Source organism: Pontibacter russatus (assembly GCF_009931655.1).
In the GTDB taxonomy this organism is placed as follows: domain Bacteria; phylum Bacteroidota; class Bacteroidia; order Cytophagales; family Hymenobacteraceae; genus Pontibacter; species Pontibacter russatus.
Map to the genome: position 1 here is coordinate 806,823 of NZ_CP047984.1, position 57,671 is coordinate 864,493.

At 56.9% G+C, this 57,671-nt stretch carries 42 protein-coding genes (2 of these 42 cut by a window edge); 24 read left to right on the forward strand and 18 right to left on the reverse strand.

All coding sequences use genetic code 11. The annotated features are described in order from the left end of the window. The 5 genes from GSQ62_RS03325 to GSQ62_RS03345 form a co-directional block, all read left to right on the forward strand. Window positions 1-105, forward strand: partial view of a GbsR/MarR family transcriptional regulator gene (locus GSQ62_RS03325; protein WP_161888191.1) — the final stretch only. It extends 357 nt beyond the left edge of the window; 105 of the gene's 462 nt are visible here — the last part of the coding sequence; its start codon lies beyond the left edge, outside the window; the stop codon is at window positions 103-105. 83 nt (window positions 106-188) lie between these two features. Then, entirely contained in the window at window positions 189-1,544 is a 1,356-nt protein-coding gene (locus GSQ62_RS03330; RefSeq protein WP_237586947.1) for a TolC family protein, read from the forward strand. Between the two features lie 20 nt (window positions 1,545-1,564). Next, window positions 1,565-2,617: an efflux RND transporter periplasmic adaptor subunit gene (locus GSQ62_RS03335; RefSeq protein ID WP_161888192.1), complete on the forward strand. Its 1,053-nt coding sequence runs from the start codon at window positions 1,565-1,567 to the stop codon at window positions 2,615-2,617. A gap of 36 nt (window positions 2,618-2,653) precedes the next feature. Further along, window positions 2,654-5,827 (forward strand): efflux RND transporter permease subunit, encoded by a 3,174-nt coding sequence (locus GSQ62_RS03340; RefSeq protein ID WP_161888193.1) that lies wholly within the window; start codon window positions 2,654-2,656, stop codon window positions 5,825-5,827. A 150-nt stretch (window positions 5,828-5,977) separates the two neighbouring features. Further along, the gene (locus tag GSQ62_RS03345) at window positions 5,978-6,238 is read left to right on the forward strand and encodes an acyl carrier protein (RefSeq protein WP_161888194.1); all 261 of its coding nucleotides are present in this window, start codon (window positions 5,978-5,980) and stop codon (window positions 6,236-6,238) included. A gap of 116 nt (window positions 6,239-6,354) precedes the next feature. Here GSQ62_RS03345 and GSQ62_RS03350 read toward each other — a convergent pair whose 3' ends face one another. Continuing rightward, a complete protein-coding gene (locus GSQ62_RS03350) occupies window positions 6,355-7,098 on the reverse strand; it encodes a metallophosphoesterase family protein (RefSeq protein ID WP_161888195.1) in 744 nt (247 codons plus the stop codon). A gap of 3 nt (window positions 7,099-7,101) precedes the next feature. Next, on the reverse strand, window positions 7,102-7,857 hold the full coding sequence (locus GSQ62_RS03355) for a nucleotidyltransferase (protein ID WP_161888196.1): 756 nt from the start codon (window positions 7,855-7,857) through the stop codon (window positions 7,102-7,104). Between the two features lie 318 nt (window positions 7,858-8,175). On the opposite strand from GSQ62_RS03355, the gene GSQ62_RS03360 reads away from it, so the two are divergent. Beyond that, window positions 8,176-9,546 (forward strand): ammonium transporter, encoded by a 1,371-nt coding sequence (locus tag GSQ62_RS03360; protein ID WP_161888197.1) that lies wholly within the window; start codon window positions 8,176-8,178, stop codon window positions 9,544-9,546. 226 nt (window positions 9,547-9,772) lie between these two features. Here GSQ62_RS03360 and GSQ62_RS03365 read toward each other — a convergent pair whose 3' ends face one another. Next, window positions 9,773-10,351 (reverse strand): AraC family transcriptional regulator, encoded by a 579-nt coding sequence (locus GSQ62_RS03365; protein ID WP_161888198.1) that lies wholly within the window; start codon window positions 10,349-10,351, stop codon window positions 9,773-9,775. Window positions 10,352-10,632: 281 nt separating this feature from the next. Here GSQ62_RS03365 and GSQ62_RS03370 point away from each other — a divergent pair, with 281 nt between their 5' ends. Beyond that, window positions 10,633-11,034 (forward strand): hypothetical protein, encoded by a 402-nt coding sequence (locus GSQ62_RS03370; RefSeq protein ID WP_161888199.1) that lies wholly within the window; start codon window positions 10,633-10,635, stop codon window positions 11,032-11,034. A gap of 7 nt (window positions 11,035-11,041) precedes the next feature. On the opposite strand, the gene GSQ62_RS03375 is transcribed toward GSQ62_RS03370, so the two are convergent. The 4 genes from GSQ62_RS03375 to GSQ62_RS03390 form a co-directional block, all read right to left on the reverse strand. Next, window positions 11,042-11,911, reverse strand: a complete 870-nt coding sequence (locus GSQ62_RS03375; protein ID WP_161888200.1) for a pirin family protein — start codon at window positions 11,909-11,911, stop codon at window positions 11,042-11,044. Between the two features lie 430 nt (window positions 11,912-12,341). Then, the gene (locus GSQ62_RS03380) at window positions 12,342-13,004 is read right to left on the reverse strand and encodes a response regulator transcription factor (RefSeq protein WP_161888201.1); all 663 of its coding nucleotides are present in this window, start codon (window positions 13,002-13,004) and stop codon (window positions 12,342-12,344) included. A gap of 439 nt (window positions 13,005-13,443) precedes the next feature. Next, window positions 13,444-14,262: a hypothetical protein gene (locus GSQ62_RS20980; RefSeq protein ID WP_161888202.1), complete on the reverse strand. Its 819-nt coding sequence runs from the start codon at window positions 14,260-14,262 to the stop codon at window positions 13,444-13,446. A 135-nt stretch (window positions 14,263-14,397) separates the two neighbouring features. Continuing rightward, window positions 14,398-15,111 carry a hypothetical protein gene (locus GSQ62_RS03390; RefSeq protein WP_161888203.1) on the reverse strand — a complete coding sequence of 238 codons (714 nt, stop codon included), beginning with the start codon at window positions 15,109-15,111 and terminating at the stop codon, window positions 14,398-14,400. 125 nt (window positions 15,112-15,236) lie between these two features. On the opposite strand from GSQ62_RS03390, the gene GSQ62_RS03395 reads away from it, so the two are divergent. The 3 genes from GSQ62_RS03395 to GSQ62_RS03405 all read left to right on the forward strand — a co-directional run bounded on the left by GSQ62_RS03395 (window position 15,237) and on the right by GSQ62_RS03405 (window position 17,432). Beyond that, complete coding sequence (locus tag GSQ62_RS03395; RefSeq protein ID WP_161888204.1) at window positions 15,237-15,971, forward strand: DUF72 domain-containing protein; 735 nt, start codon at window positions 15,237-15,239, stop codon at window positions 15,969-15,971. Between the two features lie 127 nt (window positions 15,972-16,098). After that, a complete protein-coding gene (locus GSQ62_RS03400) occupies window positions 16,099-17,115 on the forward strand; it encodes an NAD(P)/FAD-dependent oxidoreductase (protein ID WP_161891301.1) in 1,017 nt (338 codons plus the stop codon). After that, window positions 17,112-17,432 (forward strand): 2Fe-2S iron-sulfur cluster-binding protein, encoded by a 321-nt coding sequence (locus GSQ62_RS03405; RefSeq protein WP_161888205.1) that lies wholly within the window; start codon window positions 17,112-17,114, stop codon window positions 17,430-17,432. The genes GSQ62_RS03400 and GSQ62_RS03405 overlap by 4 nt, the downstream gene beginning before the upstream one ends. Window positions 17,433-17,676: 244 nt before the next feature. On the opposite strand, the gene GSQ62_RS03410 is transcribed toward GSQ62_RS03405, so the two are convergent. Both GSQ62_RS03410 and GSQ62_RS03415 read right to left on the reverse strand, forming a co-directional pair. Beyond that, window positions 17,677-18,417, reverse strand: a complete 741-nt coding sequence (locus tag GSQ62_RS03410; protein WP_161888206.1) for a (Fe-S)-binding protein — start codon at window positions 18,415-18,417, stop codon at window positions 17,677-17,679. 2 nt (window positions 18,418-18,419) lie between these two features. Then, window positions 18,420-19,280 (reverse strand): hydroxymethylglutaryl-CoA lyase, encoded by an 861-nt coding sequence (locus GSQ62_RS03415; RefSeq protein ID WP_161888207.1) that lies wholly within the window; start codon window positions 19,278-19,280, stop codon window positions 18,420-18,422. Window positions 19,281-19,554: 274 nt separating this feature from the next. Here GSQ62_RS03415 and GSQ62_RS03420 point away from each other — a divergent pair, with 274 nt between their 5' ends. From GSQ62_RS03420 to xseB, 4 genes are all read left to right on the forward strand, one after another. Next, on the forward strand, window positions 19,555-20,982 hold the full coding sequence (locus tag GSQ62_RS03420) for an aldehyde dehydrogenase (RefSeq protein WP_161888208.1): 1,428 nt from the start codon (window positions 19,555-19,557) through the stop codon (window positions 20,980-20,982). A gap of 131 nt (window positions 20,983-21,113) precedes the next feature. After that, entirely contained in the window at window positions 21,114-21,509 is a 396-nt protein-coding gene (locus GSQ62_RS03425; protein ID WP_161888209.1) for a hypothetical protein, read from the forward strand. 459 nt (window positions 21,510-21,968) lie between these two features. Further along, window positions 21,969-23,528, forward strand: coding sequence for an exodeoxyribonuclease VII large subunit (gene xseA / locus GSQ62_RS03430; protein ID WP_161888210.1), 1,560 nt, complete (start codon window positions 21,969-21,971; stop codon window positions 23,526-23,528). After that, a complete protein-coding gene (gene xseB / locus GSQ62_RS03435; RefSeq protein ID WP_161888211.1) occupies window positions 23,518-23,796 on the forward strand; it encodes an exodeoxyribonuclease VII small subunit in 279 nt (92 codons plus the stop codon). Before xseA ends, xseB begins: the two co-directional genes overlap by 11 nt. A 209-nt stretch (window positions 23,797-24,005) precedes the next feature. On the opposite strand, the gene GSQ62_RS03440 is transcribed toward xseB, so the two are convergent. Further along, on the reverse strand, window positions 24,006-26,222 hold the full coding sequence (locus GSQ62_RS03440) for a bifunctional alpha,alpha-trehalose-phosphate synthase (UDP-forming)/trehalose-phosphatase (protein ID WP_161888212.1): 2,217 nt from the start codon (window positions 26,220-26,222) through the stop codon (window positions 24,006-24,008). A 371-nt stretch (window positions 26,223-26,593) separates the two neighbouring features. Between GSQ62_RS03440 and GSQ62_RS03445 the strand changes: the two genes are divergently transcribed. Beyond that, entirely contained in the window at window positions 26,594-27,193 is a 600-nt protein-coding gene (locus GSQ62_RS03445) for a DUF2179 domain-containing protein (RefSeq protein WP_161888213.1), read from the forward strand. A 297-nt stretch (window positions 27,194-27,490) separates the two neighbouring features. On the opposite strand, the gene glgB is transcribed toward GSQ62_RS03445, so the two are convergent. The 3 genes from glgB to GSQ62_RS03460 are packed head-to-tail and all read right to left on the reverse strand — an operon-like array spanning window position 27,491 to window position 35,331. Then, complete coding sequence (gene glgB / locus GSQ62_RS03450; protein WP_317164390.1) at window positions 27,491-29,941, reverse strand: 1,4-alpha-glucan branching protein GlgB; 2,451 nt, start codon at window positions 29,939-29,941, stop codon at window positions 27,491-27,493. Beyond that, window positions 29,934-33,263 (reverse strand): maltose alpha-D-glucosyltransferase, encoded by a 3,330-nt coding sequence (gene treS, locus GSQ62_RS03455; RefSeq protein WP_161888214.1) that lies wholly within the window; start codon window positions 33,261-33,263, stop codon window positions 29,934-29,936. Before treS ends, glgB begins: the two co-directional genes overlap by 8 nt. Window positions 33,264-33,291: 28 nt before the next feature. Next, complete coding sequence (locus tag GSQ62_RS03460; protein WP_161888215.1) at window positions 33,292-35,331, reverse strand: alpha-1,4-glucan--maltose-1-phosphate maltosyltransferase; 2,040 nt, start codon at window positions 35,329-35,331, stop codon at window positions 33,292-33,294. A 215-nt stretch (window positions 35,332-35,546) separates the two neighbouring features. On the opposite strand from GSQ62_RS03460, the gene treZ reads away from it, so the two are divergent. The 4 genes from treZ to malQ all read left to right on the forward strand — a co-directional run bounded on the left by treZ (window position 35,547) and on the right by malQ (window position 44,041). Continuing rightward, window positions 35,547-37,388, forward strand: coding sequence for a malto-oligosyltrehalose trehalohydrolase (gene treZ, locus GSQ62_RS03465; RefSeq protein ID WP_161888216.1), 1,842 nt, complete (start codon window positions 35,547-35,549; stop codon window positions 37,386-37,388). Between the two features lie 74 nt (window positions 37,389-37,462). Continuing rightward, complete coding sequence (locus GSQ62_RS03470; protein WP_237586950.1) at window positions 37,463-39,859, forward strand: DUF3536 domain-containing protein; 2,397 nt, start codon at window positions 37,463-37,465, stop codon at window positions 39,857-39,859. Then, on the forward strand, window positions 39,813-42,524 hold the full coding sequence (gene treY / locus GSQ62_RS03475) for a malto-oligosyltrehalose synthase (RefSeq protein ID WP_161888217.1): 2,712 nt from the start codon (window positions 39,813-39,815) through the stop codon (window positions 42,522-42,524). Before GSQ62_RS03470 ends, treY begins: the two co-directional genes overlap by 47 nt. After that, window positions 42,521-44,041, forward strand: coding sequence for a 4-alpha-glucanotransferase (malQ, locus tag GSQ62_RS03480; protein WP_161888218.1), 1,521 nt, complete (start codon window positions 42,521-42,523; stop codon window positions 44,039-44,041). The genes treY and malQ overlap by 4 nt, the downstream gene beginning before the upstream one ends. A gap of 500 nt (window positions 44,042-44,541) precedes the next feature. On the opposite strand, the gene GSQ62_RS03485 is transcribed toward malQ, so the two are convergent. After that, the gene (locus GSQ62_RS03485) at window positions 44,542-45,375 is read right to left on the reverse strand and encodes a murein L,D-transpeptidase catalytic domain family protein (protein WP_202621832.1); all 834 of its coding nucleotides are present in this window, start codon (window positions 45,373-45,375) and stop codon (window positions 44,542-44,544) included. 170 nt (window positions 45,376-45,545) lie between these two features. On the opposite strand from GSQ62_RS03485, the gene GSQ62_RS03490 reads away from it, so the two are divergent. Together GSQ62_RS03490 and GSQ62_RS03495 are read left to right on the forward strand one after the other, a co-directional pair. Continuing rightward, window positions 45,546-46,916: a peptidoglycan DD-metalloendopeptidase family protein gene (locus GSQ62_RS03490; protein ID WP_161888219.1), complete on the forward strand. Its 1,371-nt coding sequence runs from the start codon at window positions 45,546-45,548 to the stop codon at window positions 46,914-46,916. Between the two features lie 118 nt (window positions 46,917-47,034). Next, window positions 47,035-47,934, forward strand: a complete 900-nt coding sequence (locus GSQ62_RS03495; protein WP_161888220.1) for a Ppx/GppA phosphatase family protein — start codon at window positions 47,035-47,037, stop codon at window positions 47,932-47,934. Window positions 47,935-48,155: 221 nt separating this feature from the next. On the opposite strand, the gene ppk1 is transcribed toward GSQ62_RS03495, so the two are convergent. Further along, complete coding sequence (ppk1, locus tag GSQ62_RS03500; RefSeq protein WP_161888221.1) at window positions 48,156-50,258, reverse strand: polyphosphate kinase 1; 2,103 nt, start codon at window positions 50,256-50,258, stop codon at window positions 48,156-48,158. A gap of 299 nt (window positions 50,259-50,557) precedes the next feature. Here ppk1 and GSQ62_RS03505 point away from each other — a divergent pair, with 299 nt between their 5' ends. Beyond that, window positions 50,558-51,499 carry a DUF5996 family protein gene (locus GSQ62_RS03505; protein WP_161888222.1) on the forward strand — a complete coding sequence of 314 codons (942 nt, stop codon included), beginning with the start codon at window positions 50,558-50,560 and terminating at the stop codon, window positions 51,497-51,499. A gap of 225 nt (window positions 51,500-51,724) precedes the next feature. On the opposite strand, the gene GSQ62_RS03510 is transcribed toward GSQ62_RS03505, so the two are convergent. Then, a complete protein-coding gene (locus tag GSQ62_RS03510; RefSeq protein WP_161888223.1) occupies window positions 51,725-52,111 on the reverse strand; it encodes a hypothetical protein in 387 nt (128 codons plus the stop codon). A 446-nt stretch (window positions 52,112-52,557) separates the two neighbouring features. On the opposite strand from GSQ62_RS03510, the gene GSQ62_RS03515 reads away from it, so the two are divergent. Then, window positions 52,558-54,021 (forward strand): M14 family metallopeptidase, encoded by a 1,464-nt coding sequence (locus GSQ62_RS03515; RefSeq protein WP_237586952.1) that lies wholly within the window; start codon window positions 52,558-52,560, stop codon window positions 54,019-54,021. Window positions 54,022-54,147: 126 nt separating this feature from the next. Then, on the forward strand, window positions 54,148-55,380 hold the full coding sequence (locus tag GSQ62_RS03520) for a nucleoside recognition domain-containing protein (protein ID WP_161888225.1): 1,233 nt from the start codon (window positions 54,148-54,150) through the stop codon (window positions 55,378-55,380). A 126-nt stretch (window positions 55,381-55,506) separates the two neighbouring features. Here GSQ62_RS03520 and GSQ62_RS03525 read toward each other — a convergent pair whose 3' ends face one another. Further along, on the reverse strand, window positions 55,507-56,706 hold the full coding sequence (locus GSQ62_RS03525; protein ID WP_161888226.1) for a C40 family peptidase: 1,200 nt from the start codon (window positions 56,704-56,706) through the stop codon (window positions 55,507-55,509). Window positions 56,707-56,878: 172 nt separating this feature from the next. Continuing rightward, window positions 56,879-57,671, reverse strand: the 3' portion of a protein-coding gene (locus tag GSQ62_RS03530; protein ID WP_161888227.1) for a DUF819 family protein. It continues 467 nt past the right edge of the window; the window shows 793 of its 1,260 coding nt (coding positions 468-1,260); its start codon lies beyond the right edge, outside the window; its stop codon occupies window positions 56,879-56,881.

The following is a 57,671-nucleotide window of genomic DNA, read 5'->3' on the forward strand; positions in this document are numbered from 1 at the left end:
ACCCCGGAATACAACCAGAACATACTGGAGGTGGCTGATTTCCTCAAATACCTGCACGGTGAGCTGCCGAAGCTGTTGCAGCAGTGGGAAGAAAAGCGGAAGTAAATTTTTTTTACCCGCTTTTGTTCTCTTATTCCAGAACTAATTGAACTAAAAGAATTTAACAACATCCTATATATAAAACAACTGTGATCAAGAAAAAAATACTTGTCGGCCTGATGCTGCTGTTCCTGAGCCCTGCCTTTGCGCAGCAGGAGCAGCCCGCCGGACAGATAAAACAAATGACGCTGCAGGAAAGCATCCGGTACGCGCTGGACAACAACCAGGAGGTAAAGAAGGCCGCCTATGACGAGCAGATAGCAAAGGAGCAGATCAGGGAGACGAAGAGCGTTGGCCTGCCCCAGGTGAGCGCCAGCGGCGGACTCGATTACTTCCCGGCGCTGCCCACCCAGATTCTCCCCGGCGAGCTGGCTGGCCAGCCCGGGCAGGATATACCGGTGCAGTTCGGCAAAGACTATAACGCCAAAGCCAACCTGCAGGTGAACCAGCTGCTTTTTAACAAATCCTATTTCGTGGGTCTGGAGGCTGCCAAAACCGCCAAGGACCTGTACCGCCTCCGCTCGCAGATGGTGCAGGAAGACCTTATATATAACATCGGCACCTCCTACCTGATGGCGCTGCAGACAAAGGAGCAGTTCAACACCATCGACGCGAACCTGGAGCGCCTGACGCAGCTGGAGAAAATCATGCAGCTGCAGTACGAGAACGACCTGGTGAAGAAGGTGGATGTGAACCGCATCCGAGTGAGCCGCGTGAACCTCGATAACCAAAAGCAAAGCCTGAGCACGATGTTCGAGCAGCAGAAAAACATGCTGAAGTTCTTCATGGGCATGCCGCTGGAGCAGGATATCGACCTGCAGGACGCCACCATCTTGCTGGAGAAAGTGGACCCCGCTGCGCTGGACGTGAACGCCGCTGCCACCGGCAAAACGCAGTTCCAGTTGCTGAGCACGCAGAAGCGACTGACCAGCCTGCAGGAGAAAAACATCAAGTCAGGCTATTACCCCACCCTGTCGGCTTACGGCCAGTACGGCTACCAGACGCAGCGAAACGAGTTGTTCGACAGCAACATTCCGTGGTTTAAGAGCTCGGTGGTAGGCCTCCAGGTCAACATCCCGATTTTCGACGGCTTTAAGAAAGACGCGCAGGCCAAGCAGGCGCGGCTGGAGATGCTGAAGCTGGACGAAGACATGGAGCAGTTCACGACCAACACCGCCGTTACCCTGACCAACGCGGTGAGCCAGCTGCAGAACAGCCAGGACGCCATCGCGGCCCAGGAAGGGAATGTGGCGCTGGCCCAGGAGGTATATGACACCACCAACCAGCTCTACAAAGAGGGCCTCTCCCCGCTCACCGACCTGCTGGAGGCAGAGGTGCAGCTGCGGGAGGCGAAAACGAACCTGAACAACGAAGTGCTCAAATTTAAAATAGCCCAACTGAACTACCTGCAGGCGACAGGCGAACTACAATCTTTAACCAAATAACATCAGACCCTATATAACAAATGAAAAAGGTAATCTATATCGTAGCCGTGCTTGTCCTTTTAGCTGCTGTTGGCTTTAAGCTGATGGACAACAAAGAGCAGATGGCCGCCAACGCCGCCGTGGCAGAAATAAAAAGCGACGCCATTCCGGTGGGGATAACAGAAGTGAAGACCGCCCAACTGGACAAGTCCTTTACCGCACAGGGCAACTTCGCACCTGTCCAAAGCCTCACGCTCCTGTCTGAGACACAGGGACAGATACAGAAAGTGTACAAGCGCAAGGGCGACAAAGTGAAAGCCGGTGACCTGCTGCTGCAGGTGGAGAACAGTACCATGGCCGCTGACCTGGCCACGGCTCAGGTCAATGCCGAGAAAGCAAAGCGGGACCTGGAGCGTTTCGAGAACCTGGCTGCCGGCGATGCCATCACGCAGCGACAACTGGAAGACGCCCGCCTGGCCGTTAAGTCTACGCAGGGGCAACTGGTGGCGGCGCGCCAGCGCCTGAACAAAACCCGCATCACCGCCCCCATCAGCGGCGAAATCAACGAGATGTATGTAGAGGTCGGTTCCTACCTGAACTCCGGCACAAAGCTATATGACATCGTGAACGTGGACAAACTGAAGCTGGAAGTGAAGGTTTCGGAAAGCCAGGTGCTGTTGGTGGAGAAAGGCGCGAAGGTAAAAGTGAAAGCTGACGCGGGTGCCGGACAGGAATACGAGGGCACCGTGACGGCCATCGGGGCCCAGGCCGACCCCACCCTTAAGTTTGATGTGGAGATAGAAGTGAAAAACTCCGCAGACAACAACCTGAGAGCCGGTATGTACGGCACTGCCTCGTTTGAGGCCGCAGAGCAGCGCGACGCGCTTCTACTGCCGCGCGAGGCCATCGTGGGCAGCATCCAGAACCCAAGTGTGTACGTGGTGAAGGACGGCAAAGCCTATATCCAGAAAGTGAGCGTGGGCACCGTGACGCAGGACCAGGTGGAGATACTGGAAGGCGTGCAGCCGGGCGAGCAAGTAGTGCAGAGCGGCCAGATCAACCTGCGCGACGGAATAAAGGTGTCGGTGCTTTAAGAACAGAACAACTTCTTTAACAGAGAAAACCAGAAAATGAACATAACCAAATTATCCATACAGCGGTCGACCCTGGTGGTGGTGGTTTTCACCGTCCTCACGCTGCTCGGGGTTGTCAGCTACCAGTCGCTCAACTACGAGCTGCTGCCGAAATTCAACCCGCCGGTGCTAACGGTAAGCACTATATACCCCGGTGCTTCGCCGAATGAGGTGGAGAATTCCGTGACGAAGGAGATTGAAGATGCCCTCGCCTCGCTGGAGAACGTGAAAGAGATGAAGAGCACCTCCCTGGAGAGCTTTTCCATGATTGTCATCAACCTGAACCAGGGCACGGACGTGGACCTGAGCTTGCAGGAGGCGCAGCGCAAGATCAACACCATCCTGGCCAAACTGCCGGAAGACGCCGATGCGCCGACCCTGAACAAGTTTGACCTCGACGACCTGCCTATCATCAAGATGGGTGCCACGGCCAACATGCCGGCTACGGAGTTCTACGACCTGATCGAGAACAAGATCAAGCCGGAGCTTTCGCGCATACAGGGCATGGCGGCCATCAAGGTGCTGGGCGGACAGGAGCGTGAGATCAAAGTGAACATCGACGCCAACAAGCTGGAGGCCTACGACCTTTCCATCCTGCAGGTGCAGCAGAAGATCCGCAACTCCAACCTCGACTTCCCCACGGGCAGGATAAAACAGGAGAGCGGCCAGACGCAGATCCGACTGGCGGGCAAGTACGAGTCGCTGGACCAGCTGCGCAACCTGATCATCCGCGAGGACCAGAACGGCATGGTGCGCCTGTCTGACGTAGCCGAAGTGCAGGATACGCAGAAAGATGTTGAAGTGCTGAACCGCATCAACGGCAAAGCCTCGGTGGGAATCACCATCCAGAAGCAGTCTGACGCCAACGCCGTGGAGGTAAGCCGCCTGACTAAGGAAGCACTGGCTGAGCTGGAGAAAACCTACGCCGACGTAGGGCTTAACTTCAACATCGCCAATGACTCTTCTGACTTTACCCTGGAAGCTGCCGATTCAGTGATTCACGACCTGGTGATTGCCGTTATCCTGGTGGCCTTCGTGATGCTGCTGTTCCTGCACTCGCTGCGCAACGCCGTCATTGTGATGATCTCTATCCCGGCATCGCTGGTGGCCACGTTTATTGCCATGTTCCTGCTGGGCTACTCGCTGAACCTGATGTCGTTGCTGGCGCTCTCGCTGGTGGTGGGTATACTGGTGGATGACGCCATTGTGGTGATTGAGAACATTCACCGGCATATGGAAATGGGTAAGAAACCTGCCCAGGCAGCCTATGACGGTATCCGGGAGATTGCCGCTACGGTTACATCCATTACCCTGGTGATTGTGGTGGTATTCATCCCGATTGCACTTTCTACAGGGCTGGTATCGGACATCCTGCGCCAGTTTGCGGTGGTGGTGGCCGTGGCAACGATGATCTCGCTGTTCGTGGCCTTTACGCTGATTCCGCTGCTTGCCAGCCGGTTCTCCCGCCTGGAGCATATATCCGACAAGAATATTTTCGGAAGATTTATCCTCGCTTTCGAGCGCTTCCTGGACAGGGTGATCGATGGCTTTACCGCGGCCCTCAGGTGGGCGTTCAACCACAAGTTTATCACGCTGGCGGTGACGATCCTTATGCTGGTTGCTTCGTTTGCGCTGGTGCCCTTTGGCTTTATCGGTTCGGAGTTTATACCTGCCGGCGACCGTGGGGAAGTAAGCCTGCAGCTGGAGCTGCCTAAAAACTCCACCGTGGAGCAAACGAACTTTGCCACGCGCCAGGTTGAAAAGTATTTGGAGAGCATCCCAGAAGTAGAGAAGGTGTTTACCACGGTGGGTACTACCTCGTCGGCACAGGAAGGCCAGAACACAGCCTACAAAGCCGACGTTTCCGTGACGCTGGTGGACGTGAAGGAACGCGAATTCAGCACCGACCAGTTCAGCCGCCAGGCCAAGGCCGATATAGAAAGCAGGATTCCGGACGTGGAAGTAACGCCGGTGCCGGTGGGCCTGGTGGGTAACTCGCAGGCGCCTATCCAGATCATCATTTCCGGCTCGAACCTGGACAGCGTGATGGCTTTCTCGGAGAAGGTGATGCGGATTACGGAAAGCGTAGACGGTACTGCCGACGTGGAGACCTCCGTGGAAGGCGGAAACCCGGAGATTGAGGTGGTGGTGGACCGCGACAAAATGGCGAGCGTAGGCCTTTCGCTGGAAAGCGTGGGTGCCAGCATGCAGCTGGCCTTCAGCGGCAACTCGGATGTGACCTTCCGCTCCGGCACCGAGGACTACGACATCAACATCCGCTTGGATGAGTTCGACCGCCGCAGCGTGACCGACATCGGCAAGCTCTCTTTCGTGAACAACCAGGGACAACTGGTGCGCCTGGCGCAGTTCGCGGATATACGCCAGTCCACGGGCCCGTCGCAACTGGAGCGCTATAACCGGGTGACTTCGGTAAACGTCAACTCGCAGGTGATCGGGCGTCCGTCCGGTTCGGTGGGTGCCGATATACAGGCGAAGATGGCCGAGGTGGAGATGCCTGCGGGCGTGAGCCTGGAATATGGCGGTAACCTGAAAAACCAGAGCGAAGGCTTTGGTACGCTGGGTGTCGCCTTACTGGCCTCTATCATCTTCGTGTACCTGATCATGGTGGCCCTGTACGACTCTTATGTCTATCCGCTGGTCGTGTTGTTCTCGATTCCGCTGGCGATCATCGGTGCCTTGCTGGCCCTGGCGCTGGCCGCCCAGTCGCTGAGTATCTTCTCCATCCTGGGTATCATCATGATGATCGGCCTGGTTGCCAAGAACGCCATCATGGTGGTGGACTTCACCAATAAGCTGAAGGACGAGGGGGTGTTCGTGAAAGATGCGCTGATTGAGGCTGTGCGGATCCGCTTCCGCCCGATCCTGATGACGACGCTGGCGATGGTGATCGGTATGTTGCCGATTGCGCTGGCGGGCGGCTCGGTGGCCGCCACTAAAAACGGCCTGGCCTGGGCGCTCATCGGGGGCCTTAGCTCCTCCATGTTCCTGACGCTGATTGTGGTGCCGGTTATCTACTATGGTTTCGACCGCATCCTGGCCAAGTTCGGGTTGGATAAGAAAACCAAAATAGAGCTGGAAGACAAGACGCTGGAAGAACTGGAGCACGAGACCGCCATGCTCGAGGAGCAGAAAATGGCGCACGCGCATTAATCTTATCAATTTAATCAGAAAAGCAGGTGTTCATATATAGGTGGGGTTTCGGCCCGGCCTATATATGAATTCCTCAAACCAGGCGACAATGAGCCCGATATATAACTGCTCAACCTGCCCTGGCGTTGCCTCATCACTTTATATACCACTATGGCTACCTTAGTCTACAACACCCGAACCATCCGCGATGAAGTCGTAAAGATTGTCTGCTCCGTCAAAAGGATAAAGCCCGGCCAACTGCGCAGGGCAAAGGATTTCACCGAGCTCAACTTCGATATCCTGGACTTGGTGGACATTATTCTGAAAGTAGAAAAATTCTTTGGCGTGGTGATACCGGATGAAGTGCCGGTTTACTCTGTCGATGATTTCGTGAAGTTTATATATAGCCAGACCGCAAAACGGGCGGTTTAGCGGATACAGCAAGCTCCCATACAGGAGGGGTAATGCTATATAAAGCAGAAGCCAGGGCAGATGATTTGCCCTGGCTTCTGCTTTATATATGGATCACTGCTTTATATATAGCCGGTCTATACCTCCAGCACGTAGAAGGGCGGGTCGAAGCCCTCCTGCACCAGAATGGGTTTGGACACATTGAATACTTTCACGCCCTTTGATGTCTCGCCCGCCAGGGTGCCAATGTGCGCGTGCCCGTGAAAAGCGGCCAGCACCCCTCTCCTATTGAGTGGCTCGGCCAAACGCGAGGAGCCCAGGTACGGGAATATCTGCTCCGGCTCTCCCACCACCGTGGCCCTTATCGGGGAGTAATGCAGCACAGCGATCTTTTTCAGTTCCGAATATTCACTGTCCAGTCGCGACAGGGCGCCATCCAGCTTCAGGGACTCATCCACTGCCTCCTGCACAAAGTTTTTGATCATCGGCTCGCCAAACATGCCCAGCATCCCTTTGTCGAAACCTCCGCCAAAGCCTTTCACCCCGGCGAAACCCACATCACCGATCACCACAAAATCGCCGTCCAGCAGATGCACGTCTTCTTTCACCAGGGCCTTGCGGATCTCATCCTGGTGGTCCCGCTCATAGTCGTGGTTTCCGAGCACGGCCACCACGGGTATGCTGCAGGCCTTCATTTCATCCACTAAGATTTCCGCCTCCGTCATGCGGCCGGTGTCCGTCAGGTCACCGCAAAGCAGCAGCACATCCGCCTTCTCCGACACCTGCGTGAAAAACTCCTTCCACTTCCCGCCATCTGTTTCCCGCACATGTATGTCTCCGACTGCTGCAATTCTCGTCTTGTTCTTTTTCGCGTTTGCCATTCCTTAAACTGATCTGATGGTTACTACCTTATAGTCCCATTCGGTGATATCGGTTGCGTACTGCGTCTGGTCGATGAGCGGCCCCCGGCAGATTTTCTCTTTGGGGAGCGGCATGTCGTACTGTTCCTTCGCCCGCACCAGCAGCTCGTCGAACAGCCATTTCGGGATCATGTCGCGCTCGGAGGGGTATACGAACTGGAAGGAAAGGAACTGCGCCAGCAGCAACTGCCAGTGCACCTCAATGTTCTGCCACAGCCACTTCCAGTCGAGGTGCTGGCCGTAGCGCAGGATGATGTGGTTGATGTCGCCGCCGTCGTAGCGCTCCCGGTTCTGCACATACAGCTTCGACCATATGAGCGCCTCGGCCGGAATCACGCGCACCTGTATGCCCAGCATCTCGCTCTGCACCGACCGCTCGAACCAGTTGTCGTCCACGTGGCAGTGGTTGCCGGGGTTATTGAAGATGATGTCCATGAAATGGTCGCCCTTGATGGCCTTGGCCAGCCAGCGGGCGTCTGTCAGTTCTGTCTCGTAGCCGTTTTCGGTGAACTGCTTCAGGATGCGCGGGCAGTCCCCGGACTTGCAGAAGATGTCCAGGTCTTTGGTGTCGCGCATCAGGTCGGTGTAGAGGCGCAGGGCGAAGCCCCCGCCCACCAGAAAATCGCACTTGCTCTCCGACAGCAGCGTCAGCACGTCCTTGTAAAACTCATGGGCCGCCTGCCGCTGTATGCCCTCGTTAATCTCGATTACTTTTGTCATGCTGCTTCTGTCCTCTTTTATATTATGTCATCCCCGTCGGTATACGGCCAGCTTTGGCAGCCTCTACAGCCTGCCCAGCGACTTTCTTATACTTCACTTACCCATGCGCATAACCACCATTTACTTCATAATGCGCGGAATGGTTATGGTATTATACAAACGGCCATCTTGCACCCACACAAACCACTTTATTTTCAACATTTTCACATATTTGATTATATAATTACAAAATCTTTAATACATTTACCTCGTAAGTATCAATTATTCACATCAACTACTGCTTATTTGCTAACTTTCACTTTTATATATGGAATGGACATGACAAAAGGTTTATCAAAAATCCCGTTTCTGCTGCTGTTGCTGGTTATAGCCGTTGCGCTGGCCATGCCAGGCGTTCCGGCTGCGGAGAGCACAGCTGAAATCAGCGGCGCAGACACCGCCTGGATGCTGGCCGCTACAGCGCTGGTCCTGATCATGACTCCCGGGCTGGCGTTCTTCTATGGTGGCATGGTGCGCCGGAAGCACGTGCTCTCCACCATGCTGCAGAGCTTTATCTGCATGGCCGTTGTAACCGTTATCTGGGTGGTGTTTGGGTTTAGCCTGGCCTTCGGGGAGTCGGTCGGGGGCATAGTGGGCAGCCCCGCTACCTTTTTTATGATGCGCGGCGTGATAGAAGGTGCTCCCTGGCCGATGGCCCCCACCATTCCGCTGCTGCTCTTCGCTATGTTCCAGCTGAAGTTCGCCATCATCACACCCGCACTCATCACCGGTGCCTTTGCCGAGCGCATCCGCTTTATCTCATATACGCTCTTTATCGGTTTTTTCTTTGTATCCATATATGCCCCGCTCGCCCACATGACCTGGCACCCGGAGGGGCTGCTGTTTGAACTGGGCGTGCTCGACTTTGCCGGCGGCACCGTGGTACACATGTCGGCGGGATGGGCGGCACTGGCCTCTGCTATCTTCCTGAAGCGGCGCCACGACACCAGCAACCACAAGCCCGCGCACATCCCCTACGTGATGTTGGGCACCGGGCTGCTTTGGTTCGGGTGGTTTGGCTTTAATGCCGGCTCGGCCATGGGCGCAAACCCGCTGGCCGTGGTCGCGCTCGCCACCACCGTCACTGCCTCTGCCGCAGCCGCTGTCTCCTGGATATTTTTTGATGCCCTGAAGGGCCGCAAGCCCTCTGCCATGGGCACCTGCATCGGGGCCGTGGTGGGTCTGGTGGCCGTGACGCCCGCCGCAGGCTTCGTGACCATCCCGCACTCGCTGGTAATTGGTGTGGTTGCCGCCGTGGTCAGCAACCTGGTGGTGGAGTGGCGCACCCGCACCTCCCTGGACGATACGCTGGACGTGTTCCCCTGCCACGGGGTCGGCGGGATGGTGGGGATGCTGCTGACCGGCGTTTTTGCCAGCCAGGCCGTGAACCCGGCGAACGAAACCGGAAACGGCCTGATTTTCGGGGAAACGACTCTGTTTCTGGTACACCTGGCCGCCTTGGTAGGCGTTTCGGTATTCGCCTTCTGCGGCTCCTGGGTACTGCTGAAAATAACGGACATGATTTCTCCCCTGCGCGTGACGCAGCAGGAGGAAATAACCGGCCTCGACCTGAGCCAGCACGACGAAAGCCTCGACGAGCCAGGGGCTGAGGTGGTGGAGCAGCGGGAAAATCAGTTGGTGGCCTCTTAAACCTCCCGGCAGGTTCTCCTCGGAATTAATTATATATAGCTTGATACCCTACCCACACCAGTGGCACATTGCTGCGGGTGTGGGTTTGTTTTTAGCAGGCAAAATCGTAGAACAAGGTGTTCGGGGCGGGCACCGGAATCAGTTCCAGGCTGCCAGCAGCAGGTACAGGCAACAAACTTATATATGATTTAAATTCAGGCCTTCCTTGCTGGTACAGCAGGCAGCGCTATTCCTGCACCTTGTCAATGGTTTTGCGCTTCTGCGTCTTCAGCTGCTTGAAGTGGCTTGGCGTGAGCCCGGTTGTTTTCTTAAACTGGTTTGAGAGGTGCGCCACACTGCTGTAGCCCAGCATATAGGCAATCTCCTTCAGGCTGAGTTCGTTGTACACCAGCAGTTCTTTTACCCGCTCGATGCGCTGCAGAATCAGGTACTTTTCGATGGTGATACCCTCGAAGGAGGAGAAAAGGGTGCTCAGGTAATGGTAGTCGACGCCAACCTTCTCGGCGATATAGTCGGAGGTGTTGATGTGCAGCCCCGCCTCCTCGCCCTGGTGTACGAGCGCGATGATGGCCAGCTTTACCTGCTCAATCAGCTTCGTTTTACGGTCATCGAGCAGTTCAAAGCCGCTGGCGTGCAGCACCGCCCGTATCTGTTCCATATCCACTTCATCACCGGGGGCGGCAATCTCCGCCTCCCCCAGCCCTACCTGCAGCACCGTGAGGCCGAGTTGTTCCAGTTCTTCCGCCACCACGCGCTTGCAGCGGTCGCAGACCATGTTCTTTATATATAACTTCACGTTTGCCATAGCACAAATTTAGGAAAGCCAGCCCAAGCGCCAAGCCGGGAAAGCGTTTTCATCGAATCCGCCCCACCGTAAGCAGGCACTCCCAAAGCTGGCGTGACATGCCGCTATATATGGCCTGACACAACCAGCCATCCTATATGCAGTCCAGTCTAAACGTAACAAAGCATCTGGATAGATGTTCTGAGGGCAAAGGCGCTCACACTTAAACTTAGAGGAATATATGGCCGAGGGAGATTGCAATGTATTTTTGCCTATATTGAGTACGCATCCACATCTCCGCCATGTCGTCCGAAATTCAGGACTATCTGTCCATCACCTTCCGGGAGGAAGAACGGCTGCTGCAGGCCGCGTGGCTCCGGAGTGTGAGCAGCGGGGAGTACCGCAAAGGCGTCACGCTGCTGAAAGACATGGTAGTGGAGAAGCAGGCAGCTTTCCTGCTGGCGGACTCCCGCCGGTTGAGTAGCGTGACTTTTGCGGACCAGCAATGGATAATCCGGGACATAGCGCCCGCCCTGGTAGCCTCGGACCTTCAGAAATTTGCCCGCGTGCTGACGGAGGATGTATTCAATTATATCACCTTCGAGAACCTGCTGCAGCGCATCACCGAAAACCACAGGATAGGCGTCGAGGTCGCGCAGTTCACGTCGGTACAGGCCGCGCTGGACTGGCTCCGGATGGATTAGGCGGCCGTCAGTCTTCTATCAGGATTCCCATCCTGCCCTGTTGGAAATCCCGCATGGCCTGCAGCACCTCGGTTTGGGTGTTCATGACAAACGGCCCGTGCGAGGCTACCGGCTCGTGCAGCGGCTCGCCTGCCAGCAACAGCAACCGCGTCGCCGCTCTGGCCGTCACGGTGCAGCCTTCGCCGTCCTGGTTCAGCAGCACCAGGTGGTGCCCATCCACTAAGCCATATCCCTCCACCTGCAGGCTGCCGTCCAGCAGGTACAGAAATGCGTTGTAGTGCTCCGGAATGGGAAAGGCGTACGTTGCCCCGGCTTCCATCCCGATGCGCAGCGCAAGTACCGGGGTCGGGGTTTTGATGGGGCCCAGCACTTCTTTAAAAGCCCCCGCCACCACCCTTACTTTTATGCGTTCGCCGTCCAGCACCAGCACAGGCGTGTCCTCGGCCTGCAGCGGAATGTATTCGGGTTGGTTCATCTTGTGCGCTTTCGGCAGGTTCACCCACAATTGGATAATCTCCTGCACCCCGCCATGCTCCTCTATATCGGCGGGAGGGCGCTCGCTGTGTACCATGCCCCTTCCTGCGTTCATCCACTGCGTGCCGCCCTCATATACCACGCTGTCGTTGCCCCGCGAATCGCGGTGATGCACGCCGCCCTTGTACACAAACGTGACCGGGGAGAAGCCGCGGTGCGGATGCGGCCCAACGCCAGCCTGGCGAGGGGAAACCCCTTCCGGCAGTTGATGCACGTGGTGGTGCAGCAGCAGAAAAGGGTCTATCTGCTCTACCTGCTGCGTCGGAAAGGGCTGCCGCACGGGCATCCCACCCATATCCACCACATCAGCGCGCAGTAGGCGGCTCACGGTTCTGTTTTTCATGGCTTCCGTATGTATATGTATTTACGGAAACGGCTGTGGTTTAGTAGCGCGCGGCACCGCTATATATAACCTAAACAGGCGGCGGTGCGGCTGGCACAGGCGCAAAAGACAAGCGGCAGACGCAGAAGGAAGACAGGTTTTATTCCGAGAGGGCTTTGGCTATGGTGCGCTGGCCGCAGGTTCCCGTGGTGGGGGGTATAAGTGAAAGGACACAGGTATCAGGTATCAAGGCACAAGACATTATATGCTGAACTTAGTTAACGCCTAGAGTTTGCGGTGTATCAAGCTCTTATGGATAACGCAGGTTAATTTTGTCCGGAGGCTTATACCGCTCTATATGCTGCTTGATTTCCTTGCATGTATATATACCTTACCCGCTTGAGTTCCCGTAGCAGAATTCTCTGCAGTGAGCAGGGGTGCTATGCAGCATTCAGGATATAATCCTGTTCAGGACGGCAAACTTGATGAGAGCGGCCGTGTTCTTGGTGTGGGTTTTCTCCAGCAGGTTCTGACGGTGCGTTTCGATGGTTCGTTTGCTGGTGAACAGTTTTTCTGAAATCTCGGCATTGGTAAACCCTTCTGATATAAGGTTCAGCACTTCCAACTCTCGCTTCGACAGCTCTTTGTGAGGTTTCCTGACAACGTCAAGGTCCAGAGGGGGGGCGGGAGGGACATGGTGGTTTGCTTTGCGCAGGAGGTCGATGGTAAGGGTGGGGCTGATGTAGCGCATGCCAGAGGCGACCAGCCTGATGGCCTCCAGGAGTTCTTCTTTGCTGATGTTCTTCAGCAGGTAGCCCGCCGCCCCTGCCTCCAGCATCTGGTGTACGTACCATTCATTGTCCAGCATCGACAGCACTAGCACTTTTAAGTCTGGGTGCCGCCGCTGCAGCAGATTTATGGCCTCCAGGCCATCCATGTCAGGCATGCTGATGTCCAGCAGCACGATATCAGCGGGCACGGAGGTGAGCAACTCCAGCAACTCGCTGCCGCTGGCGGCTTCTCCGGCAACCTCAATTGCCTCATCCTCCGTCAGCAGCGCTTTTATACCCTCCCTGAACAGTCTGTGGTCATCAGTGAGAACCAGTTTTATCATATATGCTTACGTGTGTCTGTGTTGAAGACTTTTGATTGAGGAAGACAGGCGTCTTATACGTTTCAGCCCAACAAGACAATGTAGTTTTTCCCTAACTATCAAATGTTAGCCGAAGTCCGGGCAGTTCCTTTTGGCGCCCCCCGGAAGGTAGCCGCCACTGCACTGCTTTGCTATATATAAAGATAGACAGGGACTAGTATTCAATACTAACCTCAATAAAACATTACGTATAAACTCAAGTCTTTTTACGTATTTCCCCGTACGCTGCAGTTGCACTTTACAAATTTTATGCCTTTTTATGGCCTGTCGCGGCTCGGCTATACAAGACCTGTACATTCTCCTTTTCTATCGCTTTATCTTGCTCCGTTATAACAGGGAAGCGCCTGCCATATAAAGGCTGGCGCTTCCCTGTTGCGGTTTATATAGCGCTACAGGCGGTTCAGTAACCGGAGTCTCTGTTGGGGTCGTGGTTGGTGTAGCCGCCCCTGTCGGCATTGGCGGCATAGCGTCCGTAGTCGGGGGTGTCCGTGGAGCGGGAGCCGCCGTAGTTTCGGCCGCCGTAGGGGCTGCTGGTGCCTATGGCGTAATCATCCCCGAAATGCCGGGGGCTGTAGTTCGGCATGCCTCTGTCAGAATGTAAGCCTGAGTTGCCGTAGCCGCCGCCATATCCCGAAGTGGACACGTAATCGCCCATGTTGCCGCCGCTGCCGCTCATGGAGCCGTAACGGGCGGAGCCGCCGAAATCGCCTTTGGCGCTGTAGTTGGCGCCGCCAAAGGCAGCGCCGCTGTAGCCGCTCATCCTACCGGTGCCGTAGCCCTGCTCCAACTGCGCGTTCCGCTCCCGCTGCATTTCACTCGCGGTATCGTAGCGGTCAGAGGTGCCCCCAAAGCCGGAGATGCCATATCCCTGGCGCACATCACCCAGCATGCCACGGTCGCCGCGCGTGTTCTCGTAGTAATTGCGCTCCATGTCATGGTCGCGGCTGCGGTAGTTCCGGAAATCGTCCCTGTCGCTGCGCCTTCCCGCATCGTAATCGCGGCCACTGTCGCTGCGGGAGCGGCTGTTGCCATAGTCGTGCTCGTAGGCGGAGTCTCTGTAGAAATTGTCGCTGTCGCTGCCTTGTCGGCGGCTGCTCCGATACTCCCGCTCAAACTGATTACCGGGGTGGCGGTGCTCTCTGTTGTTCCAGTCCCGGTCATGCCTGTATTCGTTGCCATAGCCACCCTGGAGATAGCGGTTCCTGTCGTTTCTGTCCATTGCGTTTCAGTAAGGTTATATATAAAGATTCCTGTTTCTTCTAACGTAGTCCAGCGGTGTCGGTTTTTCAAAAGGTGTCGCCTAAAAAAGGCCTGCTTTCTGAGCAGGTCTTTCAGGCATTATATTCTCTTCCGGCTATCTGCTCCTGTCCTCGCGGTTTCGGTACGGGAACGGGTCGCTGTCACGACCGCGCGGGTTGTTGCCGCCGCCGTGGGAGAAGCGCTCGTTGCGGCTGGCGTTGCCGTAGTTTCCACGGCTGCCCGCGCTGCGCTCCCGGTCCTCGTCGCGGTTGTTGTAGCCGGTGGAGCCGTAGCCGGTGTTGCCGTATTCCCTGAAGCTGTTGTCGTAACCGATGCTGCCACGGCCTGTGCCGCCGTAATCTTCGCGCCGTTCATTGTCGCCCTGGTTCCCGTATGTGCGCCGGCTGTCGGGGCCGTAGTTGTAGTACATGTAATCGCTGTAGTCGCTGCTGCCAGCAAAGGATCCGTGGTTGCGGCTTTCGTCGTCGGTGTAGTCGCCGTAGCCGTTCCGCACGTGCTCCGACTGGTTTCTGCCGCCTGCTTCGTTATGCGGGCCGTGGCCGCGGTTGGGGCCGTAGCTGGTGTGGCCGTAGGTCGAGCCGCCCCCGTAGGTGCTGCCCCCTTCGCCGTAGCGGGTGTAGTCGCCGTAGGCCCTGGTATAGTTGGAGCCGCGTGGGCCGCTATCGTTTCGCTGGCTGTCATGGTTTCTGGAGTCACCGCTGCTGGCCCTGTCATCGCCCATGCGGTTGGTGCGGCGGTTGCCGTGCTCGTCAAAGTCGGCGTAGTGGTTGCGGTAGGTTCGGTTGCTGTTTTCTCTGTCTCTGTTCATAGCTTTTGGTGTTGATGAAAGATAGTGTTATAACGCAGGCAGTAGCGGCTTGTTATCCTAACCCGCCCCTGGCACAAACTCTGGCTCCGCGAAACAGGTATATATCAGCCTGATATAAAACGACTATGGAGCATCAGCTATATATAGGCACCTCGGGCTGGCACTACAAACACTGGATGGGCACTTTCTACCCTCCGGAAGTGAAGCCGAAGCAGTTTACTGACTATTACACTCGCTTCTTCCGGAGCGTGGAGATCAACAACTCCTTTTACAAACTGCCCTCCGCCGATACGTTCGCTAACTGGCGTAAGTCTGTGCCGGATGATTTCCTGTTCGCGGTGAAGGCGAGCCGCTACATCACGCACATGAAGAAGCTGAAGGATCCGCAGGAGAGCATTGGCCGCTTTTTCGGGAACGCCAACGCCCTGGAGGAAAAGTTGGGCCCGGTGCTCTTCCAGCTGCCGCCGGGCTGGGCGGTAAACATAGACAGGCTGCGGGAATTCCTGCAACTGCTGCCCCCCTACTACCGCTACACCTTCGAGTTCAGGCATCCCAGCTGGTACGCCCCGGAAGTGCTGGAACTGCTCCGGAGCTTTAACGCCGCATTTTGTATCTATGAACTGGAGTGGCATCAGTCGCCGCTGGAGGTGACGGCCGATTTTGTGTATGTGCGGCTGCACGGGCCGGAGGCAAAGTACCAGGGCAGCTACACCGACGAAACGCTGCGCTGGTGGGCGTCGAACTGCCTGGCGTGGCAGAAACAGGGCCTGTCGGTTTATATATACTTCGACAACGACCAGCTGGGCTACGCCGCCTTCAACGCCCGGCGGCTGCAGGAACTGGTGCAGGAACAGCGCTGACGAAATGGCCAGAAATTGTATCCTCCCCGGCCTGAAAACAATGTACAAAGCCACTGGTTTTCTATGTAAGCTGCGGGTTGCGTCGTAAATTTGCCTCCAACATTTGTAGCAACAAAAATTTAGAATGATGAGTGATATAACAACAGATGTATGCATCGTGGGCGCAGGTCCTGTGGGGCTGTTCGCCGTGTTTGAGGCCGGTCTGCTGAAGATGCGCTGCCACGTGGTGGATGCGCTGCCGGCCGTGGGCGGGCAGCTCTCCGAAATTTACCCCAAGAAACCCATCTATGACATTCCGGGCTATCCGGAGATACTGGCCGCTGACCTGGTGAAGAACCTGGAGCAGCAGATTGCCCCCTTCCACCCTACCTTTACGCTGGGGGAGCGCGTGGAGTACCTGGACAAACTGGACGATGGCTCCTTTATAGTGACGACAGTGGAAGGCACTCAGATTGCCTGCAAGGTGGTGGTGATAGCCGGTGGGCTGGGTTCTTTTGAGCCCCGCAAGCCCGCCATCGAAAACCTGGAGAAGTTCGAGGGCCACGGCGTTACCTATATGGTGCGCGACCCGGAGCTTTTCCGCGACAAGCGCGTGGTGCTGGCCGGCGGCGGCGACTCCGCCCTCGACTGGGCTATATACCTGGCGGGCCTCTGCAAAGAACTGACGCTGGTGCATCGCGGCACCGCGTTCAGGGGGGCGCCGGAGTCGGCGGCCAAAGTGACCAGCATGGCGGAAGAAGGCCAGATAAAGCTCATCCTGAAGTCGAACGTGACGGAGGTACACGGGGAGGAAGACCTGCAGGCGGTGACGGTGCTGGTGGACAACGCCACCCCTTACGAGATTGAGGCGGACTATTTCATCCCGCTGTTCGGGCTGGTGCCCAAGCTGGGGCCGCTCGAGAACTGGGGCCTGGACCTGGACAAGAATGCCATCGTGGTGGACACTGAGGACTACTCCACCAACATCCCCGGCGTGTACGCCATCGGCGACATCAACACCTATCCGGGCAAGCTCAAGCTGATTCTCTGCGGCTTCCACGAGGCGGCCCTGATGGCGCAGAGTGCCTACAATATCCTCAACCCGGGCAAGAAATTCGTTTTGAAGTACACCACCGTGAACGGTATACAGGAACTACAGGTATGACAGACACGATCACCATCTATGTAGAGCTGAAGGGCGAGCGCATCCCGCTGGAGGCCCCCACGGATATGGGTCTTACAGTGATGGAAGTGCTGAAAGCGAATGAGTTCGATGTGCAGGCCCTTTGCGGCGGCATGGCCATCTGCGCCACCTGCCACGTGGAGGTGCTGGAGAGCGGCGAGCTGCCCGAAATGAGCGACGACGAAGCCTATATGCTGGAGTCGCTGCCCCACGCCACAGAAAGCAGCCGCCTGAGCTGCCAGCTGCGCGTGAAACCCGAACTGGACGGCCTGGTGGTGCGCATTATGCCCGAGGCGTAACGAATTATATATAACAGCAGAGGCGGCGTGTCTGCTGCTGTGTAGCTGAAAAATCCAAAACAGGCACTGCAGAAGCGGTGCCTGTTTCTAATTACAGCACAGAGCGCCTGGCATATAACGTAAGAACGTGCATAATCAAGGACGTGCATGATATAGAAGCAGATTGGTTTTACAATGGAGACTGGCTGTTCTGCTTTATATCGCGGTCAATTTCCCTCTGCTGCCTTTATATATAAACCTATCCCTACCACCCGCTGGCCAGCACGTCGGCGATGTGCATGGTTTTGATGGGTTTGTTCTGCCGCTGTATATAGGCCTCGAGGTGCATCAAGCAACTGGTGTCTGTCGAAATGATATAATCCGCCCCGGTGGCGAGGGCGTTTTCCACTTTCTGCTCGGCCATGGCCGTGGAGATAGCCTCAAACTTTACCGCGAAGGTGCCGCCGAAGCCGCAGCAGGTTTCCGTGTCTTCCATCTCCACCAGTTCCAGCCCCTCCACATTGCCCAACAGGGCGCGCGGCCCCTCCTTGATGCCGCACTCGCGCAGCCCGCTGCAGGAGTCGTGGTAGGTGTAGCGGCCATACAGAGCGGCACCCGGAATGTCCGTTATCCCCAGTACATCGGTCAGGAATTCCGTCAGCTCATATACTTTCTTCTGCATGGTCCGGTACTTCACCAGGCTCGACGACTTCACAAAAATATCCTGGTAAGCGTTGCGCACCATGCCCACGCAGGAGGCCGAAGGCGCCACGATGTACTGGGAGGTCTCGTTGGAGAAATCCTCCAGGAATTTGCCTGCCACCTCGCGGGCCTCGTCAAAAAACCCGGCGTTAAAGGCAGGCTGTCCGCAGCATGTCTGGTTGGGGTTGTAATGCACCTCGCACCCAACTTTCTCCAGCACTTTTACCATGTTCATACCCGTCTCCGGGTACAGCTGGTCCACAAAACACGGGATAAATATATCTACTATGATTCTTCTTGCCATAATCAGGAAAACACAGCGGCTGACTGCGCCATGGCGGCGGCAAACGCTGCTTTGTTCAGGTTCAAATGTAAGCCAATATTTTCGAAGTAAGCGACCAAATTTTCGGTGGGCATGTTGCCCGTCAACTCCTCCATCGCCATAGGGCATCCCCCGTAGCCGCGCAGGGCGCCATCAAAGCGGCGGCAGCCCGCCTTATACGCAGCCGCCACCTTCTCCTCCCAGGCAGCCGGGGTGGTGTGCAGGTGCGCGCCAAACTCAATACCCTTAAACGCAGGAATAAGATGCCCGAACAGGTACGAAATATTTTCAGGGGTGGAGACGCCGACCGTGTCCGAGAGGGATATGATTCCGACCTGCAGCCGGTGCAGTTCCTCCACAAACCGGATGACTGTGTCCGCATCCCAGGGGTCGTTGTAGGGGTTGCCGAAGCCCATGGAGATATAAGTGACGAGGGTTTTGCCGTGGCGGTGGCACACGTCCTGTATATGGACCAGTTGCTGCATGGCCTCCGCAATGCTTTTGTTGGTGTTGCGCTGCTGGAACGTCTCCGACACCGAAAGCGGGAACCCTATATAGCTGATCGGCTCGTGTGCGGCGGCCTCCTCGGCCCCACGCACGTTGGCCACAATCGCCAGCAGTTTGGAAGGCGTCTCCTCCAGATCGAGGTTGGCCAGCACTTCGGCGGTGTCGCTCATCTGCGGGACAGCTTTGGGCGAGACAAAGCTCCCGAAGTCGATGGTGTCGAAGCCGACTTTCAGCAGTTGGTTTATATAGGCGACCTTCTGCGTGGTGGGGATAAATTCCTTCAGGCCCTGCATGGCGTCGCGCGGGCATTCTATCAGTTTAACAGGGGCTATATTCATGGCTGTAACGGGCGGCTAACCAAAGATACTAAAACCTGCGCCAGGTCTTCATTTATATATGGTATATACGGCGCGGCGCTGTGCCGGAACGAAATTATCAAAAGTCGGAACTGCCCCTGCGGACGCCAGGCTGCCGCGCAAGTAGTTCCGGCTACAGGCGCTGCCACTGCCTGTATGGGCTCCGTTCTAACATACATACTCCTGAAACATCTTCCAGTAATTGCGGTTGCAGAAAGAGACTCGAATCCGATAAAAAACACTGACCTGTAGCACCATGCCGATTACCTCCACCTCCGCCTCCCGGTTGCCTTCGCCAGACGACAGCCAAGCCCGCCTGCAGCAGCTGGTGCAGCGGCAGCGCGCTTTCTTCGCCTCGGGCAAAACGCTGGACCCGGCATTCCGCAAAGCGCAGCTTCGGCTGCTGCAGCAGGCCATCCGCCGAAACGAGCAGGCGCTTTTTGATGCCATGTACGCCGATTTCCGGAAGCCGGCGTTTGAGACGTTTGCGACAGAGGTGGGCTTTGTGGAACTGGAACTGAAGCTGACGCTGAATAAGCTGGAGGACTGGGTGAAGCCGAAGAAGGTGAAGGAGACGATCCTCAACTTTCCGTCCCGTAGCTATGTCCACACTACTCCTTACGGGCTCACCCTCATCATCGGCCCCTGGAACTATCCCTTCAACCTGCTGGTCGCCCCGCTGGTTGGGGCCTTGGCAGCTGGCAACTGCGTGCTGCTGAAGCCCTCTGAGATAGCGCCCCATACCTCCGCCGCCATCACGAAGCTGATCCGGGAAACGTTTGACGAGGCCTATGTGGCCGTGGTGGAGGGGGGCGTGGAAGTGACGCAGCAACTGCTGGCACAGCGTTACGATTATATCTTTTTTACGGGCAGCAGCCGGGTGGGGCAAGCCGTGATGAAAGCCGCCGCGGAGCACCTGACACCGGTCACGCTGGAACTGGGCGGCAAAAGCCCCGCTATGGTGGCCGAAGACGCCGACCTGGAGCTGGCGGCACGCCGCATCGCCTGGGGCAAGTTTCTGAACGCCGGGCAAACCTGCGTGGCACCGGACTATGTACTGGTGCAGGAACAGGTGAAAGACGACCTGGTGCAACTGCTGGCTAAGTGCATCCGTGAGTTTTACGGAGGCGACCCGCGGCAGAGCCCGGATTTCGCCCGCATCATCAACGACAGGCACTTCAGAAGGCTTGAGGCTTATCTGCAAAACGGCACTATACGCGCCGGCGGTCAAACCGACAGCGCCAGTCGCTACATCGCCCCCACCCTGCTGGACCAGGTGACGTGGGAGGACCCCGTGATGCAGGAAGAGATTTTCGGGCCCATCCTGCCCATCCTCACCTACCGGAGCCTGGACGAGGCCATGCAGGTAGTGAACGCGCACGAGAAGCCGCTGGCGCTTTACTTCTTCTCCTCCAGCGAAAATAAAAAAGAAGCCGTGCTGCGCTGCGTCCAGTTCGGCGGCGGCTGCATCAACGACACCGTCTCGCACCTGGCCAACCCCAACCTGCCCTTTGGCGGTGTGGGGGGCAGCGGCATGGGCAGCTACCACGGCAAAAGCAGCTTTGACGTTTTCTCCCACCAGAAGAGCGTCTTGCACCGGGGCACCTGGCTCGACCTGCCCGTGCGCTACCCTCCTTACCGCGACCGCTTACGCACACTCCGAAGGCTCTTCCGCTGGCTATAACCCGGGGGCAATGTGTCTGTCCCCGATGCTCAAACCTGGTAAGGGTAATCTGCGTTTTTAGTGTAGGAGCACATAGCTTTTACCTGCATGGCGTGGAGCGCTGCAGACACGGCCCCTTATCAAGAAGCTGTATGGAAAACCTTATAGAATACCTGGACGAATCGCTTATTCCGCTGGAGGAGAAGGTCAGGGATTACCTGGACGTGGAGCGCACCATACGCCTGCTTGAGGTTGAGATTCTCTCGCTGCAGAGCATCAGGCCCGACTTCGATCCGGAGAACAGGGACTTTGAGCAAAACATGGCGGCAGGCAGGCGCAGCAACAGCCTGAGCGAAAAGGAGCAACGGCTTGCGTCCCTGCTGGAGAGCTACAAAAAGCTGAAACAGGAAGTGGTGAACATGCTGCCCGAGCAGAATAAATTTTTCGAGTTGAACCTGGGATACGGCCCCAGCATGGTAGGCTATTTCACGGTAGACCACGAAACGCGGCAGCCCCTGGCGGAGCCGGTGCTCCGGGTGGTGCACTAATACCCTCCATGCGGGTAGCAGGCTCGCCTTGGCCGCCACCTGAGCTGAATAGCATGCCGGGTACATCATATATAGCAGCAGCCGGAGGCCGCAAAACCTTGCAGGGATAGGGCAGCAGCCACCTCAAACAACAGGTACACGAGCGGTTATATATAACCGAGCCGGAATAGCGTGCGCTGTGCTTATTCTCTTGAAGAGGATTTGTGAGCGGTAAGCATACGTCCTGCCTCCTTTCTCATATGTTCCATTCAAAACGGATGGACTTTTTAGATATCGAGCTAATCCAGCCCCGCTATTTTAAGCGTCTGAGCCTCAGTTTATATATAAACTGGTTTATATATCGGAAATTAAAAATGCAGTCGGAAAGGCTTTTGCGCTCCGCGCACAAAAGCTTATCTTGTGGGGCAGAATCAGTATCAGGCATATACCCGGTTCACGGCCTTAACCCTAGCAGCTACCATGGCACACCTCTTTATCCGGCAGACAGTTCAGGTAGAACTGCACAGGCCGCTTTCGCTCCACCAGCTGCACCAGCAGATACGGGAGGAACTGGAGGCGGCGTTTCCGGAGAGCTACTGGGTGGTGGCCGAGGTGGCACAGGTGAATACCGACAGGCGCAAGGGCCACTGCTACCTCACGCTGGTAGACAAAGGCGACGATGCGCGGCAGATGCTGGCGCAGGCGCGCGCCACGATCTGGAGCTCGCGTTTTCAGATGCTGGGCCGCTACTTCGAGGAGAAGACAGGGCAGCCGCTGAAAGCCGGGCTCAAAATCCTGTTCCAGGCAACGGTGCGCTTCCACGAGCTATATGGCCTGAGCCTAGACATCGTCAACATCGACCCCAACTACACTATCGGGGATCTGGCCCGCCAACGGCAGGAAACGCTGAAGCGGCTGGAGGCAGAAGGGCTGATGGACGCCAACAAGCTGCTCCAACTGCCTTTGGTGCCGCAGCGGCTGGCTGTCATCTCCTCGTCCACGGCGGCAGGCTACCAGGACTTTGTACACCAGTTGCAGCACAACAGCTTCGGCTACGCCTTCCAAACCACGCTTTTCCCGGCCACGGTGCAGGGCAACGAGGCACCCGCCTCCGTAAAACACGCCATGGCGCTGGTTGCGCAGTACAGCGATCAATTTGATGCCATTGTGCTTATACGGGGTGGCGGCTCCCAGACAGACCTGAGCTGCTTCGACGATTATGCCATTGCCGCTGCCATCGGCCACGCTCCCCTGCCGGTGCTCACGGGCATCGGCCACGAGCGCGACGAGAGCATTGCCGACCTGGTGGCGCACACGCGCCTGAAGACGCCCACGGCCGTGGCCAACTTCCTGATCGACTGCTCCCGAGCCACAGAAGAGAACATGGAAAGCCTGTACGACAGCATCCGCGCGCTCTCGGCGCAGCAACTGAGGCTGGCAGACGACAGGCTGGAGCGCCTGCACCTGCGCATCTCCGGCCACACCAAAGCCCTGCTACAGGCTGACAAAGACAAGCTGGAACTGCTGGCGCGGGGGCTGCTGCTGAAACCCAAAGCTTACCTTGAGGCGCAGAAGCACCACGTGAGCGACCTCGACAAAGACATCGGCGCGCAAACCAAGGACCTGCTGTACGAACGGCAGCGCCACCTGCAGGAACTTTCGGTTTGTGTGGAGGGCAAAAGCGAGCGCTACCTCCATCTGAAGGAGCACGAACTCAATACCCTGATGCATTGCATCGAGACGGAGGCCAAAGACGGGCTGAAGCGGAAGCAACTGCAGTTTGCCAAGTGCAGCGACAAAGTAGGGTTCGCCACACAAAAGAAGATGCAGCACGAAAACCACCGGCTGAGGCTGCTGGAAATGAGCATTGAAGCCAATAACCCGGAGCGGCTGCTGCTGCGCGGCTACACGCTGACGCTGGTGAACGGTAAAATTACGAAGAGTATCAAAGATATTAACAATGGAGATGTGATTGAGACGAAAATGCAGGACGGCACGCTCCACAGTTTGGTTGTAAACATTGACGAAGATGACAAGTAAGGATTTAAAAACTTTGACGTACCGCGAGGCCACACAGGAGTTGGAGGAGATACTGCGGGCCATTGAGAATGACTCGGTGGATGTGGATGAACTGACGCAGAAAGTACAGCGCTCGTCGCAGCTGATCAAGCTGTGCAAAGAGAAGCTGCGCAGTGCCGAGAAAGCGATAGACCAGGTATTCAACGAAGAGAACTGCGAACAGCCCGCCAATGCCAGCCGGGCACCGGAAGGCAGTGCCGGTTCTCCGGCCAGTGCCACGCTCTTCTAAACGGTGGCGGTATAAAAACAGGGATGGCAGCTATAGAAGTAGCTGCCATCCCTGTTTTTATATATACTACATATATAATCTCGCTGTTCATCATCACACTCTGCTTTTATATATGAACACGGGTATTAGGTCTTAGCCTAGAGAACACCAGAAACGAGAAGGCCACCTGCCGGAGTGACAGGTGGCCTTCTCGTTATATATAAATCTCATCAACCAGTCATTAGCGCGCCAGGCGACTGCTCCTGCCTCCGTGCCTGCACCAGCCTGGAGAGCGTCTGGCGGGCTTCGTCGCAGGTATCCACGTGGTACTTCGCCACGGAGTAGGAATTTCCTACTTTGATGGTATAGGCTTCGCGCGGCATGGCTTTGAAGATGTCCTCGTCGCCCCAGTCGTCGCCGATGGCCATCACGAACTTGTGCGGGAACTTGCTTAGCCAGTAGCTGGAGGCTTTCCCCTTGTTGATTTCCTGTGCCTTTATCTCCACGGCCATCTGCCCGTCCAGCACCTGCAGGTTGCTGTTAGAGGCGATAAAATTGAGGTGGTTCACCAGTTCGCGCGCGCGCATCTCGCCAAGGCCTGTTTCCACGCGGCGGTAATGCCACACCAGCGAGTACTCCTTCTCCTCGATAAACGAAGCCGGGGTTCGGTCCACGTACAGGTCCAGGATCAGGCGGATGTCTTTCTTCCAGTCGTCCAGCAGGCTCAGCATGGTCTGCCAGCCAGTGCCGCGCTGCTTTATCCAGACGCCATGCTCGGCAATGATATCGATGTTCAGGTGGCCGAGCCAGTCCTGCATGGTGGCTTTCTCGCGGCTGCTCACCACTACTACTCTGTTTTTGGGGTTTTTGCTGAGCTTCTCCAGCAAGTCCATCAGGTCGTCATCAGGCCGGGCCATCAGCGGGCGGTTGCGGTAATCCACCAGTCCGCCGTCATATTCCAGGAAAAACAGCCGGGAACTGGCCGAGTCGTAGGCGTCGTGCATTTCCATGATAGTGGCCTCGTCGAGGTAAGACGTGGCCAACGACATCTGCTTGATCTTGACGTACGACAGGCGATCCATAAACATGCTCACCCAGTGGTGGATGTTGTACCGCTTCAGCGACTCCTGCATGTTGCTCATGTGGGCAATCTGCTCCTCTTCCGGCATCGTGAGGGCCGTGTGCAACGCCTGCACCATCTGGTTTATATCGTTCGGATTTATGAGCAGGGCGTCTGAGAGCTCTTTGGAGGCTCCTGCCATTTCACTCAGTATCAGCACGCCCTTTTTATCAGACTTGCTCGCCACATACTCTTTACAAACCAGGTTCATGCCGTCGCGCATCGGCGTCACGAGGGCCACGTCGGCCATACGGTAGAAGGCAGAGAGCGTTTCGAGCGGGTATGAGCGGTAGAAATACTGGATCGGGTTCCAGCTGATGCGGCTGTAGCTGCCGTTGATGCGGCCCACCAGTTCGTCCACCTCTTCTTTCAGCTCTTTGTATTTCTCCACCGCATCGCGGCTTGGCACCACCAACATCAGCAGAGTCACCCGCTCATGAAACTCGGGGTACTTCTCCAGAAAGAGTTCAAAAGCCTTCAGGCGCTGGGCAATTCCCTTGGAGTAGTCGAGCCTGTCGATGGAGAGAATGACTTTCTCGGCGTTCAGGTTGCCCCTGTATATCTGCTCCCGCTTTTTAACCTCTTCCAGATTAGCCGTGCTGCTGTACTTCTCGTAGTCTATCCCCATCGGGAAGGAATCCACGAGCAGCGAGCGGTTGTTGGTGTTTATCCAGCCGTGCATGCTGCCGTACCCCACCAGTCGGTTCACAGAGCTCAGGAAGTGGCGCATGTCGTCGTAGGTGTGGAAGCCCACCAGGTCGGAGCCCAGCATGCCCTCCAGCAGCTCTTTGCGCCAGGGCAGCAAACGGAACACTTCGTACGAAGGGAACGGGATGTGCTGGAAGAAACCGATGGTGCTGTTCGGCAGTTTTTCGCGCAGCATGGAGGGCAGCAGCAGCAACTGGTAGTCATGCACCCAGATGGTGTCCTCGGGCCCGGCCTGCTCCACCACCGCATCGCAGTATTTCTGGTTTACCTCCACATAGGTTTCCCAGAGTTGCTGGTTGTACACAGCGTACTGGCTGAAATAATGGAAGGTGGGCCACAGCGTTTCGTTGCTGAAGCCTTCATAAAACTCCTTCACTTCGCTCTCGGTCAGGAAAACCGGCTGCATGCTCTCGGGGCGCAGGCCCTCTCTGATGCGCTGCTGTGTGTCCTCGTCCTCCACCACCAGGCCAGGCCATCCAATCCAGAGGTTGTCTCCCTGTTTGTAAATAGAGCCCAAGCCGGTGGCCAGCCCCCCTTCACTTGTTTTGTATTCAAGCTTGCCCTCCTTCTCTTGCAGTTTTACAGGAAGCCTGTTCGATACAATGATCAGTTTTGCCATGTGTTATGGATGTTTTATGTAGGCTTTCTTCAATAGCGCTTAGGGTGCGAAAACGACATCTACTGAGCCCATCTTTCCGCCTTTGTTTTAGGGATACTTTTACCTTTTTTATCATACGCAGAACGCTGCATTTACGTTCGGGGTATATATAGGGACAGCTATAAGCATATCCGGGGCAATTTTTTTTGCACTGTTACCCAGCATCTGAAGCCGGCATGTGCTGTGCGGATCCCCTGAAAAAGTGGACTTTCCACTCTCCCGTCTTCCGTCAGTTAAATATATCAGAATATCTGCATAAACCAAACTGGTTTGTTACGTAGCTTAAGCAGGGCACTGTATGGAAAGCCCTTGCTCAGCTTATAAAGATTCACATGAACTTACTTGAAGGAATAGACCAAAGCCTTGTCGACTGGGTGATCATCCCCGCCCTTATTTTTCTGGCCCGCATCTGCGACGTGACGCTGGGCACGCTGCGCATCGTCTTCATATCCAAAGGCGACAAGGCCATCGCTCCACTGCTGGGGTTTCTGGAGGTGCTCATCTGGCTGATTGCCATTACGCAGGTGATGGAGAACCTGAGCAACGTGGCCTCCTACTTTGCCTGGGCTGGTGGCTTTGCCACCGGCAATTTCCTGGGCCTGCGCATTGAGCAGAAGCTGGCGCTGGGGCAGGTGGTGGTGCGCGTCATCACGGTGGATTCTGCCGACAAACTGGTGGACAGGCTGAAGGGCCGCGGCTACCGCCTGACCTGCGTGGATGCGCGCGGAACACGGGGAAAGGTAAACCTCCTGTTCATGATCGTGAAGCGCAAAAAGCTGGATGAGGTCATCGGGATTATCCGCAGCTTTAACCCCCAGGCCTTCTACTCCATTGAGGACGTCCGCTCAGTGTCGGAGGTGGATTTGGCAGAAAGCGCCCCTGAGAGTCAGAACAGCCTCCGGAGGCTCATCCCGCTGCGCAAGGGAAAGTAAGCACCCCGGCAACATCTACATGCCCTATCCATCCAGCCTTTATATACTGCATATGGCCGGAGGCCATATCTGTGCGGGGCAAAAAGTGTTGTGATTTGCTCCCTGAACCGTGTGTCCTGATCGTAACTATGGAGAAGAAGGGGTGGCTAGACAGCTACATGAAACTTATTTGATAAGGGTATAGGCGACGCGGAAAAATTCTGAAGGAATTCACCTCTTCTCGCACTATATAAAACGGGCAGCGCACTATATAGTGCGCTGCCCGTTTTATAACAACTGGTATATATAATTGCTGTGTTAGCTCTGCAACTTAAAGTAAACGACAGACAGCGGTGGCAGCAGCATGGTAATAAACTGCTCCCGCCCGTGGTAGGGCTCCGGCACCGTCTGAATCGGGCCGTTGTTGTGCTGGTTGCTGCCTCCGTAGCGGCTGTCGTCTGAGTTGAACACCTGCACCCATTGCCCGGCCTGCGGCACCCCGAGCCGGTAATGCTCGTGCATGGCCGGCGTAAAGTTGCATACCACCAGCAGCGTGTCGCTTGGGTTTTCGCCTTTGCGCAGGAAGCTGATGACGCTGTTGTGGGCGTCGTTATAATCTACCCACTCAAAGCCGCGGGCATCGAAGCTGTAGGCGTACAGAGCGGGCTCCTGCTTATATATGGCGTTCAGCTCGCGCAGCTCTTCCTGCACGCCGTGGTGGTAGCCGTACTGCAACAGGTGCCAGTCCAGGCTGCTGTCGTGGTTCCACTCACTGGACTGGGCTATGTCTGCCCCCATAAACAGCAGCTTGCCCCCCGGGTGGGCATACATATAGGCATACAGCGTGCGCAGGTTGGCGAAACGCTGCCACTCGTCGCCCGGCATTTTCTGCAGCAACGCCCCTTTCCCGTGCACCACCTCGTCGTGCGAGAGCGGAAGCATGAATTTTTCGGAGAAGGCGTACATCATACTGAAGGTGATCTCGCCCTGATGGTACCTGCGGTAGATGGGGTCTTTGGAGAAGTAGTCGAGCGTGTCGTGCATCCAGCCCATCATCCATTTCATATCAAATCCCAGTCCCCCGTGCTCCACCGGCGCGGTCACCCCCGGCCATGCCGTGGATTCCTCGGCAATGGTCTTCACATCCGGGAAGCGCTCGCGCACCGCCTGGTTAAAGTCTTTGAGCAGCGAGATGGCCTCCAGGTTCTCGCGTCCGCCGTGCTCGTTCGGTATCCACTCGCCCTCCTTGCGGCTATAGTCAAGGTACAGCATGGATGCTACGGCGTCCACGCGCAAGCCATCCGCATGATACTTATCGAGCCAGAACAGCGCATTGCTGATGAGGAAAGAGCGTACCTCGCTGCGGCCGTAGTTGAATATATAGCTGTTCCAGTCCGGATGGAAGCCCTTGCGCGGGTCGGCATGCTCATAAAGGTGTGTGCCATCAAAATAGGCAATACCATGCTCATCAGACGGAAAATGCGAGGGCACCCAGTCCAGGATGACGCCGATGTCGTGCTGGTGCAGGGTGTCGATCAGGTGCATCAGGTCCTGCGGGGAGCCGAATGTGCTGGCAGGTGCGAAATACCCCGTTACCTGGTAGCCCCACGAGCCGGCAAAAGGATGGAACATAATAGGCATCAGCTCCACGTGCGTGAAGCCCATCTGCTGCACGTAAGCCGGCAGTTCGTCCGCCAGCTCCCGGTACGTGAGCGAGCGGTTGTTTTCCTCCATCTTTCTTCGCCACGAGCCCAGGTGCAGTTCGTACACGCTGTATGGCTGGGCCTTGTCCTTCATGCTGTTGCGTCGCTCCAGCCACTGCTGGTCCTGCCACGCATACTCCAGGTCTGACACCACGGAGGCGGTGTGCGGCGGCTCCTCGCGGCAGAAAGCAAAGGGATCGCTCTTCTCCACGTGGTACAGGTGGTAGCGCGATTTGATATGATATTTATATAGAACGCCCGTCGGCACGTCTGCCACAAAGCCCTCCCATATACCGGAGCTGTCGCCGCGCAGGTGAAGCTGATGGCTGTCGCGGCTCCAGCCGTTGAAGTCACCCATCACCGACACCTTTTCGGCATTGGGGGCCCAGACGGCGAAGTAAGTCCCCTGCCTGCCTTCGTGCTCCATGCGGTGCGAGCCCAGCTTGTCGTAGAGTGTATAGTGCCTGCCCTCTTTAAACAGATAAATGTCGAAGTCCGAAAAGCGGGTGGCCGGAGAGACCGCCTGCCCTGCCGACTGCACTGAAGCTGTCGGCTCCTGCTGAACCAGCGTAACGCCGCCTGCCGGGAATGCAGCAGGTTTATCCGTCTGCTGCACAGCTGCTTTGGCGCTTCTTTTCGGTTTAAGTACAATCTGCTCCGTCACGTTGCCAGAGCTGGCAACAGGCACCACCACACCTTCTGACTCTGTCGGGGCGGCAGCTTTGGGTTTGCGCCCTCTTGCCGACCCTGTGGGCGCTACCGCAGTTTCGGTTTTACTGGCCCGGCCGCGTTTAGCAGGTGTGGCAATGGTTTCGTGTCCATCCGAAGCAGGCCTGGTAACAGGGGATCCCATTTCGGCCGCAGGCACATCAGTTTTCTTCTTTCTTCCACGCGTTGCGGCTGGCTGTGAAGCCGCCTCTCCCTGGGCCGCCCCACCAGCAGCTGATGCTGCAGACATACGGCCCCGTCCGGGTTTGCTAACGCTCTCCTGGCCTGTGTTTTGCCGGTCGATTGCTTGCGTTAAATCGGTGGTCTCGGTGGTTGTGCTTTCTTTCTTCTTAGCCATTCTTATACTTTTTCATGATGTACTTGATGCCTCTGATGGGGATGAGCACCCAATCCGGACGATTATTCAATTCATATCCCAGCTCGTAGATAGCCTTCTCCAACAAGTAGGTGTGTATCAGTATCTCCAGGTCCTCGTCTTTTGCCGGCACGATGCCGGTTCCACGGGTTTTGCCCAGGTAGCTGTGCATAAAGAAGCCGCTGGCATACTGATACCACTGTTCGGCCCATGTTTCCATATATTCCACATCCTCGCGGCGCAGCCCCTCCTGCTGAAACAGGGCGTTGTAGGAAGCGTAGTGGAACGAGCGGATCATGCCCGCCACATCACGCAGGGCAGAACGCTTCAGGCGGCGCTCGCTGAACGAGCGGGCCGGCTCTCCCTCAAAATCGATGATGTAGAAGTCTTTGCCCGTGAAAAGCACCTGGCCTAAGTGATAGTCGCCATGCGTCCTGATCTTCAGGGTGTCTATCTTGTGGGAGAAGATCATCTTCAGGCGCTCCAGCACCTCCCCGCGCATGTTCAGCACTTCCTCGGCCTCCCCGCGCACGCTTTCCGGCAGGTTGGGCAGGTGCTTCCGCAGGCTGTCGAAGTTGCTGCGCACCAGTGAGGTGAGCGAGGAGTACAGCGAGCGCTGGTAGTGCAGCGAGAACTCCTCCGGGGTGAAGTCTTTCTCCCCCCGGATGCTGCCCAAGGCCAGGTGCATCTCCGCGGTGCGCAGGCCCAGCAGTTCCACACGCTCCACGTGGGCACCGCCAATCTGCATCTGCACCTCCTCCGGTATCTCCACAAAAGCCTGCGGGCGCACCAGCGTTCTGGATGACTGCGTTACATCTACCCGGTTCGGCTGCGTCTTCACGCGCTCATACAGGCGCTTCAGCGAATCACCGAAATAACTCCATGCGTCGCCTTGGTTGGGGACCAGTTCCTGCAACATCACGAGCACCATCGGTTGTTTGCCCTGCTCGTGCTGCTCCAGTGCCCCCAGGAAGCGCGGCACATGGGGGAATCCCACTTTCTCTGTCAGCATCCGCACCACTTCCACGTCGGGGTTCACCGTTCTGTCGAGCTTGCGGTACACTTTCAGGAAGAGTGCGTTGTCATATACAATGGAAGTGTTGCTCTGTTCCGCCGCCAGTATCCTGGAGGTAAGCGGCCCTTCGGCGGCACGGATTTCGGCGATGGCCCCGCGGTCGCTGTACCCGATCAACTCCGCACTCTCCTGGCGCACGTGCTTCTTCTTCAGCATCATCTGGAGCAGCGACTGCCGGAACTCCTCGCTGAACAGGGCATCATACAGCACGCCCTCTTTGCCTTCGATGACAGCCCGGGAGATAATGCTGCCCGGTGCGTGGTCGCGCAGTTCCTGCTCCTCCTCGTCTGTGGCGAACGCCATGGGCAGTTGGTAAAGTTCGGGCAGGCCCTCGTTGTAGCTCACCTCGATAAACAGCAGCGATGCACCGGCTTTGCCGAGCGGCATGGGCATGTTGTTGACCACCTGCATGCGCTGCACCGTGCGGGCCTTGCCTCCGAACCAGCGCCGCTGGGATATATAGGACGGCAGCACCTGCGTCTCAAGCTGCTTCAGCGTCTTGGGTGCGAGGGGCGCTCGCAGCGAACTGAGCTGTACGGCCTTCTTCTGTCCATCCTGTGCGCTGCCCGCCTCCTGCGGCTGCAGCTCCATCCAGTAGTAACCGTGGCCACTCATCGTGAACAGGTATGGCTCGTCTTTTACATTGGGGAATTTGTTCTTGCTGAACACCTCCACCGGGGTAAATCCTTTGTAATCCTGCAGGTCCAGCTCCACCGCCTCCGGGAAGCGCGACAGGTTGGCGACCACCAGGATAGTTTCGGTTTCATACTGCCGCACAAAAGCCAGCACCTTCGAGTTGTTCGGCGACAGGAACCTGATGGTGCCGCGGCCGAAGGCCTTGTAGCGCTTACGCATGTTGATGATGCGGCGCATCCACCAGAGCAGCGAATTGGCATTGTGGTTCTGCGTCTCCACGTTTACCGACTCGTACTTGTACTCCGGGTCGATGATGACGGGCAGGTACAGGCGCTGCGGATTAGCCGAGGAGAAGCCAGCGTTGCGGTCCTCGTTCCACTGCATTGGCGTGCGAACTCCGTCGCGGTCTCCGAGGTAGTAATTGTCGCCCATGCCTATCTCATCGCCATAGTACACCACCGGGGTGCCGCGCATCGAGAAGAGCAGCACGTTCATCAGCTCTATCTTGCTGCGGTCGTTGCCCAGGAGCGGCGCCAGGCGGTGCCGGATGCCCAGGTTGATGCGCGCCATCGGGTCCTTGGTATACACCTTGTACATATAGTCGCGCTCCTCGTCGGTCACCATCTCCAGCGTCAGCTCATCGTGGTTGCGCAGGAACATGGCCCACTGGCAGGCCTCCGGTATCTCGGGTGTCTGGTTGAAGATGTCGATGATGGGGTAGCGGTCCTCCATCTTCACCGACATAAACAAGCGCGGCATAATGGGGAAGTGGTAGTTCATATGGCACTCGTCTCCGTTGCCGAAGTAGGCGGCAGAGTCTTCCGGCCACATATTGGCCTCAGCCAGCAGTAGCTTGCCCTGGTACTTGCTGTCTACGTGGGCGCGCAGCTTTTTCAGGAAATCGTGGGTTTCGGGCAGGTTCTCGCCGTTTGTGCCCTCCCGCTCAAACAGGTAAGGCACGGCGTCCAGCCGGAAGCCGTCCACGCCGAGGTCCAGCCAGTATTCCAGCACTTTGAACACTTCTTTCTGCACCTCGGGATTGTCGTAGTTCAGGTCGGGCTGGTGCGAGAAGAAACGGTGCCAGTAGTACTGCTGCGCCACCGGGTCCCACGACCAGTTACTCTGCTCCGTGTCGGTGAAGATGATGCGCACGTCTTTATACTTGGTCGGGTCGTCGCTCCACACGTAGTAGTCGCGGTGTTTGGAGCCGGGTTTGGCCGTGCGGGCGCGCTGGAACCAGGGGTGCTGGTCGGAGGTGTGGTTGATGACAAGCTCCGTGATGACCTTCAGGCCGCGCCGGTGCGCCTCCTTCACGAAAAGCTTGAAATCATGCATGTTGCCGTACGAGGGGTTGATGCTGTAATAGTCCGCTATGTCGTAGCCGTCGTCGCGGAGGGGAGAAGGGTAAAAGGGCAGCAGCCAGATGGCCGTCACGCCCAAGTCCTCCAAATAATCCAGCTTCTCCATCAGCCCTTTAAAATCGCCGATGCCGTCGCCGTTCCCATCTTTGAACGCCTTGATGTGCAGCTCATATATGATGGCATCTTTGTACCAGTGGATGTTGTCGTCTAACGCAAATTTCTCGTCTGCCATATTTATCGTGATAGGGTTCTGTTGTTCTTTAGTCATGGTCGGATGCCAGCCAGGTATTGTCTACACTCCAGTTGCTGGCTTTGCTCGAGTCGGCATGTGCCGCCCCGCTAGCTGCATCCTCTATGCGCAGCACGTGCACCGGCATCTCGTGCGGACGGAGCTCCACGTAGTTCCACTCGTCCGTCCAGGTATATTTGCGCTCAGTCAGCAGGTCGTGTACCACGTACTGTCCGTTGCCCATGTTCATTTTGGAGAGTGGCACCTGCACCCAACCCGCCTGCGTGTTGTGCGGGTCAAGGTTCACGACAACCACTATTTTGTTCCGGAAGTCGCTGCTCCACTTGGCATAGCACACAAAGGCCGGGTTGTCGGCTCCCCCGAAGGCCACATTCCAGGTGGTCTGCAGGGCCGGGTTCACCTTGCGTATCCGGTTAATGAGGGTAATCACCTCCCGTATCTTCGTCAGCTTGCCCCAGTCCCAGTGCTTGACCTCGTACTTCTCCGAGTCGAGGTACTCTTCCTTGCCGGGCACCGGGGTGGCTATGCCAAACTCATATACCGGGCCATATAAGCCGTAGTTAGATGACAGCGTGGCCGCCATCACCAGCCGGGTGATATGCGCCGGCTCCCCGCCGTCCTGCAGCACAGGCGGGTTGATGTCCGGGGTGTTGGGCCAGAAGTTAGGCCGGAAGTAGTCGCGCATCTCCGTCTGCGTCAGTTCCTCCATATACTGGCGCAGTTCCTCGGGTGAGTTGCGCCAGGTATAATAGGTATAGGACTGTGTGAACCCTAGTTTCGCGAGTCGCTCCATCACGCGCGGGCGTGTAAAGGCCTCCGCCAGGAAAATCACCTCCGGGTGGGCCTTGTGAATGTCAGCAATCACCCATTCCCAGAAAGAGAAAGCCTTGGTGTGCGGGTTATCCACCCGGAACACCACCACGCCCTGGTCTATCCAATGCTGCAGCACCCGCCGCAGTTCCTGCCACAGGTTCTGCCAGTCCTCGGTCTCAAAATTCACGGGCAGCACGTCCTGGTATTTCTTGGGGGGATTCTCGGCATACTGCACCGTGCCGTCCGGCCGCCACTTAAACCATTGCGGATGCTCTTTTACGTAAGGGTGGTCCGGGGAGCACTGGATGGCGAAGTCAAGGGCCACCTCGATGCCGTGCTCCTTTGCCTGCTTCACAAAGTGCCGGAAATCATCCAGTGTGCCCAGCTCCGGCAGGATGGCGTCGTGGCCTCCCTCGGCACCGCCGATTGCCCACGGCGAGCCGGGCTCGCCGGGCTGGGAGGAAGGATTGTTGTTCTTGCCTTTTCTGAAAGCCTCCCCGATGGGGTGGATGGGCGGCAGGTAGATGGTGTCGAAGCCCATCTCGGCAATGCGGGGCAAGAGCCGCTCACAGTCCTTAAATGTGCCGTGCTGCCCCGCCTGCTGCGCCGCAGACCTCGGGAAGAACTCGTACCAGGCGCTGAAGAGGGCTTTCTGCCGCTCCACGTCCAGTTGCAGTCGCTTGTCGTAGGTGGTCACGTTCTCCCGCTCCGCGCCCGCCCGCATCTGCTCCGAGGTGTCGGCGCTGGTGGCGAGCGCCACGGCATCGGCCTGGTTCGGGTTGTGGCGCAGCTGGTGCGCAATGCCATAGAGCTGTTCCTGCTGCTGGCCTTGTGCTTTCGCGGCCGTCTCCTCCAGCATCTGCGCCCCTATCTGCAACTCTACCGTTACGTCCTGGTTCGCCTCAAACTTTTTCTTCAACCCTTTCTGCCAGGTGTAAAAATGGTCCACCCACCCCTCCAGGGTATACTCATAGCGCCCCATGGCGTCAGGGGTGAACGTGGCCTGCCAACTGTCATTGCCCAGGAACTCCATCGGCACGGCCGTCCAGTTCTCTGAGTCTGTGGAGGTGTTGCGGTACAGCAGCTGCGCTTTCACTTCGTCATGCCCGTCGCCGAAAATGTCGGCTGTCACGGTCATCTCCTCTCCCACTACCCGCTTGGCGGGGAATCTCCCGCAGTTTATCTCTGGTTTTACATGTTCTATAACGACGCGTTTTTTTCCTTCAAGTTGTTCCATGTAGTAGCTCTGCTTTGTCCCCTGTAGTTACTGTGCTCGGATAAATAGGTTGCGGACAATATTCCATAATTGCAAATTTGGGCCATCACCGCACGAATACCCGTAGCAAAGTAATAAATTCTTTGTCCGGCCACATGCGTGTTTTCACCAAAACTGCACAACCTTAGGCCCCCGATGCAAGTTAATACGTGCTGTGAAAAACCCTAAATTTATATATGTCAATCGCAAGGAAGATAGGAGCAGAATACCAGCCCGAGAAGGGAACGACCTTCACGGTCTGGGCCCCGAAAGCGGAGCAGGTGGAATTGACACTCGAAAATCCAGACCCGGAGAGGATACCCCTGCAGCGCGAAGCCTTCGGCTACTGGACGGCCCTGGCAGCGGACGCCGGACACGGCACCCGCTATAGGTACACGCTGGATGGGGAGAAAGTGCGACCCGACCCCGCCTCGCAGTTTCAGCCGGACGGCGTGCATGCCGCCTCTGCCGTAGTCGACCACACCCGCTTTGCCTGGACAGATGCGACCTGGAAGGGGCTGCCGCTGGAGCAGCTGATTATATATGAACTGCATGTGGGCACCTTCAGCGAAGAAGGCACGTTTGAGGGGGCCATAAAGCACTTGCCTGAGCTGAAGGACCTGGGCGTCACGGCCATCGAGCTTATGCCGGTTGCCGAGTTCCCGGGGAGCCGGAACTGGGGCTACGACGGCGTGTTCCCGTTTGCTGCCCAGAGCACCTACGGGGGGCCACAGGGCCTCAAAATGCTGGTGGATGCCTGCCACGAACAGGGAATCTCCGTGGTGCTGGACGTAGTCTACAACCACATGGGCCCGGAGGGGAATTACCTGAACGAGTACGGCTATTACTTTACAGACAAGTACAACACCCCCTGGGGCAATGCGCTCAACTTCGACGACGCCCACTCCGACCACGTCCGCAACTTCTTTTTCCAGAACGCGCTCATGTGGCTGCGCGACTTTCACATCGACGCCCTGCGCCTCGATGCCGTGCATGCCATATATGACACCGGTGCCCGGCACTTCCTGCAGGAACTGCGCGAGCAGGTGAACCAGTTGGAGGAGCAGAAAGGACGGAAATTTTTACTGATAGCGGAGAGCGACCAGAGCGACGTGCGCCTGATAAACCCCATCGGGCAAGGGGGATATGGCCTGGACGCGCAGTGGTTCGATGACTACCACCACGCCATCCATACCCTCGTGACGGGCGAACTGGAGGGCTACTTCGAGGATTACGGCAAGCCGGAGCAGTTGCAGAAAGCACTGGAGCACACCTTCGTCTACAACGGCCTCTACTCGGAGCACCGCAAAAAAACATTGGGTACCGACGCGACCGCCAACCCGGCCAGGCAGTTTGTGGTCTGCTCCCAGAACCACGACCAGACAGGCAACCGGATGCGGGGCGAGCGCCTCACGCAGTTGGTTCCCTTCGAGATGCTGAAACCTGTTGCGGGGCTGGTGCTGCTTTCTCCCTATGTCCCCATGCTGTTTATGGGGGAGGAATACGGCGAGGAGAACCCCTTCCTTTACTTTGTGAGCCATACCGACGAAAACCTGGTGGAGGCGGTTCGAGAAGGAAGGAAAGCAGAATTTGCGTACTTTGCAGGAAAAGGCGAGGCGCCGGACCCGCAAAGCGAGGAAACGTTCTACCGCTCCAGGCTACAGCGGGGCTATCAAACGAATGAGCAACAGCACAAATTACGGGAGTTTTACAAGGCACTCATCAACCTTCGGAAAGCAGCCCCTGCCCTTGCGCGTCCGGACAAGCCATATATGCAGGTAAAAATGGAGGAGGAGAAACTTGTGCTGCACCTGGTTCATACAGGCCAGGAACCACATCTCTACTGCCTGTTTAACATAAGCGATCAACCACAGAACACAAAGCTGCTGCCGGTCGCTGCAAGTTCCTGGAAAACCGTTCTGCATTCTGCCGACACGGCCTGGGGAGGCCCCGGCGCTGACATGCCGCAGGCGCTTCAGGAGGGCTCTTCCGTACTTTTGCCGCCCGCATCGTTACTCATTTTTGAACAAGAGAAATAAATGGACAAGTATATCTGTATTCACGGGCACTTTTACCAGCCCCCCGCGAGAACCCCTGGCTGAATGACGTAGAGTTGCAGGAGTCTGCCGCTCCTTACCACGACTGGAACGAGCGGATCACAGACGAATGCTACGCCCGCAACTCCGCCTCCCGTATTCTGGGGGAGCAGGGAAAGATCGTGGACATCATCAACAACTACGCCCGCATCAGCTTCAACTTCGGCCCCACCCTGCTGGAGTGGATGAAAAAGAAAGAGCCGGAAACCTACCAGGCCATACTCGAGGCCGACAAAGAGAGCCTAGCGCGGTTTTCGGGCCACGGCTCCGCCATGGCACAGGTATACAACCACATCATCATGCCCCTGGCCAACGAGCGCGACAAGCACACGCAGGTAATATGGGGTATATATGATTTCAGGAACCGCTTTGGGCGCGATCCGGAAGGCATGTGGCTTGCCGAGACGGCCGCCGACACGCCCACGCTGGAGGTGCTGGCCGCGCACGGCATCAGGTTCACCATCCTGTCGCCGTATCAGGCCCGCCGGTTCCGCAAAATCGGGGAAAAGGAGTGGCAGCACGCAGAGGGTGCCAACATCAACCCGCGGCGGCCTTACCTGTGCAAGCTGCCCTCCGGGAATGAGATTGTGCTGTTCTTTTATGACGGGCCGGTGTCGCAGGGCATCGCCTTTGAGAAGCTGCTGGAGCGGGGCGAGGATTTTGCCAGCCGCCTGGTGAATGCCCTCGACCCCAACAGCGCAGAGCCGCAGCTGATGCACATCGCCACCGACGGCGAGACCTACGGCCACCACCACCGCTTCGGCGAGATGGCCCTCTCCTACGCCCTCAACCATATAGAGGAGGCGCAGCTGGCGCAGGTAACGGTATATGGCGAGTTCCTTCAGAAATTCCCCCCGGAGTATGAGGCCGAAATCATAGAAGACACCTCCTGGAGCTGTGCCCACGGCGTGGAGCGCTGGCGCAGCAACTGCGGCTGCAACACCGGCGGCAACGGCGGCTGGGACCAGGAGTGGCGCGGGCCGCTCCGCGATGCCTTGGACTGGCTGCGCGACGAGCTCACGCCGCTCTTCGAGCGCGAAATGGACAAGCTGGGTGCCGACCCCTGGGTAACGCGCAACGCCTATATACAGGTGGTCATGGACCGCTCCGAGAAAAACGTGGAGGCGTTTATCCAGCGCCACACTTCGTACGAGCTCAGCCGGGACGAGAAAACCAGGTTCCTGAAACTGCTGGAGATGCAGTACCACACGCTGCTCATGTACACCAGCTGCGGCTGGTTCTTCGACGAGGTGACGGGCCTCGAAACCGTGCAGGACATCTACTATGCGGCCAGGGCCATCCAGCTGGCGCAGGACCTGGGCAAAAAAGACTACGAGACGCCATTTGTGAACCTGCTGGAACTGGCCAGGAGCAACCACAAGGAAAAGGAGAACGCGGCACGGGCCTATATAAAATCCGTGAAGCCTACCATCATCAACCTGCTGCGCGTGGGTGCCCACTATGCCGTGTCCTCGCTCTTTGCGGAACACACCAGGAAACTCGAGCTCTACAGCTACCAGGCCATCTCGCAGGAATATGAGCTGATGGAGGCCGGTCGGCAGAAACTGGCTGTGGGCCGCGCTAAAATACGCTCAATTGTCACCTGGGAGGAGGAGGTGATCACCTTCGGGGTGCTGCACCTCGGCGACCACCAGCTGTTCGGCGGCGTGCGCGAGTTCATGAGCCTGGAGGACTACGGCAACCTGCGCTCCGAGCTGCACACCGCCTTCAACCGGGGCAACGTAAGCGAGGTCATCATGCTGCTCGACAAGCACTTCGAGTCCCACAACTACTCCTTCTGGCACCTCTTCAAGGATGACCAGAAGAAGATTCTGGACCAGGTGCTGGAGCATGCCATGGAGAACGTGGAAAACAACTTCCAGCAGATCTACGACAACAACTACCCGCTGATGGCGGCCATCAAAACACTGGGCATGAAGCTGCCCCGGCCCCTGCAGACCACCGTCGAGTACATCGTCAACACCAAGCTGCTGCGGGAGTTCGAATCAGAGCAGCCTGACACGAACGAAATCAAAAAGCTGCTGGACGAGACAAAGCGCATGAAGGTGAAGCTCAATTTCGATACGCTGGATTTTGCCGCCTCGCAGCGCGTGGAACGTCTGATGAAACAAGTGCAGGAACAGCCAAACGACACCGAGACGGTGGAGATGCTCATCGCCCTGCTGAAGGTGCTGGAGAAATCGAAACTGGCCCCAGACTACTGGCAGGCGCAGAACATCGCTTTCCGGATGCAGCAAACGGTGTACGAAGACTATATAAAACGCTCTGAGAAAGGCGACAACGAGGCCGCGCAATGGCTTGAAAAATTTGATACGCTCTGCTCAAACCTAAACCTGAAAACAAAACATGGTATACATTCCGTCGGCCACTTACAGGCTTCAAGTATCGTCTAAATTCACACTTCAGCAGGTGCGGGAGATTATTCCCTACCTGCACGAGCTGGGCATCAGCACCGTTTACTCGGCTCCCCTCTTCTGCTCGCGCCCCGGCAGCGAGCACGGCTACGACGTCACCGCCCCCTACGATATAAACCCGGAGGTAGGCACCAAACAGGAACTGAAGCAGATTTCGGAGGAGCTCAAGAGCAGGGGCATGGGCTGGCTGCAGGACATCGTGCCCAACCATATGGCCTACCACCCCGCCAACGTCTGGCTGATGGACGTGCTGGAGAAAGGTCCGCAGTCGCACTTCTACACCTTCTTTGACATTGACTTCCACCACCCCGACTTCTCAGGCCAGGTGATGGTGCCTTTTCTGGGGGATTCGTTGGAAGAGGTGATGAAGCAGAATCAGCTAAAGCTCTCTTTTAGCGAGAAGGGCTTTCACCTGAACTATTACGAAAGCGCCTATCCGGTGAGTGTGGCCTCCTACAGGGCGCTTCTGGAGCAGGCGCAACAGGAGTCAGGAGAGCCGGAGGTAAGCACCCAGACGCAGCAGGCGCTGAAGGAGCTGCAGACCCTGGAGAGCGAAGACAGCCTGACGCCCGCTGCCTGGGACAACTTCAAGAAGAAACTAGCCGGTAAGCCCCAGCTGCGGCAGGCGCTGGAGCAGGCAACAGAAAGCATCAACAACGATAACACGAAGTTGCAGGCGCTACTGGGGCAGCAGCATTATATCCTCTGCCACTGGCAGGAGACGGAGACGCGCATCAACTTCCGCCGGTTCTTCACCGTCAACGACCTGATCTGCCTGCGCATGGAGCTGCCGGAGGTGTTCGACCAGTATCACCAGTTCATCCGGCAGCTCTGCGAACAGGGGCTGCTGCAGGGGCTGCGGGTAGACCACGTGGACGGCCTCTTCGACCCCATCACTTACCTCAAGCGCCTGCGCAAACTGGCCGGGCCGGAGTCCTACATCGTGGTGGAGAAAATTCTGGAGGGCGAGGAGCAACTGCCGGAGCGCTGGCCGATCGAGGGCAACAGCGGCTACGACTTTCTGGCCTGGGTAAGCAATTTATATACCTCCGGCGCGGGCCGCCGCAAACTCACGCAGATATATAGCCGCCTGGTGCCAAACGCGCCCACCAACTACGAGCAACTGGTGTTCGACAAGAAAATGTTCATCCTGAAAAACCAGATGCAGGGCGAGTTGAGCAACCTCCTGCGCCTGCTGCAGGAGCGCCACCTTATTCCGCTGGAGCCGGAGGAGGAGTGGCGGAAAGCGCTGGCGGTGCTGCTGTGCGCCTGGCCGGTGTACTGTATATATGGCAACCGCCTGCCCCTGTCGAAAGATGAGATGGCCGTGGTAGACAAGGCCTTTGAGGAGGCGCACAAGCAGGCCCCGGAGTTGCAGGAGCGGTTCCGGCAGTTGCACCACCTGTTCACGCTGCAGCCCGGCGACACTGAGCAGACCACGCACGACAAGCTTTACTTCGTGATGCGCAGCCAGCAGTTCACGGGGCCGCTGGCGGCAAAGGGCGTGGAAGACACCACCTTCTACAACTATAACCGCCTCATCTCCCTCAACGAGGTGGGAAACAGCCCGGACATCTTCCACCTGGACGACGAAGCGTTCCATGAGCGGATGCTATACAGGCAGCGCGTGTACCCGCACTCCATCAACGCCACCGCCACCCACGACACCAAACGCGGCGAGGGGGCCCGCATTCGCCTGAACGTGCTGAGCGAGATGCCCGAGGAGTGGGAAACCAGGGTGCAGGAGTGGCTGGAAATCAGCAGGAAGTACACGACCAAACCAACCACCAACGACCTGTATTTCCTCTTCCAGACGCTGATTGGCGTATTGCCGTTGAGCGGCGAGGCCGACGAGTCTATTGTGGAGCGGCTGCAGGAGTACCTGCAGAAGGCGCTGCGCGAGGCAAAGGTAAAAACAGACTGGTCGGAGCCGAACGAGCCGTACGAGCAGGCCGTGAAAGACCTGGTGCGGCAACTGCTGCTGGAAGACGAAGGCTTTATGGAGTCGTTCCGGCCTTTCTTCCATAAAGTGGCGCACTACGGATGGCTATATGCCCTCTGCCAACCGCTGCTGAAAGTGACCTGCCCCGGCGTGCCCGACATATACCAGAGCACCGAGCTGTGGGACCTGAGCCTGGTGGACCCGGACAACCGCCGCCCCGTGGACTACAACCTGCGCCTGGAGTACCTGCACGAGCTGAAGCAACAGGAGCAGCAGAAGGGCAGCGAAAGCCTGCACCAGCAACTGCTCCAAAACCCCGATGATGCCAAAGTAAAGCTGTACCTGCTGTACAAGGCACTTAACAAACGCCGCGAGCTACAGCCGCTGTTCGACGCCGGGGACTATATACCGCTACAGGTACAGGGCGTACACAAGCACCGCATTGTGGCTTTCGCCCGCCGCCACCAGCACCAATGGGCCGTGGTGGTGGTGCCGCTGCGACTGGCCAGCCTCATCAGCAAGGAAGAACTGCCCCTCGGCCAGCATATATGGGAAGACACCACCGTCACGCTGCCCGAAGGCGCACCGGCACAGTGGCAGCAGGTATTTGGCGGAGAAACCGTCTCGGCCAATGGCAACCTCAGCATAGCCGACGCATTGAACACATTTCCAGTAGCATTTTTAACCGCGACAACTGTATGATCATACCTAACCGGAGTGCCGGCCTTCTGCTGCACATCACCTCGCTCCCCTCCCGCTTCGGCATCGGGGATTTGGGCCCCGAGGCCTACCATTTTGCCGACCTGCTGCAGGAAGCCGGGCAGAAATACTGGCAGATTCTCCCCCTTAACCCCACAGAGGGCGGCTACGGCCACTCCCCTTACAGCAGCCACTCGGCCTTTGCCGGAAACCCGCTGCTCATCAGCCCCGAGCTGCTGGTGGAGGAAGGCCTGCTTCAGAGAAAGGATCTGGACACTGGCGTAGAGTTCCGGGAAGACCGGGTAGAATATGATAAGGTGGCGGATTATAAGCTAAAGCTCTGGCAGCTGGCTTTTCAGAATTTCCGGGAGCAGGCTGACGCGGAGGCGCAGAAAGAATACAAAGACTTTCAGCGCGAGCACCAGGCGTGGCTGCCGGATTTCGCGCTGTTCTCGGCCTTCAAAAAGAATTTCGGAAACAGAAGCTGGGTAGAGTGGCCGACCGAAATAAAGCAGCGTGCTGAGGAAAGCATGAACGCACTCGCCAGCGAAATGGAAGACGAGGTGGAGTTCGAGATATTTCTGCAGTTCCTGTTCTACAGGCAGTGGGAAAAGCTGAAGCAGTACTGCCACGGTAAGGGAATCATATTCTTTGGCGATATGCCCTTTTACGTAAGCCACGACAGCGCCGACGTGTGGTCGAACCCGGCATACTTTAAACTGGATGAGCAGGGAAACGCCACGGGCTTATCGGGTGTGCCGCCGGATTTCTTCAGCGAGACCGGCCAGCTGTGGGGCACGCCGGTGTTCGACTGGAAAGCACTTGCAAAGCATGGTTACGACTGGTGGATACGCCGCATCGACCATAACCTGCGTTTGTTTGGGCTGCTGCGCCTCGACCATTTCCGGGCCTTCTCAGCCTACTGGGAAGTGCCCGCCGGAGAAGACACGGCCAGGAACGGCTCCTGGCAACAATCACCGGGGGCCGACATTCTGCACCTCCTGCAGAAAAAGCACCCCCAGATGCCAATCATTGCGGAGGACCTGGGAGAGATAGACCAGCCGGTGCGGGACCTGATAAAGCAGTTTGACCTGCCGGGCATGCTGGTGCTGATCTTCGCCTTTGTCTCGGATGAGAAAGCGTTTGAGGGCTCTTTTATGCCCCACAACCACACGCGCAACAGCATAGTATATACCGGCACCCACGACAACAGCACGGTGGTGGCCTGGTTTAAGGAGGCGAAAGCCGGTGACAGGAAAAGCCTCAGCGACTACGCTTTCCATGAGCTGTCGGAAGAAAACGTGCATGAGGTGATGGGGCGGCTGGCGCTGGCCTCAGTGGCGCAACTGGCGGTGCTGCCGGTGCAGGACGTGCTGGGCCTGGGGAAAGAAGCGACTATGAACAAACCCTCTACGGCAAGGGGAAACTGGGAGTGGCGCCTGAAGCGAAACGAGTTCAACAGGAAACATGCGCAGAAGCTCCATGCGCTCACGAAACTATATGGCAGGATGCCTGAATAGGAAAACTTACCATATCGCCTGAAGGAAGGCATGATAAATATAGAAAGATGTATTTTGAAAGCGCCCCATAGCATTCAAGCTATGGGGCGCTTCTTTGGCAGCACAGAGCGCAGCCGGAGCTTATATATCCCGGTAGTGTTAAAGAAGTAATGATAGTTTAAATTTACAGTAGAGGCTGCCCTCGTCCCGGCAACTGTCGGGATGCGAGCTACTGGGCGGCCTCTGGCCGACAAACAGTCAATAAGTAAAACGAAAAAATGAGGCGGGACGCCTCCATATAGCTCACACCCCGAAAGCGTTCGGGGCAAGGGCATCGCATTACTTCTGGGATACTACCTATATCCAAACTTCGCGCTGCCGGCAAGCAACTCCTATATGTTTGTATTTATGTTTGTGTTGATGGAGGAAACAGCCTTCCGGGACATTTTTCATCCCGTTAATATATAACCACCGCCCACTGACTCAACCAAAACTTGTCATTGGCTTTGGATGGCTTTACATCAGGTGTTGTTCAGCGGCGCTATCTCCTTGCTTCTTTCGCTCACCAACTCGGCCATGGCCGACAAGTGGTCGAGGTACTGCGACGTGTAAGCATCAGATGCGGCGTGGGCATATATAGCTGTGCCGCCTTTTACAGCATTTATAATCTCGTCATGCTGCTCCATGGGCAAGGCCGGGCAGCCAAGGCTGCGCCCCAGGCGACCAGCCTGCTCAATAAAATCCTCCGTGGCATACGCTGCGCCGTGCATCACAATGCAGCGGTCCCGGGCATTGGTGTTGAAACCCTCGTCCAGCCCCTCCAGCCTCAGTGAAAGCCCATGCTTGCCATAGTAGGTATTGTCGGTGACATAAAACCCGATGCTGCTCATATAGGACTCGTTATCGTTAGAGAAATTCTCGGCATACTCCTGACCGGAGTTGCGCCCATGCGACACGTACGTATTGAAGAGAATCTCTTTTTTTTCGATGTCCACCACCCAGAGCCGCTTTTCGTTGGATGACTTGGTGAAGTCGATGATGGTAATGACCGGCTTGTCCGACACCTGCCCCTTGCGCTTCATGTTGTAGTAGCCAGCCAGGGCCTTGTCGAACACCTCGAACCGGAGGCCCGTTTCCTGCAGGTTCATATAGCTGTAGAGGTTAAAGGCCACCTGGTTGAACTTCATCAACTTGTAGCCTGTTACCCTGTCTCTGATCTTCCGCATGTCAGGCTTCGGCTTGGCCGCCCCCACGTTCACGGGGGTCGCGAAAGGCGTCAGCACCAGCGGGGCAAACAGCGGCAGCAGGCTCTTGGCCAGCTTTCGTTTGGCGTATCTCCATCTTGGTCTTCTCATCTTGCTCAGATTTTGGCCCAACTACATTGTACGGGCAACAGGCGGCACGGTTAATTACAATTCGCCACTGTATGGATTTTTGGTGTCGGAAGCTAAAACCAAACCCTCGAGGTATCATTTTTGACTGAATCGCTGTAAACAACATAAGTGCAGCGCTACTTGTAAACACGATGACCATCCAAGACAAAAATAGATTTATTTATATAGGCTATATCCTCCTGCTCCTGCTGGCCGCCGGTTGCAGTGGCAAGCAGACGCTGCGCGGCGTGTTCAGCAAAAACCTGACGCCCCACGAAAAGTATGCAGCCAAGCTGAAAGAAACCGGCCTGGACCAAACCGCCCTGGGGCAGGAATGGCTGCAGGCAGGGCAAGCGGCCTTGCAGGACTCCATCACCGTGTCGCTGCCGTTCAAAGAGACTGGCTATTTTTCGGCTGCCGAGCCGCGGGCACTTGCCTATCGCTTCGATGCCAGAGAGGGCGAGCGCATCGTGGTGAACCTGGAGATGCAGGCAAGGGAGCAGGTGCTGGTGTTCATGGACTTGTTTGGGGCCCCCGAAACCCCGACAGAGGAAGCCCGCCGCGTAGCCTCCGCTGACACCACCGCTACCTCCCTAAGCCACGAGGTGGACGATGACCTGCCCCATATATTGCGCGTACAGCCGGAATTGCTCCGCAGCGGGCAATACACTGTCACCATCCAGTCCGAGCCCACCCTGGCTTTTCCGGTGGAGGGCAAATCCAGCCGCCACATCGCCAGCATCTGGGGCGATCCCAGGGATGGAGGCGCCCGCCTACATGAAGGCGTGGATATCTTTGCGCCAAGAGGCACTCCGGCCATTGCCTCCACCGAAGGTGTCATAACCCGCGTAAACGTAACGCCGCGCGGCGGAAAGGTGGTGTGGTTATCTGACATCAGCCGCAGGCAAAACCTGTACTACGCCCACCTCGACAGCCAGCTGGTGGCGCCGGGCCAGCGGGTGCAGATTGGCGACACGCTCGGCCTGATCGGCAACACCGGCAACGCCATCACCACTGCTCCGCATTTACATTTTGGTATATACCGCTCCGGACGCGGCGCCACCAACCCCTACCCATACCTCCACGATAGCGGCGAGGCTGTGCCCGCCATAGCAGTTGACACAACACTGCTCGCCAACTGGGTGCGCGTGGCGGTAAAGGCGGCCAACATACGCCTGCAGCCCTCCACTAAGTCTGCTATATATGCCACCCTGCCGCAGCATACGCCGCTGCAAGTCACCGGCGCCGCCGCCGACTGGTACCGTGTGGCCCTGCCCAGCGGCACCGAAGCTTATATAGCCGGCAGCCTGGTAGAAGCCGCCACAAATCCCGTGACCTACGAAAAACTGGCTACCGCAGCTGATTTGCTGGATGAGGCACATCCGCTTGCCGCGCCGAAAGACAGCCTTTCTGCCGGCAGCAGCGTAGCTGTGCTGGGCGGATACAACGGCTTTAAACTGGTGCGCAACGAGCGAGGGGAACTGGGCTGGATAAACACTGCGGGGCCGGTGAGCTTACGATAAACTGCAGGCGGGTTTATATATACCGAAGCCTGGCTGCCCCGGCTAACAGCCTTGGCGGCTGCCCGGAAGATATTTTCTGCTTATATTTACCCGGAAGTCAACCAAACACGCCAAGCATTTGAAGTTAGCAGCCATTGACATCGGATCGAACGCGGTGAGATGCCAGATCTCCAACGTGCTCAACCAGAACGGCCATGTGCTTTTTAAAAAAGTGGAGTACGTGCGCTACCCAATCCGTTTCGGGGAGGATGTGTTCAGCACAGGCCATATAAGCGAGTACAAGATTGAGAAGTTTGTAAAGCTCCTGCACGCCTTCAAGCTGCTGCTGGACGTACACGACGTGGACCACCACATGATCTGCGCCACCTCGGCTATGCGATCTTCGCACAACGCGCCGGAGATTCTGGAGCGGGTGCAGCAGCAGCTGGGCATGGAGATACAGGTGATCGACGGCGAGACGGAAGCCGAGCTGATCAACAAGGTGATATACAACTTCCTCGACGAGCGGAATTACCTGCACATCGACGTGGGCGGCGGCAGCACCGAGTTCAACATCTATGTGAACCGGGAGAAGAAAGCGTCGCAGTCGTTTGAGCAGGGCTCTATCCGGCACATGCACCACCGCGAGTCATCGCAGCTCTGGAACATCATGCGCCTGTGGATTGAGACCAATGCCAAAAAACACCACCTGTCGCGCGCCATCGGCACGGGCGGCAACATCAACAAGATTTTTGAGCTGGCCGGGAAAGTGACGGGCAGGCCCATCTTCCGGAAGCAGATAGAAGAAGTGGTGGCCCGCATCAGCCCCATGACCCTGGAGGAACGACAGACAGAACTTCTCCTGAACCCGGACCGTGCTGACGTGATTGTACCCGCCTCGGAGATATACCTCTCGGCCATGAAGTGGGCAAAAGTAGAAAGCATGATTGTGCCCGCCGTAGGCCTGAAGGACGGAATGCTCCACGCGCTCTACGAGCAACACCACCCCGAGCGCTTCGTTATCGACAAAATCAACTAATCATTTAACAGTTATCAATTAACATTTATCATTGCGGGTATATAAAACCTTAGAGCGGCTGCAGCCCCTTCTCAGGAAGATAAGCTGCAGCCACTCTAAGGTTTGCTGGTGAAGTCAGGATATATAAACTCAAACATTACCCAGCAAATAATGCTATATAAGATGGTGCCTTCTCATCCATATATGGCTACCCCAGCTGATAAATGACAATTGATAAATGCCTACACCAGTTCGCCTTCCTGCACCTCGTGGCAGTACCGGTTGAAGAACAGCTTGTGGATGTCCACCACCTCCTCGTTGACGCCAGCTCGCTTCTTTATATAGGTGCCGTCCTCGCGCATGATGTAGGAGTTATTGTTGTCCTGCAGGTTGTAGTATAAAATATTGATCACCTCCTTTTTCAGCTCCTCGTTCACGATGAGGAACAGTGCTTCGATGCGCCGGTCGAAGCTGCGCACCATGATGTCGGCGCTGCCGCTATATACCTTCGGGTCGCCGTTGTTGTGGAAGTAGTACAGGCGCGAGTGCTCCAGGTATTCCCCCACAATAGACTTCACCGTGATGTTCTCGCTCAGCTCCTCACGGCCGGGACGCAGGCAGCAGATTCCCCGCACGATCAGCTTGATCGGCACCCCCGCTTTGGAGGCCTTGTAAAACTCGTCAATCACCTCTTTGTCCTCCAGGGAGTTTATCTTGATGACGATGCCGCTCTTCAGACCCTTCTTGGCGTTGCGGGCCTCGTTCCGGATCAGCTCGATCAGGTGGTGCCGCATGCTCTTCGGGGAGGTCATCAGGTACTTGTACTCGTTCGGGCGGGAGTGGCCGGTGATGACATTGAAGAACTCCGACACGTCGTGCGCATATACCTCGTTCGTGGTCAGCAGGCTCACGTCGGTATAGAGCCGGGCCGTCTGCTCGTTGTAGTTGCCGCTGCCGATGTGTACGTAGCGCGTCACCTTCTCCCCTTCCTTGCGGATGATCATGAGCATCTTGGTGTGCGTCTTGTACTTGCTGATGCCATATATCACGAAGCAGCCGGCCTTCTCCAGGCGCTCCCCTTCGCGTAAATTTCGCTCCTCGTCGAAGCGGGCCTTCACCTCAAACAGCACCGACACGTGCTTGCCGTTCTCCGCCGCCTTCAGCAGCGCCGCCGTCACCCGCGACTGGTCTGCCAGCCTATATATGGTTTGCTTGATGCCGAGCACCAGCGGATCCTCGGCGGCGCGCTCCAGCAGGCTCACCACCGGCTCCATGCTGTTGTAAGGGTGGTGCAGCAGCACGTCGTGGTCTTTCAGGTACTCAAACATGTCCACGCCGTCGCTGGGCAGGCTGAGCGGCGACACCGAGGCGGGCTGCTTAAAGCCCTTGTCCTTGAACTGGCGGTGGTTGATGATCTGCCAGAGGCTGCGCAGGTCCAGCAGGCTGTTGATGGTGAACAGGTTGGCATTGTCGATGACCCAGCGCTCCTTCAGCACCTTCATTAGCAACTGCGAGGGGTTGCGCTCCACCTCCAGCCGCACCACGCGCCCCTTTTTACGGGTGCGCAGCTTCGCCTTTATCTCCTGCACAAAGTCCGCCTCCAGGTCATCCGACTCCTCCAGCGTATAGTCGCCGTTGCGGGTGATGCGGAACAGGTTTGCCGACACTATCTCCACATTCCGGAAGAGCTTCTTTATCTTGGTGCGGATGATCTCCTCGATGGGCACAAAAATAAGCCGGTCCTTGCGCTGTATCTCGTAAAAGCGGGCCAGGTTCTGGGGTATCTGCACAAACGTGACCCGGTCCTGCGCCTTTTGCTCTTCGGTGGCGCGCGTTATCACGCCAAAGGTCAGCAGCTGGTTCATCAGCAGCGGGAAGCCGTGGTAATTGTCGTACACCATGGGCGTGAGCAGCGGGTAGATGGTGTTTTTAAAGTAGGAGTCCACCTTCTTCTGCTCTACCTCCGTCAGTTCGCCCACCTTCAGTATATCGAACCCGCCTTTTTCGAAGAGCGGCTTCAGCTCGTTGTTGTAGGTCAGGTACTGGTCGTTCACAAAACGGTGGGCGTAGTCCAGCAGCTTTTTCCGGAAAGGCATTTCCCGCAGCCCGGAGTAGTCGGTGCGCTCTTTGCCATAGTCGATGTAATTGTACAAGCTGCCCACCCGGATCATGAAAAACTCATCGAGGTTGGACGCGGTAATGGCCATAAACTTAAGCCGGTCGAACAGGCTCTTGCTGGTGTCGCGCGCCTGGTCCAGCACCCGGTAGTTAAAGCGCAGCCAGCTCAGGTCGCGGCTGATGTATTTACTTCTCTTGATTTGGTCTGAGACCTTGTTTATAAGCATGCTTCCAATTATTTATGCCCCGGACACTCTTTTTCCCTCTCCCGAAGCCACCTGTGTGGTGCAATCCATAATATAACCAGAAAGTATAGGTATTCCTTCATATTGCGAATTTAATTTTTTTAGTCCAATTGTGCAGCCATGCTGCCCCGATTTTGCGCCGCCTTTCCTATATACCCTGCCGCTTGCCGCCTGCTCCCGATATGATACAGCCCAGCTGGCATTCTGCGTACTACTAGTGGGTATTGCCGTACCAGTAAAGTGATACCTTTATATATAGGCTCAGGAAAAAACAGAAAACCATGGAAAAAACCCACATTCCCGAAGAAGCGGCGTACGCATTCCCGCCCTTGCCGCTGGAGGCCTGGGAGCCGACGAAAGACACGCTGCACCTGTACCTGCAGATTGCGGGCAAGATCAGGCTCCAACTGATGCCGCGCCGCAACCACTGGTGGAACATCACCCTGTACGTGACCAGCCGCGGCCTCGGCACCGGCCCCATCCCCTATAAATTTTACACGTTCGAGCTTGAGTTTGATTTCGTGGAGCATCAGTTCCATATCCGCACCAGCACGGGTGCCTCCGAGAGCATTGTGCTGCAGGATGGCCTGAGCGTGTCGACGTTTTATATGCAGGTGATGAAAGCGCTGGAGGTGCTGGGGATTCATGTGGAGATTCTCCCAAAGCCTTACGACAACAAGAGCAAAATCCCCTTTGCCCAGGACCACACGCACGCCTCCTACCAGCCGGAGCAGGTGAACAGTTACTGGCGTGTGCTGGTCACGGTGGATCAGGCGCTGAAGGAGTTCAGCGGCCGCTTTTACGGCAAAGCTTGTCCCGTACACCTCTACTGGCACCACCTGGACCTGACCATGACGCGCTTCTCCGGGAAAAAAGTGCCAGTTAGGCCCGAGGCCAGCACGGTGGAGAAGGATGCCTACTCGCACGAGGTGATCAGCTTCGGCTTCTGGCCCGGCGACGACCAGGTCCGGTTCCCGGCGTTTTACTCCTATACCTTTCCCTCGCCGGAGGGGCTGGACAAAGAGCCGCTCCAGCCTGCCCAGGCCTTGTGGGTAGACTCGAACGGGAGCCCGATGGCCGTGCTGAACTACGAGGAAATGCGGCAGCTCGAAAACCCGCGCCAGGCCCTGCTGGAATTTCTGGAAAGCTGCTACCAGGCCGGGGCCAAACGCGCCAACTGGCCAATAGCAGAACTGCGGGTGCCGCCGCTGGACGAGCTCTAGCACGGCTGGCGGCTAGCAGCAAATAATTCCTAACAAGTATGACTGATGCAGCTGACCGGAAAAAGCCGCAGGCGTCGCGGAGACTTCAGAAGGCAGTGGAGGAAAAAGCACTGGGCTGCCGGAAACATGCTTCCGGCAGCCCAGCTGTATTTTATAGCCTTCAAACGCGCCCCGCTTTCGGTGGCCGAAGTGGGGGTTTACAGCGCGATTGGCCTATATAGCCGCCTAACCCTGCTCGTTTGCAAGCTTGGAGATGAGCCGGTCAAGCGTTTCCTTGCTGTAGCCGATCTGGTGCGTATATTCCAGGCACAGGTTGTACTCCCTTTCTTCTACCTCGCCATCCTGCAGCACCATCATCACCAGTGTCTGCAGTTCCAGCATTTTCTGCATCCCGTCCTCCGGAATAACAAATGAGAGAGACGCCAGGTTGTCCGTAATCGGCAGTGTGTCTTCCTCCGACAGATTCAGCTGTTCGCCGATCGTCAGCAGAAAGTCGCTCTCCGCCTCGTCTATATACCGGTCGGCTATCGCCACCAGAACCAGGTTCTGGAAATAGGCAATCTTCTTTTCTTTGGTGTCTAAAAATGTATCTATCAGTGTGGTGGTTACCATAAACAGTTTATTTTAGGTCAAATTTATATGCCTTACAACTTTATGCCGGGCGATAACCCGCAGCGCAGGAAGGCTTCTGCGCCATGCTGCTTCATCCCCTACAAAGCAACAGAATGTGCTGTTCTGACAAAGTAGCCACCTCTATAACGGCGGCGGAGCCGAAGCATGTATACGAAGCCCATGATATCTCAGGCTTTGCCGCCGGATAATTTAAGTCATCAATACCCTTTACCTGAGCTGCACCCGGAGTTTGCGCCCTTCGCGTCCTGAAAGGCAATCAAGGTTCATGCACACAGCTCCAGGCTTTAAGAGCCAGGGTGGGATTCTCGCCCATAAAAAGTGGCCCCGCTCCTGCATTACCATGGGCGACTTTCATAAATTGCCGTACAAACAGCCGAATAAAACGTGGCCACATGCAGAAAAGCAACCTTCTCATACTCCTCCTCATGACACTTCTTCTAGTGCAGTGCAAAACTAAAACAGCGCACCGCCCTGCCCCTATCCCTGACGTAGCGCAACAAGCGTTCCAGAAGCACCCCGCCTACAAAGAGCCCGCTATAGAGCACCGCCGCTTCAAGCACGAAAACATTGTGCCGCTCCTGGAGGATCTCAAAGAGGATTCGCTGTTCGATGTGCGGGTTGTCGGGCAATCGGTGGAAGGGCGGGACATCTACTTGGTGAAAGCCGGAACCGGAAAAACCAAGGTGATGCTCTGGTCGCAGATGCACGGCGATGAGCCGACGGCCACCATGGCACTTTTTGACCTGATTAACTTCCTGCAGCACCCCGGCGAGTTGGACTCCGTCCGCAACCAGATACTGGAGAAAACCACACTATATATGGTGCCGATGCTGAACCCGGACGGCGCGGAAAAATTCAGGCGCCGGAACGCGCTTGACATCGACCTGAACCGCGACGCGCTGCGCCTGCAGTCGCCGGAGGCCTGCCTGCTCAAAAGCCTGCGCGACAGCCTGGACCCTGACTTCGGGTTTAACCTGCACGACCAGAGCCGCTACTATGCCGCGGGCAACACCCCAAAACCGGCCACCATCTCGTTTCTGGCCCCGGCTTTTGACCACGAGCAGACGGTGAACAAGGTGCGCAGGCGGGCCATGCAAACCATCGTGGGCATGAACAAACAGCTGCAGCAACTGATTCCGGGGCAGGTGGCCAAGTATTCGGATGCCCACGAGCCCCGGGCCTTCGGCGACAACATCCAGAAATGGGGAACAAGCGTGATTCTGATAGAGGCAGGCGGCTATAAAGGCGACCCGGAGAAACAGCACATCCGGCGGCTCATGTTTGCCACAATCGTGTCGGCGCTGCACCTGATTGCGGAGAAAAGCTATAGAGACTATGAGTTGGAGGATTATCACGCCATTCCCGAAAACGAACGCAACCTGTACGATGTGGTGGTGCGGAACGTGCGCTACAAAGACCATGACCGGGATGTGCTGCTGGACGTCGGGATTATGATGGATGAAATCCGCGCATCCAACGAACAAGGGTTCTATTACCGCAGCAGCGTGCAGGAAAAAGGCGACATGCAGGAGGCCTTTGGCTACGAGGAGGTAAACGGCGAGGGCCTGACACTGGTGCCGGGCAAGGTATATGGCGAGGCTTTTAAAAGCGTGGGGGCCCTGACACCCGAGCGTGCGCGGGAGCTGCTGGCGGAGGGCTACACCACCGTGCGGGTCAGCCAGCTCTCCCCCGCCAATGTCAACACCCTGGAGCTGCCGCTTAACGTGACCACCCTCACCCGCAACGTGGACCATGAGCTTAACCTCTACAGCGATGCCAATTTTGTGCTGCGGGACGCCGGGGGACAAGTGCGGTACGCCATCGTGAACGGGTTTATATATGACATGGCACGGGAAAAACCGGAGCTTTTGCATGGGCTGGTGATGTAGGGTGTCGCCTCCTGCGCAGCAGAACCGAAACCCGGTGGCGGGAGCGGCCAAATGCTGCGCCGGCGTTTTTTTATGACAGCCGCCTTTGTATCTTACAGGCTCATTCCATATACCAACCTTTTTTGCATGGTTTTAAATTACCTGTGGGCTGGCTTTTTCCTGATCGCGTTCTGCATCGCCCTGTTTCAGCTCGTCTTTTTCGGAAACATCGAGATTTTTCAGAAACTCGTCGCCAGCACGTTCGAGAACGCCAAGCTCGGCTTCGAGATCTCGCTCGGCCTGACCGGCGTGATGACGCTCTGGCTGGGCCTGATGAAGGTGGGCGAACGCGGCGGCATCGTCGCTATCTTCGCGCGGCTGGTGGGGCCGTTTTTCAACCGCCTCTTCCCGGAGATACCCAAAAACCACCCAGTGTTCGGCTCCATCCTCATGAACTTTTCGGCCAACATGCTGGGCCTCGACAACGCCGCCACGCCCCTTGGGCTAAAGGCCATGAAGGAGATGCACGAGCTGAACCCCGACAAAGACTCCGCTTCCAACGCACAGATCATGTTCCTGGTGCTCAACACCTCGGGCCTCACCATCATCCCCATCAGCATTATGGTGTTCCGGGCACAATTGGGGGCCGCCGACCCCTCCGATATCTTCATCCCCATCCTGCTGGCCACCTTTTTCTCCACCATGACCGGGCTCGTAGCCGTATCTATTTACCAGCGCATCAACCTGCTCAATCCGGTGATTGTGGCTTACCTGGGTACCCTGCTGCTGCTCATCGGCGCCCTGATCTATTATTTCAGCACCATTACGCAGGAGGAGATTGGGGTTATCTCGACTGTGGCCAGCAATGTTATCCTGTTCTCCATCATCATTTCATTTATTGCACTGGCGCTGATCAGGAAGGTGAATGTGTACGAGGCATTTATTGAGGGGGCGAAGGAAGGATTTTCCGTGGCCATCTCCATCATTCCGTATCTGGTGGCTATTCTGGTGGCCATCGGCGTGTTCCGGGCTTCCGGTGCGCTCGAGATGCTGGTGGACGGCCTGGGATACCTGATTGGGCTGATGGGAATAAATACGGACTTTGTACCGGCCCTGCCGGTTGCCTTTATGAAACCACTGAGCGGCAGCGGCGCCCGTGGCATGATGGTGGAAGCCATGACCACCTACGGCGTAGACTCCTTTGTCGGGAAACTGGCTGCTACCATCCAGGGCTCCACCGAAACCACGTTCTATATCCTGGCAGTATACTTCGGCTCCGTCGGCATACGCAAAACGCGGTACGCGCTGGCATGCGGCCTGCTGGCGGACCTCGCCGGGGTGATTGCCGCTATCTTTATCGCCTACCTCTTCTTCCATTAAATGAGACACAAGAAGTAAGACGTGAGACACATAACACCTATTAAAAGCTGAAGCGTTGTTCGAATGTGAATATGCTATCCTGTATTGAGCGTTTACCCTCTTATTCTTGCTTGCTATATATAAAAACTACTCATACAGCGCCGCGGTGCGCAGGTCCAGCAGGGCGTCCTGGGGCCGGATGCGTTTGGCGCGCAGAAAACGCTCCCGCTCGGATGCGTCGTAATTCGCCGCAGCGGGGTTCATGCTGCTGATGCGCACACGGCCGGAGGCATGGATAAACTCCATGTCGCCGCCAATCCACATGCCCACATGCACCACCCGCTCCGGCTTCCCTTCTGTGGCAGGCACCCCGAAAAACAGCAGGTCGCCGGGGCGCAGTTGCTCCCAGCCAGTTGAAGTATCCACCAGTTCACCTATATGGATTTGCTGCGAGGCGTCGCGCGGCAGCACCAGCCCGTTCATGAAATAGATGGTCTTGGTGAAGCCGCTGCAATCCACTCCTTTAAACGAGGTGCCGCCCCACAGGTAAGGCACCCCCAGCAGGCGCCGGCTTGCCTGCACCAGATTCTCCGCTGTCGGCTGCCGTTTGGCCAGCCAATCCTCATATATAACGCTGCTTCCGGTTGGTATATAGCCGGAGCGCCCATCCGGGAAGACTACTTCGAAAAAATCCTGCTGTTGGCCTTTCAGCACCAGCACGTCGCCATATACCAGGTCCGAAACGGTGGCTCCCCCGGCATCGGCTGCGGCATAGGCAAAGCCATAGGGCTCGGTGTACAGCACCTTCGGCTGCTCCTGCCAGTCGTTAAAACCTGCTTCATCGAATAGTGAGATTCCGCCCGCGTCTACCCAGGCCAGGTAGGCATCGGGCGTCTGCACCAGGTACCAGCTTCCGTCCTTTTTCCAGACTTTCAGGGGGGTGCCGAGCGTGGCCTGCGTGGCCAGTTCCGCCGCGTGCCTGGGCTGCGTGCGCAGGTTAGCCACCGATATGGTAACGAGAGCCCGGTTCCTGCTGGCCAGATCAGGCGCAGGCAGCACCTGGATGCTGTCCTGAAACGGGATGTTCGCCGCCTGCAGCCGGTCCAGCAGCGCTTCTTTGGCCTCCGGCAGGTTGGTTTCCCCGGCAAGCACATGGCCGTGCGCCTCCACCTGAAACAGTGCGGTGCGCTTGTCAGGGGCATATTGCTGGCGAACGGCGTCTAAGTGGGGCTGGAGCATCATGTCGTCTGGAGATGTTGGTAAGGTGGTTCGCCCGGCGGTGCAGGACATCAGCAGGGCCAGCAGCAAGAAGGGGAATTTCTGCACGAGAGTCGGGAGCCTGATCATATGGCGTTATATATGGCGTTGGGTTCAGCTTGTATAAGGTTCTGATTCTGTTCGAAGTTCCTTCTTGTCCTACCTCGGCTAACTCAATTGAACTTACCTATATCCATTTTGATGCCTTGTGCATGTATTTCATATATATAAACAGGTACAGCCTGTAGTCCAATCCTGCCGCCTACGGCGCCACCATCTGCATCAGCAGGGCGCTGATATAGCCTGCGTAGGTGCCGATGGCGTAGCCGAAAATAGCCAGCAGCACCCCAACCGGCGCCAGGGCCGGATGAAATGCCGCCGCCACAATCGGCGCGGATGCCGCCCCGCCCACATTGGCCTGGCTGCCCACCGCCAGAAAGAAAAAAGGCGCTTTGATAAGCTTGGCTACGATGAGCAACAGCAGCATGTGCAGCATGATCCAGATAAAGCCCACCAGAAACAGGCCCGGGTTGCTGAAAATTGCCGTCACATCCATCTGCATCCCGATGGTGGCCACCATGATATATAAAAACAGGCTGCCGATGCGCGAGGCGCCCGCACCCTCCAACTGGCGCGCCTGGGTAAAGGACAGCAGAATGCCGAAGGAAGTGGCCAGCACCACCAGCCAGAAAAAGCCCGACGTCAGGCTGAACTGCTCGAGGTAGGGCGCATGCGTGCTGACCCAGGGCGCAATAATATCAGCCAGGAAGTGTGCCGCCCCCGTCACGCCCAGCCCCACGCCCACAATCTGCACGGTATCGGTCAGAGTTGGAATGCGCATGATGCCCAGCCGGTAGGCCTCCACTTTCTCCTTTAGATCATTCACCGCGGTGTTATCAGCCTTGAAATATTTGTCTATCCTGTCTGATTTGCCGGCACCGTACAGCAGCACCGCCATCCAGATATTGGCCACGATCACGTCCACTGCTATCACGGCCGAGAAAAGGTCGGGGTTGGGCTGGAAAACCTCGTACATGGCCAGTTGGTTGGCGCCG

What these genes read in the sequence shown, in the direction of transcription:
- GSQ62_RS03335 (WP_161888192.1), top strand. Translation starts at nt 1,565, where the DNA reads ATGAAAAAGGTAATCTATATCGTAGCCGTGCTTGTCCTTTTAGCTGCT.
- GSQ62_RS03340 (WP_161888193.1), top strand. Translation starts at nt 2,654, where the DNA reads ATGAACATAACCAAATTATCCATACAGCGGTCGACCCTGGTGGTGGTG.
- GSQ62_RS03345 (WP_161888194.1), top strand. Translation starts at nt 5,978, where the DNA reads ATGGCTACCTTAGTCTACAACACCCGAACCATCCGCGATGAAGTCGTA.
- GSQ62_RS03350 (WP_161888195.1), bottom strand. Translation starts at nt 7,098, where the DNA reads ATGGCAAACGCGAAAAAGAACAAGACGAGAATTGCAGCAGTCGGAGAC.
- GSQ62_RS03355 (WP_161888196.1), bottom strand. Translation starts at nt 7,857, where the DNA reads ATGACAAAAGTAATCGAGATTAACGAGGGCATACAGCGGCAGGCGGCC.
- GSQ62_RS03360 (WP_161888197.1), top strand. Translation starts at nt 8,176, where the DNA reads ATGACAAAAGGTTTATCAAAAATCCCGTTTCTGCTGCTGTTGCTGGTT.
- GSQ62_RS03365 (WP_161888198.1), bottom strand. Translation starts at nt 10,351, where the DNA reads ATGGCAAACGTGAAGTTATATATAAAGAACATGGTCTGCGACCGCTGC.
- GSQ62_RS03370 (WP_161888199.1), top strand. Translation starts at nt 10,633, where the DNA reads ATGTCGTCCGAAATTCAGGACTATCTGTCCATCACCTTCCGGGAGGAA.
- GSQ62_RS03375 (WP_161888200.1), bottom strand. Translation starts at nt 11,911, where the DNA reads ATGAAAAACAGAACCGTGAGCCGCCTACTGCGCGCTGATGTGGTGGAT.
- GSQ62_RS03380 (WP_161888201.1), bottom strand. Translation starts at nt 13,004, where the DNA reads ATGATAAAACTGGTTCTCACTGATGACCACAGACTGTTCAGGGAGGGT.
- GSQ62_RS20980 (WP_161888202.1), bottom strand. Translation starts at nt 14,262, where the DNA reads ATGGACAGAAACGACAGGAACCGCTATCTCCAGGGTGGCTATGGCAAC.
- GSQ62_RS03390 (WP_161888203.1), bottom strand. Translation starts at nt 15,111, where the DNA reads ATGAACAGAGACAGAGAAAACAGCAACCGAACCTACCGCAACCACTAC.
- GSQ62_RS03395 (WP_161888204.1), top strand. Translation starts at nt 15,237, where the DNA reads ATGGAGCATCAGCTATATATAGGCACCTCGGGCTGGCACTACAAACAC.
- GSQ62_RS03400 (WP_161891301.1), top strand. Translation starts at nt 16,099, where the DNA reads ATGAGTGATATAACAACAGATGTATGCATCGTGGGCGCAGGTCCTGTG.
- GSQ62_RS03405 (WP_161888205.1), top strand. Translation starts at nt 17,112, where the DNA reads ATGACAGACACGATCACCATCTATGTAGAGCTGAAGGGCGAGCGCATC.
- GSQ62_RS03410 (WP_161888206.1), bottom strand. Translation starts at nt 18,417, where the DNA reads ATGGCAAGAAGAATCATAGTAGATATATTTATCCCGTGTTTTGTGGAC.
- GSQ62_RS03415 (WP_161888207.1), bottom strand. Translation starts at nt 19,280, where the DNA reads ATGAATATAGCCCCTGTTAAACTGATAGAATGCCCGCGCGACGCCATG.
- GSQ62_RS03420 (WP_161888208.1), top strand. Translation starts at nt 19,555, where the DNA reads ATGCCGATTACCTCCACCTCCGCCTCCCGGTTGCCTTCGCCAGACGAC.
- GSQ62_RS03425 (WP_161888209.1), top strand. Translation starts at nt 21,114, where the DNA reads ATGGAAAACCTTATAGAATACCTGGACGAATCGCTTATTCCGCTGGAG.
- xseA (WP_161888210.1), top strand. Translation starts at nt 21,969, where the DNA reads ATGGCACACCTCTTTATCCGGCAGACAGTTCAGGTAGAACTGCACAGG.
- xseB (WP_161888211.1), top strand. Translation starts at nt 23,518, where the DNA reads ATGACAAGTAAGGATTTAAAAACTTTGACGTACCGCGAGGCCACACAG.
- GSQ62_RS03440 (WP_161888212.1), bottom strand. Translation starts at nt 26,222, where the DNA reads ATGGCAAAACTGATCATTGTATCGAACAGGCTTCCTGTAAAACTGCAA.
- GSQ62_RS03445 (WP_161888213.1), top strand. Translation starts at nt 26,594, where the DNA reads ATGAACTTACTTGAAGGAATAGACCAAAGCCTTGTCGACTGGGTGATC.
- glgB (WP_317164390.1), bottom strand. Translation starts at nt 29,941, where the DNA reads ATGGCTAAGAAGAAAGAAAGCACAACCACCGAGACCACCGATTTAACG.
- treS (WP_161888214.1), bottom strand. Translation starts at nt 33,263, where the DNA reads ATGGCAGACGAGAAATTTGCGTTAGACGACAACATCCACTGGTACAAA.
- GSQ62_RS03460 (WP_161888215.1), bottom strand. Translation starts at nt 35,331, where the DNA reads ATGGAACAACTTGAAGGAAAAAAACGCGTCGTTATAGAACATGTAAAA.
- treZ (WP_161888216.1), top strand. Translation starts at nt 35,547, where the DNA reads ATGTCAATCGCAAGGAAGATAGGAGCAGAATACCAGCCCGAGAAGGGA.
- treY (WP_161888217.1), top strand. Translation starts at nt 39,813, where the DNA reads ATGGTATACATTCCGTCGGCCACTTACAGGCTTCAAGTATCGTCTAAA.
- malQ (WP_161888218.1), top strand. Translation starts at nt 42,521, where the DNA reads ATGATCATACCTAACCGGAGTGCCGGCCTTCTGCTGCACATCACCTCG.
- GSQ62_RS03485 (WP_202621832.1), bottom strand. Translation starts at nt 45,375, where the DNA reads ATGAGAAGACCAAGATGGAGATACGCCAAACGAAAGCTGGCCAAGAGC.
- GSQ62_RS03490 (WP_161888219.1), top strand. Translation starts at nt 45,546, where the DNA reads ATGACCATCCAAGACAAAAATAGATTTATTTATATAGGCTATATCCTC.
- ppk1 (WP_161888221.1), bottom strand. Translation starts at nt 50,258, where the DNA reads ATGCTTATAAACAAGGTCTCAGACCAAATCAAGAGAAGTAAATACATC.
- GSQ62_RS03505 (WP_161888222.1), top strand. Translation starts at nt 50,558, where the DNA reads ATGGAAAAAACCCACATTCCCGAAGAAGCGGCGTACGCATTCCCGCCC.
- GSQ62_RS03510 (WP_161888223.1), bottom strand. Translation starts at nt 52,111, where the DNA reads ATGGTAACCACCACACTGATAGATACATTTTTAGACACCAAAGAAAAG.
- GSQ62_RS03515 (WP_237586952.1), top strand. Translation starts at nt 52,558, where the DNA reads ATGACACTTCTTCTAGTGCAGTGCAAAACTAAAACAGCGCACCGCCCT.
- GSQ62_RS03520 (WP_161888225.1), top strand. Translation starts at nt 54,148, where the DNA reads ATGGTTTTAAATTACCTGTGGGCTGGCTTTTTCCTGATCGCGTTCTGC.
- GSQ62_RS03525 (WP_161888226.1), bottom strand. Translation starts at nt 56,706, where the DNA reads ATGATCAGGCTCCCGACTCTCGTGCAGAAATTCCCCTTCTTGCTGCTG.